Origin of the sequence: Rhodanobacter caeni (assembly GCF_039523575.1) — a bacterium.
GTDB classification, from domain to species: domain Bacteria; phylum Pseudomonadota; class Gammaproteobacteria; order Xanthomonadales; family Rhodanobacteraceae; genus Rhodanobacter; species Rhodanobacter caeni.
In genome coordinates this window covers 288358-344136 of the sequence record NZ_BAAAFO010000003.1, presented here as the reverse complement: position 1 = coordinate 344136, position 55779 = coordinate 288358, and the positions used below count along the sequence as shown (strand labels likewise).

Below are 55779 nucleotides of genomic sequence, written 5' to 3'. Positions count from 1 at the left end.
GGTGAAGTCGGCCCACACCGGGCTCAGGTAACGCACGGTCGATTCGGCCACGAAAACGTCGCAGTCATCGCCGCGCTGGCGCAAGGCCAGCTCCACCAGGGCCCAGCCCGTGAGCGTCATCACGCTGACCAGGCTGCCGCCGAACGCGCAGCCCTTGTCGTTGACGTTGGGCGGCAGCGGCGCGAACAGGGTGAGGCTGTCGGCGTCAAAACCGGCAAGCTGCAGGTCCATGGCTTCGGCCAGGGGGATCGTGGTGCGGATGAACTGGATCAGCTCGCGGGCCAGCAACGGTGTATCGGGCGATGTCACTTCGATGAAGTCCGGACGAAAGGAGCGAACCGCCTAGTGTAGGGCGCCGCTACACTGCCCACCATGATTATCGGTGGATCGAATCGCGGCGGATCGGATCGGGAAGCTCCTGTGGCAGGCCCGCCGACGGGTCGCTTGCGCGGTCGCACGGTGGTGATCACGCGCCCCGTGGGCAACGGCGTGTCGCTGGCGCGCAAGGTGCGCGCGCAGGGCGGGCAGCCGCTGCTGCTGCCCGGGCTCGCCTTGCGTGGCGTGGCGGACAGCGCCGCGGCGCGCAGGGAATGGCTGGCGGCGTGCGAAGGCGAGGTGCTGATCTTCACCAGTCCGGCGGCGGTGCGGTATGCCGTCGCGCTGGCACCGCTGCGGACGGCCGCGCGGGTGCTGGCAGTGGGCCAGGGCACCGCGCGGGCCTTGCGGCGACACGGTGTCGACCACGTAAGCGCGCCGCAGCGGCAGGACAGCGAAGGCTTGCTGGCGCAGGCCGAACTGCAGGCGCTGGAGGGCCGGGCCGTGGCGCTGGTCGGTGCGCCCGGCGGCCGCGGCATGTTGCGCACGACGCTGCTTGCGCGCGGCGCTGCCTTGCGCGAGGTGCATGTCTACCGACGCGTGCCGGCGCGGCTGGACCGACGCCACGTCGATGCCGTGCGGCAATTGCCGTCGTCGACGCGGGTGCTGCTGTCCAGCGCGGAGAGCTGGCGCAATCTTGCCTGTGCCCTGCCACCGGACGCGCTGCGCCGCCTGTGCGCCGCCACCGCGGTGGTGAGCAGCGAACGGCTGGCGCAGATCGCGATCGCGGCCGGATTTGCACGGATCGAACAGGCGGCTTCGGCGATGGCGGACGACCTGCTCGCCGCCGCCATGCGCGATTGACCGTCGCCACCTTCACGCCGGCCCACCCCGGTCGGCGGTTAGGGTTGCCGGCGCGGACAAGGGTGGCCGCCGCGTCGTTGCCCGTCGATCCATCGCCGGAAAAAGCGCGGCTTTTCGCGGCCATTCTTGCTCGCTTTCTCCTGTCCAGCCTCTTAGCATGCCGACATGACCATTCCAGACGAACCGACTGCGACCCGCGATTCCCGCCCCGACCCCGTGCCGCCGACGCGCCCAGCCCGGGCTTCCGCGCCCGTGCGTGCCGCGCGCCCTGGCGGCGGCATGCTGGCGCTGGCGATCCTGCTGGCGCTGGCCGCCATCGCCGCGGCGGCGTACGTGGGCTGGCGGCAGTGGCAACAGGAGCAAGGCAGTGACGCCAGTCGTCGCGGCGCCGCGGCGCTGACCCAACGCATCGATGCGCTGGAGACCACCGTGGCCGGCCTCAGCAGCGAGCGCGGCAGTGTCGACCGTCGCCTCGACGAGGCGGCCCAGGTCAACCAGTCGCTGCGCGAAAGCCTGCTGAACCAGGCCCAGCGCACACGGCATCTGGAAGATGCGGTGGCGCAACTGGCCGAAAAAAGCCTGTCCGGCCACGACGCGATGTTGCTGGACGAAACCGAGTCGCTGCTGCGGATGGCCAGCGAGCGCTACACGCTGTTTCACGACGCGCAGGGCGCGGCGGCCGCGTACGCGCTGGCCGACCAGGCCCTGGCGGGCGTGGACGACGGCGCCTTTACCGGCCTGCGCCAGAGCATCGATGCGGAGCGCGACGCGCTGGCCAAGAGCCAGCCGGTCGATCTGTCCAGCACGCTGCAGCAATTGAATGCCCTGCGCGGCACGTTCACCCAGTTGCCGCTGAAGCCGCTGGACACCGCCGCGTCGGCACCGGCGACGGATGCCTGGTCGCGCATCGGCCGCGCCCTGTCCAGCGTGGTCAGCGTGCAGCGCGACAACGGCGCGCCGCTGGCCGTCGCCGACGCCCGCTTCGCGCGCGAGTTGACCGCGCTCGACCTGGCCCAGGCGCAGGCCGCGCTGCTGGCCTATGACGGCAAGGCCTACACCGAGGCCTTGCAGCGGGTGGACGCCAGCCTGTCCACCTGGTTCGACCCCGATGCGAACGCCGTGCAGCAGGCGCGCGCCACGATCGGGAAGCTGATCGCCGCGCGTCCCGTTGGCGACGAGGTGGTGCTGGGCGCGGCCCTGGTCGAGTTGCACAATCTGCGCGCGGTACATGCGTTGAACGCGGGCGGCAATGGCCCGGCCCGTGCGGCCAGCAGCAGCACGCCGGCACGCGCAGGCAGCAGCGCGCCGGCAGGCGGAGCGCGGCGATGAGGCTCTGGCGCTGGATCCTGCTGCTGGTGGTCGTGGCGGCGCTGGCTGCTTTCGGCTGGCACTGGATTGCCGAAGATCCCGGCTACGTATTGCTGCGTCTGCGCGGCTGGCGGGTCGAGACCACGGTGGTGGCCGCCGTGGTCATCCTGCTGCTCGCATGGGCCTTGCTCAGCTTTGCATGGCGACTGCTGCGCTGGCCGTTCGGCGCCTTCTCGCGGCGCCATCGGCGGCTCAGTCAGCAGCGCCTGGGCGAAGGTCTCATTGCCCTGTTCGAAGGCCGCCACGGCGACGCCGAGCGCGACCTGAACCGGGCCGCGCGCCTGTCCAGCGTGCGCGGTCCGGCCCTGCTTGCCTCTGCCGAGGCCGCCTCGCGCCGCGGCGAACACGCTCGCGCGCTGGAAGCACTCGATCAGGCCTCGCAGGCGGTGCCGCGTGCGGCGCGCGTGCTGCGTGCCCGCGTATTGCGTCGCGAAGGCAAGTCGGCCGAGGCGCTGGCCCTGCTGGCGCCCGAAGCGGACAAGGGGAGCCTCGCGCCGGCCGGATGGCGCGAGCTGGCGCTGGCCGCGCTGGCCAGCGGCGACCTGCGCCGCGCCCGCGATGCACTGGCGCCGTTGCAGAAGAGCGCCGCCCTGGGCGCGCGCGGCTATGCCGCACTGGAAATCCAGGTGCTGTCCGCCACCATCAATGCCGCCCCCGATGGCGCCACGCTCAATACGCTGTGGTCGCAGCTGCCCAAGGCGCAGCGCCGCGTGCCGGCCATCATCGACGCCTACGCGCGCCGCGCCGCCGCGTTCGGCCTGATCCTGCCGGCGATGGACGAGGTGGAATCCGCGCTGCGCCGCGAATGGTCGCCGCTGCTGATCGAAACCTACGGCGCGCTGGCCGGCGAGGATATCGAAGCGCGTCTGCAGCGCGCCGAAGGCTGGCTGGACGCGCACCCGAACGACGCCAACCTGCTGCTCACCCTGGGCCGCATGTGCGTGCGCCTGAAACTGTGGGGCAAGGCCCATCAATACCTGAGCCGGTCGCTGGCGCTCGTCCCGACCGGTGCCGCATGGGAGGCCTCCGGCGATGCCTTTGCGGGCCAGGGCGACCTTGCCGATGCGCAGCGCTGCTACCGCAACGCGCTGGCGGCGGCCCGTGGCGAGCCCGTCGCGCCGTCGACGCAAGCCGTCAACCCTGCCTACCCCGACACCCATCCCACCGCGGTGGAAGAACGCGACGTGCATGGCGTGCCGCGTTTGCGCGAGTGACTTGTAGGAGCGGCTTCAGCCGCGATGCTTTTTTTCGTGGGATTCGGGATTCGGGATTCGGGATTCGAAAGAGCGGAAAGGCATCGCGGCTGAAGCCGCTCCTACAAAAAGCCCGCACCCAAGCCGTTCTACAACGCCGTGAGATTGGCGTAGGCGGCCACCAGCCACTTGCTGCCGGCGCCCTCAAAATTCACCTGCAGCCGCGTGTGCGCGCCGCTGCCTTCGGCGCTGATCACCACGCCTTCGCCGAAGCTGGGATGGCTCACGCGCTGGCCCAGCTTTACCGGCAGGGATTCTTCCAGCGACGCCGACGCTTCGGCACGCCCGGCGTAGAGCGGGCGCGTCACGTGCACGCGCGGGCGCACTTCGTCGATCAGTTCGGCCGGCATCTCGCCCAGGAAGCGCGAGGGCCGCGCCAGCATTTCGGTGCCGTGCATGCGCCGCGATTCGGCATGGCTGACGACGAGTTTTTCGCGGGCGCGGGTGATGCCCACATAGGCCAGGCGGCGTTCCTCCTCCAGCCGGCCTTCGTCGTCCACCGAGCGCTGGCTGGGAAACAGGCCTTCTTCCATGCCGACCAGGAACACCACCGGGAATTCCAGCCCCTTGGCCGAATGCAGTGTCATCAGCTGCACGCAGTCATCGCCGGCTTCACCCTGGTGTTCGCCCGCTTCCAGCGTGGCGTGCGCCAGGAACGCGGACAGCTCGCTGAGTCCCAGCTCGTTGTCCTCGTCGGTGCGTTCGAAGCGGCTGGCCACGTTGACCAGTTCGTCGAGGTTTTCGACACGGGCCTCGCCGTTGCCGCGGCTGTCCTTCTCGTAGAAGTCGCGCAGGCCGCTGTGGGTGATGGCGTGGTCGATCTGCTCGGCGAGGGTGAGCTCCTGGCCCTCTTCCCGCGGGGGAGAGGGGGAAAAAGCGCGGGCCATTTCATCGATCAGGGCAAGAAACGCCTTCACCGCATTCTTTGCCCGACCGGCCAAACCGCCGCTGCTCAACTCGACCAGCGCCGCTTCCCACATCGAGATGTTTTCGCCACGTGCGCGGCGCCGCAGGACATCCAGCGTGCGATCGCCGATACCGCGGGCCGGCGTGTTCACCGCGCGCTCGAAGGCGGCGTCGTCATGGCGGTTGGCGGTGAGGCGCAGGTAGGCCAGCGCGTCCTTCACCTCGGCGCGATCGAAGAAGCGCTGGCCGCCGTAGACGCGGTAGGCGATGTTGCGCTGGACCAGTTGCTCCTCGAAATTGCGCGACTGCGCGTTGGAGCGGTACAGGATCGCGCAGTCCTTCGCGTCGCCATGCTCGGCGATGAATTCGCGGATGCGCTCGATCACGAAACGCGCCTCGTCCTGCTCGTTGTAGGCCGCATACAGCGCGATGCGTTCGCCCTCGTCGCCGTCGGTCCACAACTGCTTGCCCAGGCGGCTGCCGTTGCGCTGGATCACGCTGTTGGCGGCTTTCAGAATGGTGGAAGTGGAGCGGTAGTTCTGCTCCAGCTTGATGGTGCGCGCGCCGGGGAAATCGCGCAGGAATTGCTGCACGTTCTCCACCTTGGCGCCGCGCCAGCCGTAGATCGCCTGGTCGTCGTCGCCGACCACGAACACCTGGCCGGTGGCGCCCGCCAGCACGCGAATCCATGCGTATTGCAGCGTGTTGGTGTCCTGGAATTCGTCCACCAGCAGGTAGCGCCAGCGCTGCTGGTAATGCTCCAGCACGGCGGGGTTCTTCAGCCACAATTCGTGCGCGCGCAGCAGCAGTTCGGCGAAATCGACCAGTCCGGCGCGGCGGCAGGCGTCCTCGTAGGCCTGGTAGATCTGCACGAAGGTGCGGGTGACGGCGTGGTCGCGGTGTTCGATGCCGTCCGGGCGCTTGCCCTCGTCTTTCCAGTGGTTGATCTGCCAGCTGGCCTGGCGCGCGGGGAATTTCGCATCGTCCAGGCCCAGGCCGGCGATCACCCGCTTGACCAGACGCAGCTGGTCGTCGGCATCGAGGATCTGGAACGTGTCCGGCAACCCGGCTTCGCGCCAGTGCCGACGCAGCAGACGATGGGCGATGCCGTGGAAGGTACCGACGGTCAGTCCCTGCGTGCCGCCGGGGATCAGCGCACCCAGCCGCGCGCGCATTTCGCCAGCGGCCTTGTTGGTGAAGGTGACGGCCAGGATCGCCCAGGGCGGTACCCGTTCGGCCTGGGTCAGCCAGCCGATGCGGTGGGTGAGCACGCGGGTCTTGCCGGAGCCGGCGCCGGCCAGCACCAGGTAGTGGCCAGGCGGAGCGCAGACGGCTTCTCGCTGCGCATCGTTGAGCGGGTCGATCAGGTACGAAACATCCATCGCGCCATTGTAAGGGTCGCGCCACACCGCCAACGAAAAACCGCCGCAAAGGCGGCGGTTTTTCGTGCGGTCGGCCAGATCAGCGCTTCTTGTTGGCGATGCCGCCCACCAGCAGCAGGCCGCCAACCACGAGGCCGGCAATGCCCACCCATTGCGGCACGGCCTTGTCGTGCGTCGCTTCGATCTTGGCGGGGCCAAGCTGGGCCACCGTATCGGTGTCCTTGTAGCTGGCATTGCCCACGGTTACCCAGATGCCGGCAATCAGCAGAATGATGCCGGCGATGATCAGTCCCATACGCATGGATACGTCCCCTCTGTGGATGTGCACGGGAGTATGCCGACCGGGAGTGTGCAGGAAAGGTGGAGATGCGCCACGAAAAAGGCCCCGAAGGCCAGGGGGGACCTTCGGGGCCGGGCGGATGCGAGGCCCAGGGGAGAGGCTCGCATTCCGGTCGGATGGTTCAGGGAGGTGAGCCAACCGCGGATGCCATTGCGTGCATCCGAGGGGTTGGAACGCGCCGCGGCGGCAAAGTTGCACAGTCGCGGAAAGAGTTCAGAGGCGATTCATGCTTACGGAACGTTAACCCGCAAGTCGTTGTGCGCCATGGAGTCGTCTGTAGCGCTCAGTGCGCCTCGTCCCAGTTGGCGCCCACGCCCACGTCCACCAGGAGCGGCACGTCCAGCTCCACCGCGCCCGACATCCGCTCGATCACGGCGCCACGCACGGTGTCCACGGCATCGTCGCGCACCTCGAACACCAGCTCGTCGTGCACCTGCATCAGCATGCGCACGTCGTCGCGCCCGTCGATCCAGGCGGCCATGGCGATCATGGCGCGCTTGATGATGTCGGCGGCGCTGCCCTGCATCGGCGCGTTCACCGCGGCGCGCTCGGCACCCTGACGCAGGCCGTGGTTGCGCGAGTTGAGGTTTTCCAGATACAGCCGGCGGCCGAAGATGGTTTCCACGTAGCCGTCGCGGTGGGCTTTCTCGCGGGTGGCATCCATGTAGGCGCGCACGCCGGGATAGCGGGTGAAATAGCGTGCGATGTAATCGCTGGCCTCGCCGCGGTCGATGCCCAGCGCGCGGGCCAGGCCGAACGCGCTCATGCCGTACATCAGGCCGAAGTTGATCGCCTTGGCCGCGCGCCGCTGGTTGGTGGTGACTTCCGCCGGCGCCACGCCGAACACCTCCGCCGCGGTGGCGCGGTGCACGTCGCCGCCTTCGCGGAACGCGCGCAGCAGGCCTTCGTCGGCGGACAGGTGGGCCATGATGCGCAACTCCACCTGCGAGTAATCCGCCGCCATCACCTTCCAGCCCGGCGGCGCGATGAAGGCCTGGCGGATGCGCCGGCCCTCCTCGGTGCGCACGGGGATGTTCTGCAGGTTGGGATCGGTGGATGACAACCGGCCCGTCGCCACCGCGCCCTGGTGATAGCAGGTGTGCACGCGGCCGGTGCGCGGATTGACGATGCCCGAGAGCTTGTCGGTATAGGTGGAGCGCAGCTTGGCCAGGCTGCGATGTTCCAGGATCAGCCGCGGCAGCTCGTGCATGTCCGCGATCGCCTCCAGCGCCTCCTCGTTGGTCGACGGCTGGCCCTTGGGCGTTTTCAGTTTTGCCTGCAGGCCCAGCTCGTCGAACAGGATCGCCTGCAGTTGCTTGGGTGAATCGAGGTTGAACTCGCGCCCGGCCAGGCTGTGGCACTGCTGCTGCAGTTCCAGCATGCGCTTGCCCAGCTGCTGGCTCTGCCGGCGCAGCTCGTCACCGTCGATCAGCACGCCGCGGCGCTCCATCGCCGCCAGCACCGGCACCAGCGGAATCTCGATGTCCTCGTACACGCTGCGCAGGCTGGGCTCGACCTGCAGCTTCGGCCACAGCGCGTGGTGCAGGCGCCAGGTGATGTCCGCATCCTCGGCGGCATAGCGGCAGGCGGTATCCAGGTCCACCTGCGAGAACGAAATCTGCTTGGCGCCCTTGCCGGCCACCTCTTCGTACTTGACGGTGTCGTAGCCCAGGTATTTCTTCGCCAGCGAATCCATGTCGTGGCGGGTCGCGGTGGCGTTCAGCACATACGACTCCAGCATCGAGTCGTATTTCAGGCCCTGCACCGCGACGCCGTAGTGCGACAGCACATTGATGTCGTACTTCGCGTGCTGGCCGAGCTTGGGCTTGGCCGCATCTTCGAAGATCGGCTTCAGCGCGCGCACCACCGCATCGCGGTCGAGCTGCGCGGGCGCGCCGGGATAGTCGTGCGCCAGCGGGATGTAGCAGGCCTTGCCCAGCTCGACCGAAAAACTGACGCCGACCATCTCGGCGCGCATCGCGTCGATGCTGGTGGTTTCGGTATCGAACGCGATCAATTCGGCGTCGTGCAGTCTCTGCAGCCAGATCGCGAACCGCTCGGGCGTGGTCACCAGCTCGTACTCGCCCGGCTGCGACAGGTAGGCCGCGGGCGGTTCGGGTGCGGTCTGGGTATCGGCTTTCACGGTGACGGCAACCACGTCCACGTGCACATCACTACCGCCGGCCTCCGCGTCCAGCTCCTTCAGCGCCGCCTTGAAACCGTAGCGGGTGAACAGCGCGCGCAAGGTGTCGGTGTCGCGCTGGCGCAGGGTGAGGTCGGTGGGCGCCAGCGGCAGCGACACGTCGGTCTTGATGGTGACCAGCTCGCGCGACAGCGGCAGCTGCGGCAGCGCCTCGCGCAGGTACTCGCCGATCTTGCCGCCGACCTTGTCGGCGTTGGCCATCACGCCATCCAGCGAGCCGTATTCGGCCAGCCATTTCGCGGCGGTCTTGGGGCCGCACTTGGTCACGCCGGGCACGTTGTCCACGCTGTCGCCGGTGAGCGCCAGGAAATCGATGATGCGCCCGGGCGGCACGCCGAACTTCGCGGTGACGCCGTCGACGTCCAGCGTGGTGTTGGTCATCGTGTTGACCAGGGTCACGTGCGATCCGACCAGTTGGGCAAGGTCCTTGTCGCCGGTGGAGATCTCCACCTCGATGCCTTGCGCCTGGGCCTGCAGCGCCAGGGTGCCGATCACGTCATCGGCCTCGACGCCGTTCTCGCACAGGATGGGGAAGCCCAGCGCGCCCACGATCGCCAGCATCGGCTGCACCTGGCTGCGCAAGTCGTCCGGCATCGACGGGCGGTTGGCCTTGTACTGGTCGTAGAGCGCGTTGCGAAAGGTGTCGCCGGGGGCGTCGCAGACGAAGGCCAGGTAATCCGGCGCTTCGCGCAGCGTGGCGCGCAGCATGTTGACCACGCCGAACAGCGCGCCGGTGGGCTCGCCGTGTTCGTTGGTCAGCGGCGGCAGTGCATGGAACGCGCGGTACAGGTAGGACGAGCCGTCGATCAGGACAAGTTTGGGCATGACAGGGCAACCGTGGCGGCGGCCGGCTTCGCGCTGGCCGTTGGCCGGTCATTCTCGCACGCGTGGCCGGCGCCGCTTCACGGCTGACTGGCATGGGCGCTGGTATCCTGCATGCCCCGACCGAGGATACCGTCATGAAATCCGCTGCCCTGCTGGTCACCGCCAGCCTGTTTGCCTGCAGCGCGCTTGCGCAAACGCCGCCAACCAAGGCGTTGCCACCGCCGGGCATCAACGATCCCGGCGTCCACGCCACCACCCCCACCGCCACGCCCGCGAAAAAGCAGCTCGATCTGAAGCCGCGCGCGTTGCCGTCCAAGAACGCGGTCGCGGCGCCAGACGCCAGCGATGCGCTGCCCGATGTCGCCGTGCGCAAGGAAGGCGACAACACCATCCAGGAATACCGCCGCAACGGCCAGCTCTACATGGTGGTGGTGACGCCGAAAACCGGCATCCCGCACACCTACACCGTCGATCCACAGGGCCGGCTGGTGGACGAGCACGGCCAGAAACCCACCCGCCCGGTGATGTACAAGGTGCTGGAGTGGGGCAAGAGCCCGCCGGCCACGGACGACTCGACGCCTGCCGACACCGGCCGCTGATCGTCCTGGCCGGGCAAGCCCAATAGCGACAAGTGGAAGCGGAGACGCGCCATGCCATTGCGTGAAAGCTGGTTGCTGTTTGCGTTGGGCTCGGCGTTGTTTGCGGCGCTGACCGCGTTGTTCGGCAAGCTCGGCGTGGTTGGTATCAATTCCAACCTCGCCACGTTCATCCGCACCGTGGTGATCCTGCTGGTCACCGCCGGCATTCTCAGCCTGCGTCACGAATGGGCCAAACCTGCCGGGCTGCCGCTTCACAGCTGGCTGTTCCTGGTGCTGTCCGGCATCGCCACCGGCCTGTCGTGGTTGTGCTACTACCGCGCGCTACAGCTCGGCCCGGTGAGCAAGGTGGCACCGATCGACAAGCTCAGCGTGGCCCTGGCGATCGTGTTGGGGCTGGTGTTCCTGGGCGAGCGGCCGAGCTGGCCCTTGCTGATCGGTGGCGTGCTGATCGTGGCCGGTGCGATGGTGATCGCGCTGTTCTGAGCGTCGGTCAGGTCGGCCCGTCCAGTTCCGGGTAGTGGCGAAAGATGCCGTTCTGGTTGAACGTCAGGCGACGCGGCGAAGCCAGGTAGGCCGCGATGCGTGGCCGCTCCGCCACGTGCCGGGTCAGCGCGTCGAGCAGCGGCAGCTCGCTTTTCAGCCGCTGCATCGCGCGGGGAAAGGCGTAGTCCAGCCCGCTCATCAACTGGAACAGCGACAAGTCGACGTACGAGTGCTGGCGCAGCGCATGACGGCCACCGTTGCGTTCCAGTACGCGCTCGAAATAGCCCAGGAATTTCGGCAGGCGGTTTTCGCGCAGGTCCTTGCTGCGGCGTCGCGCTTCGCTGCGCTGGTCTTCGTAGTAGAGGCTGCTGGCTACCGGATGGTGGCTGTCGTGGATCTCGGCCACGATGTCGGTGATGGTCAGCTGCAACTGGTGCGCATACAGCCGGCCCGATTCGCTTTCCGGCGCCAGCTCCAGCGGTGGTCCCAGGTATTGCAGGATCTCCGCCACCTGGGCGATCACCAGCCGGCCCGCTTTCAGGAAGGGTGGCGCGAATGGCAGTGCGCCGGCATGCCTGCCTTCAAGAAATGGCGTGATGGCGTCGTCGCCCTCGCGGCGCGCCACATCGTCGTAGTCGGCACCGGCATCCTCCAGCGCCAGCCGGATGAATTCGCCGCGGCCCTGGATGCCGGTCCAGTAGTACAGCGCGTATTGCATGGCAGCCTCCCGTTCGGACAGCCCATGCTGGACCGCGCCCCTTCCATGGAACGTGTAGGAGCGCACCCTGTGCGCGATGGCTTTTCGTAATTCGGGATTCGTGATTCGAAGATCAGAGCAAAAGCATCGCGCACAGGGTGCGCTCCTACAGGTGCGTCAGTGGCGGAAATGGCGCATGCCGGTGAATACCATCGCGATGTCGTGCTCGTCGGCGGCGGCGATCACCTCGCTGTCGCGCATCGAGCCACCGGGCTGGATCACCGCGCTGATGCCGGCGACGGCGGCCGCGTCGATGCCGTCGCGGAACGGGAAGAATGCGTCGGACGCCATCACCGATCCACGCACTTCCAGCTTCTCATCGGCGGCCTTGATGCCGGCGATCCTTGCGCTGTAGACGCGGCTCATCTGGCCGGCGCCGATGCCGATGGTCTGGCGATGCTTCGCGTAGACGATGGCGTTGGACTTGACGAACTTGGCCACTTTCCAGGCGAAGATCAGGTCGTCGATCTGCGCCGGCGTGGGTGCGCGCTTCGTCACTACCTTGAGATCATCCGCGCCGATCATGCCGGTGTCGGCGGTCTGGATCAGCAGGCCCGAGCCCACGCGCTTGACGTTCATGCCCGGATGCGGCGCGCGCAGGTCGCCGTCTGCCGGCGGCGGGATTTCCAGCACGCGCACATTGCCCTTCTTCGCGAACGCTTTCAGCGCATCGTCGGCATAGCCCGGCGCCAGCACCACCTCGACGAACTGGCGCTCCACGATCGCCTGCGCGGTGGCGCCGTCCAGTTCGCGGTTGAAGGCGATGATGCCGCCGAACGCGGAGGTGGGGTCGGTCTGGTAGGCCAGGTCGTAGGCCTTGCCGATGCCATCCAGGCTCACCGCCACGCCGCAGGGGTTGGCGTGCTTGACGATCACGCAGGCCGGCTTGACGAAGCTGCGCACGCATTCCCACGCCGCATCGGCGTCGGCGATGTTGTTGAACGAAAGCTCCTTGCCCTGCAGCTGGCGGAACGTGGCCAACGTGCCGGGTACCGGTGCGAGGTCGCGGTAGAACGCGGCCTGCTGGTGCGGGTTCTCGCCGTAGCGCAGATCCATGACCTTTTCGTGGCGGCCGTTGGCCTGCGCCGGGAAGGTGGCATGGCCGACGACGGCGGCATGGGCGTCGTCCAGCTCCAGTCCCGAGAGGTAATCGCTGATCGCGCCGCCGTAATTGGCCACGCGGTTGAACGCGGCGACGGCCAGCCTGAAGCGGGTGGCGCGGCGCAGGCCGCCTTCGGCTTCGATCTCGGCCAGCGCGTCGGCGTACTGGTCGGGCGAGGTGAGCACGCCCACGTCGTTCCAGTTCTTGGCCGCCGAACGCAGCATCGCCGGGCCGCCGATGTCGATGTTCTCGATGGCGTCCTCCAGCGTGCAGCCGGGCTTGGCCACGGTGGCTTCGAACGGGTAGAGATTCAGGACCAGCAGGTCGATCGGCGCGATGCCCAGCTCGGCCATCACCGCGTCATCGGTGCCGCGCCGGCCCAGCAGTCCGCCGTGCACTTTCGGGTGCAGCGTCTTGACCCGGCCGTCCATGATTTCGGGGAAGCCGGTGACGTCACTGACGTCGGTGACCGCGATGCCCGCCTCGCGCAGCGCCTTCGCACTGCCGCCGGTGGAGAGCAGTTCCACGCCACGCGCGCTCAATCGCCGACCCAGGTCGATCAGGCCATCCTTGTCGGAAACACTGAGCAGGGCGCGGCGGACGGGGACGAGATCGGGTGTGGGCATGGCGTTTTCCAGCGGGGAAAACGTCACAGTATAGCCGTCCGAACGCCGGCCTGGTTCCTCACGCCGGCCTGGTTCCTCGGCGCGGCAATGCGGCGCCAGCCGGCGCGGCTACAGCAGGCCGTAGATGGCCAGCTTCTTGCGCAAGGTGGCGCGGTTGATGCCCAGTGCGGCGGCGGCGCGGCTCTGGTTGCCTTCGTGGAACGTCATCACCTCGCGCAACAGCGGCTCCTCCACCTCGCGCAGCACCATCGCGTGCAGGCCTTCGCTGCATTCGGCATCGCCAATGTCGGCCAGATAACGGCGCACCGTGCGGCTGACGCACTCGCTCAACGCGCTTTGCGAAGCGCTCTGCGACGGGGGCTGTTTTGCGGCCTCGACAGCAGGCAGTCTGACGGCGTTCACGAGCGTTTCCTCTGGCATGCGAAGCGCGGCTGCATAGGCCGCTGGTTATATTTCTTTCGACTCCGCCGATGGCGGCACGCATGCATGGTGACGAGTCGCATGCGGGAAGGGACCGAGTCTACCCGCGCGCGCCGGGAATTTTAAGTGCTGATGCAGCAGATCGCGTTCAAGCATCGGCGTGCGGAGGGGCGCGCCGCCTATTCGAAGTCGAAGGCGAAGGCCACGGCGCGCGTGCCCGGGTCTTCCACCTCGAACAACAAGGCGGTGCGGCTGCCCGGTGCCAGCCCGCGCTGCAGCGCCTGGGCGTCATCGAGGTACTCGGCCGGTTGCAGCCGCCGCATCGCCACGCGCTTGCCCTGCGCGTCGGACAACGTCAGCACCACCACCGGGTAGGGCTGGCTGAAAGCGGCGTCGTTGCGCACGCCGAGGCTGATCACCAGCGCGCCCGGTACGCTGGGATGGGTTTGCACGTTGCTGGCCAGCAACCGCAATTCTCCCGGCGCCGACACCAGCGGCAGGCGGCAGTGCAGGGCGCCGCAGATCTGCTGCAGCCAGCGTCCGCTTTGCGGATCGCGGATCAGCACATCGCGCTTGGCCCAGGCGAGCTGGCTGGCCAGCAGCAAGCTCAGAAACGTGCAGGCGAAAACCCAGGGCCAGAACCGTTCGGTCGACGGGCGCCGATCGCGCGCAAAGCGCGGCGCGAAGGTCAGCGGCGGCTCGGCGGCCGCGTCGGCGGCGGCATCCACCACCACCGCCGCGGGTTCCGCCGGCGGGCGATACACCGCCAGGTCCAGCAATGGCGGGCGCACCAGCGCGGGATGCTGCGGCAGCTCGCGGAACGGTTCCGGCGGCAGCTGATCGGTGAGGCTGGCCAGCGCGTCGAACGTGTCGCCGCAGTGCCCGCACGCCACCTGTGCGCCGGCGAGCGCCAGTGTCTCCACATCCAGCGAGAACACGGTGAGGCATGCGGGACACTGCGTATACATGGGCGCCTTCGGTCGATAGACCGCAAGCTTAGGGCAACGCAGACCAAGTATCACCGCCGTCATGATGGCGGGAAGGCTCGCAGGTGGTGGCGCGTGGCGCCGGCAAGACTGGCCGTCTTGCCAAGTCGCGCGGCATCGCCTGCGGGCCTTCCAGCCATCACCTCATCATTTCCGATCCAACCTGTTGAGGCCCGCTCTCTCTGCCCGCATGCCTTCGGTCCGCCGCCTCGACAGACGGCCAGTCTGCCTTCGTTGACGGCCCTGTGGCCTGCGAGCAGAGAGGGTGGGTGACGGTGGTGATACCTGGTCAGCGTTGCCCTGACGCAGGGGCCGGCGGGTCCGGTTTGGCGTGCTCAGCGACGCTGGCCGCTGATGCGCACCCAGCCCTCGCGCACATCCACGCGCAGGTCGTGGAACCACTCGCCGTAGCGCTGCAGCAACTCGTCCTGCTGGCCATCGAGGATGCCGGAGATGGCGAACGGCGCGCCAGGTTTCGCGGCGGCGGCGAACGTGGGTGCCAGTTCGCCCAGCGGGCCGGCCAGGATGTTGGCCACGAACACGTCGGCCGGCGCCGCCTCGGTTTCCTGCGGCAGGAACAGCGCGACCCGGTCGGCCACGCCGTTGCGCTCGGCATTGTCGCGCGACGCGACCAGCGCCTGCGGATCGTTGTCCACGCCGACCGCACTGGCGGCACCCAGCTTCAGCGCGGCAATCGCCAGGATGCCCGAACCGCAGCCGTAGTCGGTGACGGTCTTGCCGGCCAGCTGCAGCCCGTCCAGCCACTCCAGGCATAGCGCCGTGGTGGGGTGGGTGCCGCTGCCGAAGGCGAGGCCGGGATCGAGCCGCACCACCACCAGATCGTCATCGGCCGGGGGGTCGATGTTCCAGGGATAGATCCACAGCCGGCGCCCGAACGGCATCGGCTTGAACTGGTCCATCCAGACGCGCTCCCAATCCTGGTCGGGCACGTCGGTGAAGCTCAGCTGATCCGGTTCGAGCCACGGCAGCAGTTCGCCAAGAGCGGCGGCAAGGCCGCGCCGATCGGCATGTTCGTCGAACAGGGCGTTCAGCGTGATCGTGGGCCACAGCGGCAACTCGCCCACGCCCGGCTCGAAGATCGCCTGCTCGTCGGGCGTCTCCGCATCGGCGTCACGCAAGGTGATCGACAGCGCGCCCAGGTCGTCCAGCGCCGCTTCCGCGCCGGGCTGCTGTTGGGTGCGCACGATGAGGGAGAGTTCGAGGAATGGCATGGGAGTTTTCGATGGCAGGTAGGAGCGCACCCTGTGCGCGATGCTCTTCGTTACGGACGAAAGGCATCGCGCACAGGGTGCGCTCCTACAGGGGATCAGGCGCCGGTGGCGGCTTTTTCTTTCTGCTCGGCCATGCGCTTTTCAAGGTAATGGATGTTCTGGCCGCCGTGCTGGAACCCCACGTCGCTCATGATCCGCTGCTGCAGCGGAATGTTGCACTTGACGCCCTCGATCACCGTCTCGGCCAACGCGAGGCGCATGCGGGCGATCGCGGTTTCGCGGTCGGGCCCGTGCACGATCAGCTTGCCGATCATCGAGTCGTAGTTGGGCGGAATGCGGTAGCCGTCGTACAGGTGCGTGTCCACGCGCACGCCGGGGCCGCCGGGGGCCTCGAAGCGCTTCACCGTGCCCGGGCTGGGCATGAAGGTGTCCGGGTCCTCGGCGTTGATGCGGCATTCGATGGCGTGGCCGCGGATCACGATGTCTTCCTGCCTGATCGACAGCTTCTCGCCGCCGGCGATCAGCAATTGCTCGCGCACCAGATCGACGCCGGTGATCCATTCCGTTACCGGATGCTCGACCTGGATGCGGGTGTTCATCTCGATGAAGTAGAAGCGGCCATCCTCGAACAGGAACTCGAACGTGCCGGCGCCGCGGTAGCCGATGCGGATGCAGGCATCGGTGCAGACCTTGCCGATCTGGGCGCGCAGTTCCGGCGAGATGCCTGGCGCGGGCGCTTCCTCCACCACCTTCTGGTGGCGGCGCTGCATCGAGCAGTCGCGCTCGCCCAGGTGGATGGCATTGCCCTGGCCGTCGGCCAGCACCTGGATTTCCACGTGGCGCGGGTTCTCCAGGTATTTCTCCATGTAGACCTGGTCGTTGCCGAAGGCGGCCTTGGCCTCCTGCTTGGTCATCACGATGGAATTGGCCAGGTGCGCCTCGGTGCGCACCACGCGCATGCCGCGCCCGCCGCCGCCGCCGGAGGCCTTGATGATCACCGGGTAGCCGATCTCGCGGGCAATGCGCAGGCTTTCCTCGACGTTGTCGTCCAGCGGGCCGCCGGAGCCCGGCACGCAAGGCACGCCGGCCGCTTTCATGGCGCGGATCGCCTCGACCTTGTCGCCCATCAGGCGGATCACGTCGGCCGTGGGCCCGATGAAGATGAAGCCGGACTGCTCCACCTGCTCGGCAAAATCCGCCCGTTCGGACAGGAAGCCGTAGCCCGGATGGATCGCCTGGGCGTCGGTGATCTCCGCCGCCGCGATGATCCGCGGAATGTTGAGGTAGCTGTCCACCGACGGCCCTGGGCCAATGCAGATGGCCTCGTCGGCCAGGCCGACGTGCTTCAGGTTACGGTCCACGGTGGAGTGCACCGCGACCGTCTTGATGCCGAGGCTGTGGCAGGCGCGCAACACGCGCAGCGCGATTTCGCCGCGATTGGCGATGACGACTTTTTCTAGCATGGGACAGGCTCCAGGGGAGCCGGGAACGGGGAACGGGGAACGGGGAACGGAAAGAGCAAAAGCGCGATGTCGCGGCTCCTGGCGTTCCCCGTTCCCCGTTCCCCGTTCCCCGTTCCCGGACTAATCACGCAATCACAAACATCGGTTCGTCGAACTCAACCGGCTGGCCATTCTCGATCAGGATTGCCTTGACCGTGCCGGAGACCTCGGCCTCGATCTGGTTGAACATCTTCATTGCCTCGATCACGCCCAGCGTGTCGCCGGCCTTGACCTGCTGACCCACCTTGACGAACGGGGGCGTGCCCGGTGAGGCCGATGCGTAGAACGTGCCGACCATCGGTGCCTTAACCACCGTACCGGCGGGCAGGCTGTCGGCGACAGGTGCGTCGGCGACCGGCGCGGCCGATGCCACGGGAGCCGCCGCGGCGACAGCTACCGGCGCCACCGGCGCGGCCACGGCGGCGACCGGCGCGGCGCCCTTGGGGACGCGCGAGAGGCGTACCACTTCCTCGCCTTCCTTGATCTCCAGCTCGGCGAGGTTGGATTCCTCCAGCAAGTCGATCAGCTTCTTGATTTTGCGCAAATCCATCGGATCAGCCCTTGAGTTTCAGTGAATGCCACCGCGGTGGCTGGAAAAGTGGACGGCCGGGTCAGGCGGTCGCGGCGGGTTGCAGACGGTGGATCGCCGCCTCCAGCGCCAACCGGTAGCTGTCGCCGCCGAAGCCGCAGATCACGCCGACCGCCAGGTCCGACAAGTACGAGTGATGACGGAACGGCTCACGCGCATGCACGTTCGACAGGTGCACCTCGATGAACGGCACCGCCACTGCGGCCAGGGCGTCGCGCAGGGCGATGCTGGTGTGGGTGAACGCCGCGGGGTTGAACAGGATCAGCGCCGTGCCATCGTCGCGCGCCTGCTGGATGCGACCGACCAGCTCATGCTCGGCGTTGGACTGGAACCAGGCCAGCTCGTGGCCGGCTGCCTGCGCCTGCGCCGCCAGCTGGTTGTTGATGTCCACCAGGGTCAGGTGGCCGTAGATATGCGGCTCGCGCGAGCCCAGCAGGTTGAGATTGGGCCCATGGAGAACCAGGATCTTTGCCACACGCCACCTGACTGCTTGCGTCCGGACGACCCGGAATGCCGCGCAGTGTGCGCGCCGACACCAAAGTTGTCCAGTTCGCCGCAGATCGGCGATGTTTGAAGAAGAAGTCTCGGTCCCGGCGACGTCGACGATACGCAATCGTACGTTTGGCCGCCTCAATCCACCCGCGGCGCCAGCCATTGCCGCAGCCTGGCATCGTCCAGCGGCCCGGCATGCTGGGCCATCACGCGGCCATCGGCACCGATCAGCACGCTGTAGGGCAGCACATCGCTGCTGTCGCCGAAGCGGTAGGCGGAGCTGGGGTGTGACAGCTGCCCCAGCACGATCGGGTAACTCACCGGATGGGCGGCCAGATAGGCGCGCACGGCGGCGCTCTGGTCCATCGCGACGCCGATCACGGTCACGCCGCTGGCGCCGTGACGCTGCTGGGCGCGATCCAGCGCCGGCATTTCCTCGCGGCAGGGCAGGCACCAACTAGCCCAGAAATTCAGCACGACCGGATGGCCGCGATAGCTGGCCAGATCGTGCATCTTGCCGCCGATATCCCGCAGCTCGAGCGCGGGCGCCGGTTGCCCGACTAGGGGCACGGAGGGCGGTGGCGCCTCGGCCTGGCGCTGCCAGTAGCCGCCCACGCCGGCGGCCAGCACGGCCAGCCCCAGGATGATCCAGTTGCTGCGGCTGAAGATCATCGCGCCGCCTCCGTCAGTGCCTGCTCCACCATCGAGGGGGTCAGCACGGTGGACAGCTGGCGGCCCGGCCCGCCATTGCCCGGAAACACCACGTAAAGCGGCACGCCAGGGGAGTTGTACTGTTGCAGGAAGGCGCTGATCACGGGGTTGACGTCGGTCCAGTCACCTTTCATGTAGACCGCGCCGGTGCGCTGCAGCAGCGCGCGGAAGGCGGCGGTATCGAGCACGTTGTGCTCGTTCGCCTTGCAGGTGACGCACCAGTCGGCGGTCATGTCGACGAAAACCGGTGTGCCGGCGGCACGCAGCGCGGCCAGCTTTTCGGGGCTGTACGCCACCACGCCTTCCTCGGTCGCTGCATTGGCCGCTGCTGGCGGCACGTGAGCCAGCAGGTAGAGCGGCGCCAGCGTGGCCAGCGCCAGCGGCAGCACCCAGGCGCGGCCGGCCAGGCTGCGTGAGCGGCTACGCTCGAACCACCACAAGGTCATCGCCAGCAACACCATCGCCACCAGCACCAGACCCACCGCGTCTGCGCCGCGCTGGTTGGCCAGCACCCACACCAGCCACGCGGCGGTGAGGTACATCGGAAACGCCAGCACCTGCTTCAGGGTTTCCATCCAGCGGCCCGGTCGCGGCAGCAGGCGGCCCAGCGCCGGCACGAAGCCGATGGCCAGGAAGGGCAGCGCCAGACCCACGCCCAGGGCCAGGAACACTCCCAGCGCGGCGAGCATCGGTGCGGCGAAGGCATACGCCAGTGCACCGCCCATGAACGGCGCTGTGCAGGGGCTGGCCACCACCACGGCCAGCACGCCGGTGAAGAAATCGCCAGCCGGCCCCGAGCGCGATGCCAAGGCGGCGCCGGTGTTGCCCAGCGAGGCGCCAAACTGCACCACGCCGGACAGCGACAACCCCACCGCCAGCATCACGCAGGCCAGCACGCCCACCAGCAGCGGCTGCTGCAATTGCGATCCCCAGCCCAGCGCATGACCGGCGGCGCGCAGCGCCAGGATGCCCATGCCCAGCGCGGCGAAACTGCACAGCACGCCCGCGGTGTAGAACAAGGCATGGCGCCGCGCCGCGCCGCGGCTCTCGCCGCTTTCCAGCACGCCGACCGCCTTGATCGACAGCACCGGCAACACGCAGGGCATCAGGTTCAGCACCAGCCCGCCCGCCAGCGCCAGCGCCAGCGCGGCGAACAGTCCGGTGCGAACCGGGGCGGTCGGCGCGGCGTCGGCGGGCGGTGTTGCGCCGGCTGTGGCGCCGCCCAGGTCGACCGTGACCGTGCGGGTCATGGGCGGATAGCAAAGCCCGCCGTCCTGGCATCCCTGGAACGTGGCCTGCACGGTCAGGCGCTTGCGGCCGGCCAGCTCGCCCTCCACCGCCACCGGCACATCGACCTGGTCGAAATAGACCACGACGTTGCCGAACTGCGGATCGGCGTGCGTGACGCCGTCCGGCCATTCGGGCGGGCGCAACTGCAGGCCGTCGGCTTCGATCAATTTCAGCTCGGTGCGGTCGCGATAAAGGTAGTAGCCCTTGGGCATCGACCAGCGCAGCAGCAGATGGCCCCGGCTCGGCGCGGCGGCTTCGAAGCGGAACGCCTGATCCTCCGGCAACGGCGCGGCGGCCATGCCCGTCGGCGCGCTGGCGCCGCGGCTGCCGAGGCCATCCAGGGCGGCGCCCAGGCTTTGGGCGGCTGGCAAGGGCGCGCCGGATGCGGTCGGCAGCGGCAGATCCAGGTGCTCGGTGTGCGGCGGGTAGCAGATCTTCGGATCGACCTCGTGGCAACCCTGGTACTGCACGTCCAGCGTCAGCCGGGTGGTGCCGGCGGCCACGGTGTAGGGCAGCGTGGCATCGACGCCGTGGTGATAGGTCTCCACGTCGCCGAGGTATTCGTCGTGGTGCTTTTCGCCATCGGGCAACTGCGCGGCGCCCAGCGTCACGCCGGGGCCGGCGCTGAACTTCATGCGGCCGCGATAAAGGTAGTAGTCCGGTGCGATGGTCCAGTGCAGCTTCAGCACGCCCGGGGTGGAGGCGTCGGCGCTGAGCCGGTAGGCCTCGGTCACCGGCAGCAGGTTGTCCTCCTGCGCCGGGGCGGGCAGGGCGGCGAACAGCAGCGCCAGCAGCATCATCAACTGGACCGGCAGGCGGTGGAGAGGGGGGAAACGCGGCGCTTGCATCACGACTCCGGCGAGGGGTGCGGGGATGGCATGGGCGGGCTATGGATGACGGTGCGTCCGCGGCGGTTCCGCACGGTGCCGATACTCGCGCTCCTGCACATGCTCTCTTGCCCCATTATGGAGCAGTAACGGCCACCCACCGCGTCGTGCGGCGTTATGTGCGGGGCCGTGCGCCCTCATGCCGTGATTTGTGCACGGACCCAGTCGAGATAGGCGTCATGGGCTTGCGTCACGGGTACGCCGACCAGTTCCGGCAGCTCGTACGGGTGCAGCGCCAACAACCGCGCCTTCATCGCCTCGAAGCGGGCGGCGGTGGTCTTGATCAGCAGGAGCTGCTCGCTGTCGGTGGTGACGGCGCCCTGCCAGCGATAGGTGGAGCGGACGCCGGGCAGACGGCTGACGCAAGCGGCCAGCCGCTCGCCGACCAGGGCATCGGCGAGCGCTTGCGCGCTGGCGTCGTCGGGACAACTGCAATAGCAGAGCAGGACCGTATCGGACATCGGGCCAGCGTAGCGTGTGGCCGGTAGGAGCGCACCTTGTGCGCGAACGGCGGGCATCGCCCGCCCGCAAAAAGGCGGGTGGCCGAAAAGCATCGCGCACAGGGTGCGCTCCTACCGCAGATTCGCGCCGGAAGCCCTTGAAAGCGGTCGCCCTCCACCCAATTAGCTGTCGGGTCGCCCGATCAAACCGCTTGCAGCGGCGTTCTGGACCGCTAAAATTGGCACTCATGTACCACGAGTGCTAACAACGGCACGATCGGGGTCTTCGAAGCTTTGTTCCACCTCAACCGTTTGGAGCCATCCATGAGCACACTGCGTCCGTTGCACGACCGCGTCATCGTCAAGCGTCTGGAAGAGGAGCGCGTCTCCGCCGGCGGCATCGTCATCCCCGACAGCGCCACCGAAAAGCCCACCCGCGGCAAGGTCGTGGCCGCCGGCACCGGCTTGATCCTGAGCGACGGCAAGGTGCGCCCGATGTCGCTGAAGGCCGGCGACACCGTGCTGTTCGGCAAGTACGCCGGCCAGGAAATCAAGATCGACGGCGAGGATCTGGTGTTCCTGAAGGAAGACGACATCGTGGCGGTGCTCGAAGGCTGATGGGCCGGGGCTTCGACAGGCTGAGCGCGAAGCAGAAAGCGCGCTTGCCAGTCGCCTTCGGCTCCTTCCGGTAGTACCTCGCAAGATTCTCTCCATTTTTATTTCAAAATTTTTCAAGGAAAAATTTTATGGCAGCCAAAGAAGTACGTTTCGGCGAAGACGCCCGCGCCCGCATGCTGAAAGGCGTCAACACCCTGGCCAATGCGGTCAAGGTGACGCTGGGCCCGAAGGGCCGCAACGTCGTGCTCGAGAAGAGTTTCGGCGCCCCCACGATCACCAAGGACGGCGTGTCCGTTGCCAAGGAAATCGAGCTGGGCGACAAGTACGAGAACCTGGGCGCGCAGATCGTCAAGGAAGCCGCGTCCAAGACCTCCGACGTGGCCGGTGACGGCACCACCACCGCCACCGTGCTGGCGCAGGCGTTCATCCAGGAAGGCCTGAAGGCCGTGGCCGCGGGCATCAACCCGATGGACCTCAAGCGCGGTATCGACAAGGCCGTCTCGGCCGCCGTGGGCGAGCTGAAGAAGCTCTCCAACCCCACCGCCGACGACAAGGCGATTGCCCAGGTCGGCACCATCTCGGCCAACTCCGACAGCGCCATTGGCGACATCATCGCCACCGCGATGAAGAAGGTCGGCAAGGAAGGCGTGATCACGGTCGAGGAAGGCTCGGGCCTGGACAACGAGCTGGACGTGGTCGAGGGCATGCAGTTCGACCGCGGCTACCTGTCGCCGTATTTCATCAACAACCAGACCTCGCAGCAGGTCGAGCTGGATGACCCGTACATCCTGATCCACGACAAGAAGGTTTCCAACGTGCGCGAGCTGCTGCCCGTGCTGGAAGCCGTCGCCAAGGCGGGCAAGCCGCTGCTGATCGTGGCCGAGGAAGTGGAAGGCGAGGCGCTGGCCACGCTGGTGGTCAACACCATCCGCGGCATCGTCAAGGTTGCCGCCGTCAAGGCGCCGGGCTTCGGCGACCGTCGCAAGGCCATCCTGGAAGACATCGCCATCCTCACCAACGGCCAGGTCGTTTCCGAGGAAGTGGGCCTGTCGCTGGAGAAGACCACGATCAACGATCTGGGCCGCGCCAAGCGCGTGGTGATCACAAAGGAAAACACCACCATCATCGACGGCGCCGGCGAAGCGGAGCGCATCCAGTCGCGGATCGGCCAGATCAAGGCGCAGATCGAGGAGACCTCCTCCGACTACGACCGCGAGAAGCTGCAGGAGCGCGTGGCCAAGCTGGCCGGCGGTGTTGCCGTGATCAAGGTCGGTGCCGGCACCGAGATCGAAATGAAGGAAAAGAAGGCCCGCGTCGAAGACGCGCTGCACGCCACGCGTGCCGCGGTCGAAGAAGGCGTGGTGCCCGGCGGTGGCGTGGCGCTGATCCGCGCGCTGAAGGCCGTGGAAGGCCTGAAGGGCGACAACGAAGACCAGAACCTGGGCATCGCCATCACCCGTCGTGCGCTGGAAGCGCCGCTGCGCGCGATCGTCGCCAACGCCGGCGAAGAGTCGTCGGTGGTGCTGAACAAGGTCAAGGAAGGCCAGGGCAACTTCGGCTACAACGCGGCCACCGGCGAGTTCGGCGACATGATCGAATTCGGCATCCTGGACCCGACCAAGGTGACCCGTTCGGCGCTGCAGCACGCCTCGTCGGTTGCCGGCCTGGCGATCACCACCGAGGCGATCGTGGCCGAATTGCCGAAGAAGGAAGAGCACAACCACGGCGCCGGCGGCATGGGCGGCGGCATGGGTGGCATGGGCGGCATGGACTTCTAAGTTCCGCTTTGTCACGCAGCCCGACGAAAAACCCCGCTCCGGCGGGGTTTTTCTTTGCCCCGCGGAAGCCGCGGGATACGTCGCAGCCATTTTTGTAGGAGCGACTTCAGTCGCGACGCTTTTCATCAAACCCGGCAAGAGCATCGCGGCTGAAGCCGCTCCTACAGGCGCGCTACGCCTTCTCGCTCAACTCACTGCGCAATTGCTTTGCGCAACCCACCATGCCCCGCAGCGCCGCTTCCACCTCCGGCCAGCCGCGGGTTTTCAGGCCGCAGTCGGGGTTGACCCAGAGCTGGTCCACGCTGAGCACGTCCAGCGCCTTGCGCAGCAGGTCCAGCATTTCCGCCGGATCGGGTACGCGTGGCGAATGGATGTCGTAGACGCCGGGGCCGATGCCGTTGGGGTAGCGGAAGCGGACGAAGGCGTCGAGCAGCTCCATCCGCGAGCGGCTGGTCTCGATCGAGATCACGTCCGCATCCATGGCCGCCACCGCCTCGATGATGTCGTTGAACTCGGAGTAGCACATGTGGGTGTGGATCTGCGTGGTATCGCGCACGCCGCCGGCGGTGATGCGGAAACACTCCACCGCCCAGGCCAGGTAATGCGCCCAGTCGGCATGGCGCAACGGCAGGCCTTCGCGCAGGGCCGGTTCGTCGATCTGGATGACCTTGATGCCGGCCCCTTCCAGGTCGTGTACCTCGTCGCGCAGCGCCAGCGCGATCTGCCGGCAGACCGTCTCGCGCGGCAGGTCGTCGCGCACGAACGACCACTGCAGCATCGTCACCGGGCCGGTCAGCATGCCTTTCATCGGTTTGTCGGTCAGCGACTGCGCATAGCTGGACCAGGCCACCGTCATCGGCGCCGGCCGCACGATATCGCCCCAGATCACCGGTGGCTTCACGCAGCGCGAACCATAGCTCTGCACCCAGCCCAGTCTGGTGAACAGGTAGCCGTCCAATTGCTCGCCGAAATACTCGACCATGTCGTTGCGTTCGGGCTCGCCGTGCACCAGCACGTCCAGCCCGATCGCTTCCTGGAAGCGCACCACGCGGGCGATCTCCGACTTCAGCCCGTCGTCGTAGGCAAGGTCGCTGAGCTTGCCGGCGCGATGGGCGGCGCGGGCCTTGCGCAGGTCGTCGGTCTGCGGGAACGAGCCGATCGTGGTGGTGGGAAGCGGCGGCAGGTTCAGCGCCTCGGCTTGCGCGGCACGGCGGGTGGCATAGGAGGAACGGCGCAGGGCGATCTGCGGGCTGAGGTTACGCAGCCGGGCACGCACGCCGGCATCCACCACGCCTTCCGATTGCGCCTGGCCATCCCATAGCGTCTGCTGCGCAGCCAATGCCGCCGCAGCTTCGGATTGTCCGGCCAGGGCGTCGGCATAGATGCGCAATTCCTCGATCTTCTGCCGCGCGAAGGCCATGGAGGCACGCCGTGCGGGATCGAGCGCGGTTTCCGCCTGCAGATCGATCGGCACGTGCTGCAGCGAACACGACGGCGCCAGCCACAACCGCGCATCGCCGAGCCGCGACTGCGCCTTGCGCAGCAGCGGCAGCACCTTGTCCGGCTGGCTGCGCCAGATATTGCGGCCGTCAATGACCCCGGCGCTGAGCACCTGGGTCGGCGAAAGCGCATCCAGCACGGCATCCAGCTGGCCGGGCGCGCGCACCAGGTCGACGTGCAGCCCGTCAACGGGAAGCGATGCGGCCAACGACAGATTGTCGCCGAGCGGCCCGAAGTAGCTGGCCAGCAGAATGCGCGGTCCGTTGGCGGCCGACAGCACGGCGTAGGCGCGGCGGCAGGCGGCGCGGGCGGCGTCATCCAGGTCCAGCACCAGGCACGGTTCGTCCAGTTGTACCCAGTCGGCATCCGCTTCCGCCAGCTTGCCGAGCAATTCGGCATACGCCGGCAGCAACGCGTCGAGCAGCGCCAGCCGGTCGCTTCCATCGACCGTCTTGGACAGCAGCAGGAACGAAACCGGGCCCAGCAGGACCGGACGCGCCCGGTACCCAAGCGCCCGCGCTTGCAGTAATTCGGCCAGCGGCTTGTCGCCGGCCAGGCGGAATGACTGGCCGGCCTGAAGTTCCGGCACCAGATAGTGGTAGTTCGTGTCGAACCACTTGGTCATTTCCAGCGCGTGGAGGTCATGGCCGTCGCGCTTGTGGCCGCGGGCCATGGCGAAATAGCCGTCCAGATGGCCAAGCTCGAATACCGGCCGGTAGCGCTCCGGGATCGCGTCGAACAGCACCGCCGTGTCCAGCACGTGGTCGTAGAGGCTGAAGTCGTTGCAGGGGACGACGTCGGCGCCGGCCGCGCAAGCCAGCTGCCAGTGGCGCTGGCGCAGCTCCCGGGCCGTGTCCTGCAGGGCGTCGGCGCTGATCTCGCCGCGCCAGTGGGCTTCCAGCGCGCGCTTGAGTTCGCGTTTCAAGCCGATACGCGGAAAGCCGGAGTAGGTGACCTGTGACATGTAGAAGATTCCTCTTGCGGACAGTGAGCAAAGAGGAACGAAGGAGAGGGGCATTTGCGGCCCCGCGACCTTCGCCCCCGCGGGCGATCGGTCCGTTTGCGACGTGTCGCGCGCGGACCAAGTCGTGCGGAAACGCGAACGTTTCCGGCTGGGGCAGGTAGTCGGGCTCGCGGACACGTGGTCCGCCTACCGTTGCGGGGCAGCTCCGGCTTCCGGACCGGATTCCCTGCTTTATATCTTTACATTCGGATAAAAAGATATATAAGCCAGCGGGGAGCAATCTAGGGGTCGCGGAGGCCGGCGTCAATGACCCAGATCAGTTGCACGAAGTCGGACGGCGCCGGCGCGATCATGCCTATTGGTTATAAGCACATGGAATCCGATCCTTTGTGCATCGGCCATCCGCGGGATAAGGTGGACGGACGTCTAGCCGTCTATAAGCAAAGGTACGTCCATGAGTCGCATTGCCATCCAGACCATCGAGAGCGCCCCGGAAGAAGCCGCGCCGCGCCTCGCCGCCGCCAAGAAAAACAGCGGCTTCGTGCCCAATCTGCTGGGTGTGCTGGCCAATGCGCCCACCGCGATCGAGACCTACCAGACCGTCAGCGCCATCAATGCGCGCACCAGCCTGTCCGATACCGAGCGCGAGGTGATCCAGATCACCGCCGCCGCGCGCAACGGCTGCGGCTTCTGCGTGGCCGGCCACACCGCCATCGCGCGCAAGAAACTGCAGATGCCCGAGCCGCTCCTGGAGGCGCTGCGCGCCAAGCAGGCGTTGGACGATCCGAAGCTCAACGCGCTGGCCCTGTTCACCCTGGCGGTGATCGAGGAGCGCGGCCAGGTGTCCGACGACGAGCTGCAGGCGTTCCTGGCCGCCGGCTACAGCCAGGCGCAGGCGCTGGAAGTGGTGCTGGGCGTGAGCCTGGCCACGCTGTGCAACTACGCCAACAACCTGGCGAAGACGCCGATCAACCCCGAATTGCAACCGTACGCCTGAGTCGAACCGCGGAGGGAACGGCATGAGCCCGTCCGACAACCACAACCCGTCGCTGCAGGCGATCGCCACGCTGGTCGACAGCTCGCTGTCGCGGCTGGCCGAAACCATCGACCGCGAAGGCTTCTATCCGGTCGATTTCATGCGCGAGCTGGGCCAGCTGGGCGGTTTCGGCGCGACCGGCGCGGATGCGTTCGCGCTCGATCTTCCGCGCCAGATCGCCATCACCACGCGGGTCGGCAGTGTCTGCGGTTCCACCGCGTTCCTGGTCTGGTGCCAGTCCACCTGCGCCTGGTACCTGCAACACGCGCCCGAGGCCGCGGTGCGGCAGCGTTACCTGGACAAGGTGGCCAGCGGCTCGCTGCTGGCCGGCACCGGCATGTCCAATGCGGTGAAGCATCTGGCCGGTATCGAGAAGATCCGTCTCGACGCGCGCCGCGATGGCAGCGGTTATGTGATCAATGGCGTGCTGCCTTGGGTATCCAACGCCGGGGCCGACAACCTGGTGATCGTGGCCGCCGCGGTCGAAGGCGGCGGCTACCTGATGTTTGCCGTGGAAGGCCGCGCGCCGGGCCTGGAACTGCATCCGTGCCCCGATTTCTCCGGCATGGAAGGCACCAGCACGCTCAACCTGCGCTTCAGGAACGTGGCGGTGGGTGCCGACAACGTGCTGGCGCATCCGGACCAGTTCGACGCCTTCATGGCGCGGATCAAGGCCGGCTTCGTGCTGGGCCAGGCCGGCATGGGTTTCGGCGTGGTCGAAGGCTGCCTGAAAACGCTGCGCGAGAGCAATGTCACCCATGCGCACGTCAATGCGCTGCTGGACGACCAGGAGGCCGACCTGCAGGCCGAACTGCTGGCGCTGCAGGCGGAAGCCGAGGCGCTGGCGCGCCAGGCGCAGGCCGGTGCGGTAGCCATCCTGCCGGTGCTGAAGCTGCGCGCGGCCGCGTCGGAGCTGGCATTGCGCGCGGCCAATTCGGCCGTGCTGCATGCCGGCGCGCGTGGCTACCTGATGCGCCATCCGGCCCAGCGCCAGCTGCGCGAGGCGGTGTTCGTGGCCATCGTGACGCCCGCGTTGAAGCACCTGCGCAAGGAAATCCGCGATCTCGAAGAGCGGCAGCAGCACGCCGAGGCCGCGTAATGGCCAAGTGGATGTGCGGGCCGTGCGGCTTCGTCTACGACGAGGCAGAGGGCATGCCCGAGGACGGTATCGCACCGGGAACCCCGTTCGAATCGATACCCGAGGACTGGAGCTGCCCGGATTGCGGCGTGAGCAAGGACGACTTTTTCCTGGTGCCCGACTGAGTGCAAGCATGAGCAAGCCCACCCCAATGCTGCATCCCGCCGTGCTGGAAGCCAGCCACATCGCGCTGAGCTACGGCCACGCCGGGCGCGCGACCAACGTGGTGCTGCGCGATTTCTCGCTGCAATTGAAGGCGGGCGAGGTGGTGGCCGTGCTCGGCCCCAGCGGCGTGGGCAAATCCTCGCTGTTGCGCGTGCTGGCCGGGTTGCAGGCGCCGGACAAGGGCGGTGTGCGCGTTCACGGCGAAGCGCTGCGTGGGCCGCATCCGCGGGTGGGCCTGGTGTTCCAGGACCCATGCCTGCTGCCATGGTTGACGCTGGAGGAAAACGTGGGCTTTGGCCTCGACTTCCGCCATCAGCCGGTGCTGGATGCAAAGACACGTCGCGAACGCGTGCGCGACGCGATTGCCGAAGTCGATCTGCAGCATGCGCTGGGCCACTATCCCAACGAACTGTCCGGCGGCATGGCGCAGCGCGTGGCGTTGGCGCGCAGCCTGGCGCGCCAGCCCGAGATCCTGTTGCTGGACGAGCCGTTCAGCGCGCTGGATGAAATCACCCGCGGCGACATGCAGACCCTGTTGCAGCAGATCACCGCGCGCCACCGGACGGCGGCGGTGCTGGTCACCCATGACATCGACGAGGCGCTGGTGCTGGCCGACCGCATCGTGCTGCTGGGCGGCCAGCCGGGCGGCCTGATCGGCGAGTGGCGCATCGAGCAGCCGCATCCGCGCGATGCCGTCGCGGCCGAATCCACCCGCATCCGCGTGGAGATCGTGCAGGCGCTGCGCGACGCGCGCCGTGCCGGTTCCTCGCAAGACGAGCCCCGGCGCGCCGTCGCCTGAGCGCCAATCCATTACCGATCGAGCCAACATGAGCACAGACCACGACTCCGACAGCCTTGCCTCCCGCCGCCGCTTCCTGAAGCTTTCGGCGATGTTTACCGCGGCCGGCGCGCTGCCGCTGCTGCAGGGTTTCGAGCGCGCCGTGGCGGCGGAGCCCGACGCACCGGTGCGCATCGGCTACCTGCCCATCACCGACGCCACGCCACTCCTGGTGGCGCATCAGCGCGGCCTGTTCCAGAAGCAGGGGCTGTCGGTCGAAAAGCCGCGCATGTTCCGCAGCTGGGCGCAGATCGTGGAGGCGTTCCTCAGCGGCCAGGTCAACGTGGTGCACATGCTGTCGCCGATGACGATCTGGGCGCGCTACGGCAGCAAGGCGCCGGCGAAAGTGGTGGCCTGGAACCATGTCTGCGGCTCCGCGCTGGCGATGACGGTGAAGAAGGATGTCCATCAACTGGACGACCTGGCCGGCACCACGGTGGCGATCCCGTTCTGGTACTCGGTGCACAACGTGGTGCTGCAGCATCTGCTGAAAGCCCGCAGCATCGAGTCGATCGGCAGCGGTACGCCAGGGCCAAAACAGGTCAAGCTGGTGGTGATGGCACCGTCGGACATGTTGCCGGCGCTGGCCGGCGGGCAGATCTCCGCCTACATCGTGGCCGAGCCGTTCGTGGCGCTGGCCGAGATCCTGAAGGTGGGCAAGGTGCTGCGGTTCACCGGCGACGTGTGGAAGGACCACGCCTGCTGCGTGGTGCAGATGCACGAGCGCGATCTGAACGAGCGCCCCGAGTGGTCGCAGAAAGTGGTCAACGGCATCGTGCAGGCACAGGCATGGGCGCGCGATCACCGCGACGATACCTCGCACCTGCTGGCCAAGGATGGCAGCGGCCACTATACGCCGCACAGCTACGAGGCCCTGGCCAAGGTGCTGGCGCCGCCACCGTCCGATGACGCGGCCTACGTCGCGTCGGGCGCCATCCGGCATCCGGAGTGGAAGCAGCACCGCATCGATTTCCAGCCCTACCCGTACCCCAGCTACACCGAAACCCTGGTGTCGATGCTCAAGACCACCTACGTCGAGGGCAAGAACGATTTCCTGGCCGGGCTGGACCCCGCCTTCGTGGCGCGCGACCTGGTCGACGACCGCTTCGTCAGGAAGGCGATCGCCGGATTGGGCGGCATGACGACGTTTGGTCGGCCCGAAGGCTTCACCCGCAAAGAACTGATCACCACCTGAACCCGTAACGCATGCCGCCGCTCGCCGCAGGGCGCGGCGGGCGCATGCAGGCTGCTAGTCCATGAACGCAACAAGCATTCCTCTCCACCGCTCCAGCACCCGTATCGGGCTGAGCCTGTTCGGCCTGTTCGTGCTGTTGCTGCTGTGGTCGCTAGGCATCCACCTGCTGGGCAAGAGCATGCCGCTGGCCGGCGCGCTGAGCCCTGGCGACACGTTCCGCAGCCTGTACGACCTGCTGGCGCAGAACGAACTGACCCGGCACACGCTGACCAGCCTGAAGCGCGTGATGGTGAGCCTGCTGGCGGCGCTGGCGCTGGGCGTGCCGATCGGCGTGGCGGTGGGCAGTTCGCGCGCGCTGGACAGCGGCACCAGTGGCGCGTTCCAGTTTCTGCGCATGATCTCGCCGCTGTCGTGGATGCCGATCGCGGTGATGATCTTCGGCATCGGCGATGCGCCGATCTATTTCCTGCTGACCATCACGGCGGTCTGGCCGATCATCCTCAACACCTCGGCCGGCGTGCGCCAGCTCAATCCGCGCTGGTTGCTGCTGGCGCGCAGCCTCAGCGCCACCCGCGGCGAGATCCTGTGGCGCATCGTGGTGCCCGGCATCCTGGGCCATGTACTCACCGGCGTGCGGGTCGCCATCGGCATGATCTGGATTCTGTTGATTCCGTGCGAAATGCTGGGGGTCAGTTCCGGCCTGGGCTATTTCATTCTCGACACGCGCGACCGGCTGGCCTACTCGGAGCTGATGGCCGCGATCGTGCTGATCGGCGCGCTGGGCTTTTTGCTGGACGCGCTGGCGCAGCGGCTGCACCGCCACTGGGTGCCTGCGGGTACCGACTGAAGCCTCAGGCCGCCAGCGCGCTGGGGTCGCCAAGCGCGGCGAAATAATCGCGCGTCAGCCGCCGTTGCTCGGCGGCCGTTTCGGCCCGGTTGGCCACCTGGCGGAAGGCGGCGTTCTCGGGTCGGTCCTTCGCGTACCAACCCAGATGCTTGCGCGCAATGCGCACACCCTGCTGCTCGCCGTAGAACGCATAGAGCTGGTCGAGATGGCCGAGCAGGATCGTGGCGACCTCGGCCGGTGTCGGTTCGGGCAGCAGCTCGCCGGTGGCCAGGTAATGGGCGATCTCGCGGAAGATCCACGGCCGCCCCTGCGCTCCGCGGCCCACCATCACCGCATCGGCGCCGGTGACATCCAGCACGTGTTTCGCCTGCTGTGGCGAGCAGACATCGCCATTGGCCAGTACGGGAATGCGCACGGCCGCCTTCACCGCGGCGATGGTGTCGTATTCCGCCTCGCCTTCGTATTTGTCGGCGCGGGTGCGCCCGTGCACGGCCAGCGCGGCGATGCCGGCGTCCTCGGCGATGCGGGCGATGTTGAGCGCGTTGCGGTTGTCGCGGTTCCAGCCGGTGCGGATCTTCAAGGTCACCGGCACCTCGACCGCGTCCACCACGGCTTTCACGATGCGCGCCACCAGCGGCTCGTCCTGCAGCAGCGCGGAGCCGGACCACACGTTGCACACTTTCTTGGCCGGACAGCCCATGTTGATGTCGATCAGCTGCGCGCCGTTGGCCACGTTGAAGCGCGCCGCTTCGGCCAGCATCGCCGGGTCGTAGCCGGCGATCTGCACGCTGACCGGTTCGGGCTCGCCTTCGTGATCCATCCGCTGCAGCGACTTGCGCGTATGCCACAGGCGCGGATCGGCGGTGGTCATCTCCGACACGGCAAGCCCCGCGCCCAGCCGCTTGCACAGCAGCCGGAACGGCTTGTCGGTGACGCCGGCCATGGGGGCCAGCACCACCGGCGGGTCGATCAGGTAGGGGCCAATGCGCATCGGCCTATTGTAGTGGCGGGAGTTGGGATTCGGGATTTCGCCAGAGCACCCGTGCCTTGGTTCTTGCGAATCCCTAATGCCGAATCCCGTGCTCCAACGCCTCGGGCTCGTGGCGGTGGCGGAACAGGATGGCAAAAAGTACGGCCACCATCAGCGCGTATGCCGCAAAGGTCAGCCAGATGCCGTGCCAGTCCTTGGCGCCGTCCGCGGCGGTGAACCACAGGTCGATGATCCAGCCGCTGATCGCGCTGCCCAGGATCGCGCCGATGCCGTTGGTCATCAGCATGAACAGGCCCTGCGCGCTGGCGCGGATCGACGGGTCGCTCTGCCCCTCGACAAACAGCGAGCCGGAGATGTTGAAGAAGTCGAACGCCATGCCGTACACGATGCACGACATCACGATCATCCACAGCCCATCGCCCGGGTTGCCGTAGGCGAACAGGCCAAAACGCAGCACCCAGGCCACCATGCTGATCAGCATCACCGTCTTGATGCCGAAGCGCTTCAGGAAAAAAGGAATCGCCAGGATGAACAGCGTTTCGGACACCTGCGAGATCGACATGATGATCGCCGGATAGCGCACCGCGATCATGCCCTGGTACGCCTCGACCTTGGCAAAGTCGTGCAGGAAAGTGTCGCCGTAGGCATTGGTCAGCTGCAGCGCCGCGCCCAGCAGCATCGCGAAGACAAAGAACACCGCCATCTTGCGGTTGCGCAGCAGGCTGAACGCAGTGAGGCCCAGCACATCCACCCACGACCGGCGCGCGGTGCGGCGCAGGCGCGGCGGGCAGGGCGGCAGGGTGAACGCGTAAAGCCCAAGCAGCAGCGCCGCCGCGGCCGCCACGCGGAACTGGCCGCCGGAGGTTTCCAGGTGCAGCAGGCTCACCGTCCACATCGCCACGATGAAACCGATCGTGCCCCACACGCGGATCGGCGGAAACACGCGCACCACATCGGCGCCGTTCTCCTTCAGCGCGTTGTAGGCCACCGCGATCGCCAGCGAAAGCGTCGGCATGTAGCACATCATGTTGAGCAACATCACCCAGAACAGCGTGTTCGGGTCGTCGATCGTCGGCACCATGAACAACACCACCGCGCCGCCGATGTGCAGCAGGCCGTACAGCTTCTCGGCGTTGAGCCACTTGTCCGCAACCACGCCCATCAGCGAGGGCATGAACAACGCGGCGATGCCCATGGTCGAAAAGATCGCGCCGAACTGCGCGCCCGACCAGTGGCGGTACTGGAACCAGTAGGCGCCGATCGTGATCAGCCACGCCCCCCACACGAAAAACTGCAGGAAGTTCATGGCCACGAGGCGCAGCTTGATGCTCATCGGATATCCGGCGCACGGCCATAAAATTCTGGAGGGTAGAGAAGCGGTCCGAAACCGGCAAGGCGCGCTGCAACGCCCACCAGCTGCCGGGAGTTGGCAATCTAGCGCGCTGAAGCTCGACAGCCTCAAGTTCCGCAAATCCTGCCGCAGGATTCCAGGTCATTGGCCGGTGCAATTGGAGGCGCGCCGCTGAATGGTGAAGCATGCAAATGCCGCATCGGCGCGACGCGGTCACGCGATGGCCATTCGGCAGGCGCAACGTCTACCGGCTCGAACCACGGGCATCACCAAAGGCGGTTGCGGCCGTCCCGGTTGTAAAACTGATGGCCAGGAGGACAGCTCTTACGTCAGGGAACGCTTCCCCACTCGGCAATGATGGCGTTGAGGATGCCTGCGTTGCTTGACACCTGGGCGCCGGGGCAGGTCATCAGGTAGGTCTGGCGCGCGGCGAGGCTTGCTGGTGCATCGAAGCCTTCTTCGTCGTAAACGGCGAGGCCGGCAGGTGCAGCGGTGTGCCAGAAAGCAATGGGCGCGGTGCAAGCCGGACCGCCGCTCGCGCCGGCGCCGGAGATGCCGGCCATGCAAAGGTAAACGCTACACGGATCAAAAGCCTGGGCATGGGTCGGGTTGGCGTTGGCGACCATACCAAAGGCAAGGATGGGGCAGAGGGTACGTAGTTTCATGGTGGCTCCATGTGAGGTTCGTCACTGCGTGAAGCGCGGGTGGTGGCGCTGGCGGCGATGCGGGGATCTGTGGATCGGTACATCCATGAACGGTTCGCACAACTGGCCGCTGATGACGCGATAGCCGTGCATGGCGAGCGAGTCGGAACCAGAACGCGCTTATCACACGACCATGGTTTGAGTCGGTGCCGGCGGTTGAATGATGGGAGCCAGCGACACGGCTGACGACGATCGGGGGGAAGCTGCAAGCTCAGAGCTTCTCGCCACTGGTGTTTGCAAAGCCGCTACCGTATCCACGGAACCGATCTTCGTCTGCTCCATAAACGACGTTGGATGCTGAGCGATGTAGACACGGCTACCGTCGTCGCCAAGAACAACCTGGTCGATGCGTGTCAGACCCTGGAGCCTGGCTTCGACGACCATTGCGGCGGCAAGATTGAGGCGCTGCTGCTCGGTCGGTTGACCGCGTGCATCAAGGGCGCGTACGCCGGCCAGCGCCTGTGCGAACAACGCATGGTCGGGGTGGCGCATATCAGTGAGGGAGGAAGGCGAGGCGCTCTGTTGCAGAGCGGAGTGCATGGCCTCCCGGGTCAGTGGCCCGACTTTGCCGTCTACGGTCAGATGGTGGTCGTGCTGAAAGCGTTCTACAGCGTGGCGGGTACGGATACCGAACTCGCCGTCTGCTTTGAGCGGGTGGCCGCGATCGCCGCTGTAGCCGAGCTTGGAGAGTTCGGCTTGAAGGGTGGCGACGGCGAAGCCTTGAGCACCTTCGGTAAGGCACGCTTGTTGATACTGATATACAGCGTGCTGTGGACGGATGCCTGGAGCATGGTTCCTGGTTGCTGTCAGCGCTCGTGCTTCCTTGATGGCGTGCTGCATTGTCGGGCTATTGAACACGCGCACCAATCCTGCGGCGTAATGCGGGTCGGTGGCATAGCCCGCTCGCTGCAAAGCGGCGGCTTCTTTTTCAAAATTACCTTTGGTGCCCTCATCAAACAGGCCCGCCTTGGCATAGCGCGGGTTATCGCGTAGGAACTCAACCCGATCCAGCAAGGCTTCTTCGTATGAGCCATACATGCGGAAGGACTGATCTCTCCAGACCTTCTGGCCGTTTTCGATCTCCCAAACGTTGAACGCCTGGCTTGGGCCACGCCAACCCGGGTCGGCTTTGATGTTGAAGATGTTGTGGGCTCCCGGAAGCTGGTGTCGTCCCCAGCCGGTTTCCTGCGCGGCTTGGGCCAGAATGGTCTGCCATGCCATGCCGGTATCCTCGGAGACTTCGATGGCCGCCGAATATAACTCGGCAATGAAACGTTCCTTCTCGTTCATGGTGTGGCCTTCGTCAAGGATGGAGGTCCTGCGGAACCCTCAGTGAAAAACCCCGCGGGCTGTCCCGATTGGAAAGCGGCGCGAATCTGCCAGTGACGATCAAATCTTTACCCTGTGCCGAAAAATGCCTGTCCCCCGCTTCGACCCATACCGAGTTGGCGCCACTGATGTTCGGTGGGTCGATGGCTTTGGTAGTAGTGACGGCACCCGTTGTGCGGTTCAGGGCCACAACCTCAAGCAGGGTCTGCGACAAGGATTGTTCGGGTTGCGTGTCGCCCTGCACTAGCACATAGAGCGTGGCTGGCGTACCGATACAGTGCGTCGCTCGTGCCTGATAAGTGTGGGGAGGCAAGGGCAACGAGGCGTGCCAAATCACGATGTTCGATGACTTTCCAAGGTAGACGACGGGCTTTTCATTCATGCCGTCATCGTCTGTGCGAGCTCCGACCAGGCAACTTTGCCCATCGCCAATGCCAGGTTTGGCGTAGAAGGTGACATTGGATGGCAGGGAAGCGCTTGAACTTTGCCCCCATATGTTGGTTGCGCAGAGAATGGATAGCACGAGCAGTGAGGCGCCGAGTGCTTTCATTATTAGTCCTATTGTATGCGAATCGTTTTCAATAACATGAAGAGTAAAAAAGGGTGGTCGTTGAAACGTTTTGCTTTGGCAAGTCAGGGTACCTGTCGATCAAGCTCACCGACGCGGATCGGGTTGGATTGGCGATATGCACTGACGGTAGTGAGCAGAGTGAGAAGTGCAGCAACGTACCACTTGCTTTAGTGACGCAATACGATTGTGAGGCTGGCTTTTGAAGGGCAGGATCATTGAATTCGCACGGGCAGGCTGCAGGCGGTGTAAGAGGCATGACAGCCAGATGCGCCGGCATCTCTGCATGTTCTCATTCCATATTGAACGGCTGCATCGACAGTAGCGTCGGTATTTACGTTATATCCTTTATCGCCAACAACTACGGCTGCACATTCGTTGTCATATGCAATCTCGATCTTGCATACATGCCCTCCCCTCAACTTGCAGTCGAGAAGTGCCTCTTGTTCTGCCGCGCTTTTGCTTGCTCGACCAGTGGACACACCGAGAATCCCGGCGGGCGCATATGTAGCAATTGCTCCCCAGCGAGACACCCATTCTGGCTGTGGTTGAGGTGGCTGAAATGGTTGTTGGTTGTATCTTGGAATAGGTGCGCAACCTTGTGGTCCGGATTGGCCGGATGGAGCTCCAATGGGATAGTACCCGGCGGGGCATCCTCCTTCCGCGTGTGTTGCCCCGACTGTCAGAAGCATTAAGCCAATGGATAGCCACCGTAGCGCTGAAAGCAGCATGACTAAATCCTCATGATCGGTTTTTGATGAAATCGGCTTGCGGCAAGTTCGAAGTGGTGGTTCCGCGAATGCTAAATCCTGGATTGCCAAGCGGTCTGCTAACTGTCTGAATTGGTGAGTTAGTTTGTGCCGTACTTGAACGAATTGGCGCATTTCCTACCCCACCGTACCCACCGCCATACGACCCCGGCGGCTGTCCTAGCGGTCCGGGATTGCTGCTGGGCCCCGTGCCAAAGGCGGAATAGGTAAGAAAGTTGCCTACGGTCCCCTGGAAGAACATGGCTGCCAGCGGAGGCGAAGAGACGATAAGTACGGTCATCAGCAAACCGATGCCGCCTTGCTGTATGGCTTGGCTGGTGAAGCCCTCAGAACCGGTGTCGAGAATGTTGTTGACGATGTCAGCGCTCCACAGCGCGACGGCGACATTGATGGTCAGTTTGAGCACGATGCTGGTGACCACATACAGGACCGCAATGGAGAACAGGGTGCCGATACCATATAGCAGCCAGCGCTGGAACAGCGATTTAGTTTGTTCAAAGATCAGACAGAGGATGAATAGTGGCCCGAGCCCGATGAAGATCGCCATGGTGAACTGGTACAGCAGGAGCATGGCCCCAGCCGCCATGGCCGGCCCGGCGGCGCCCAGGCCAGCGATCAGCATGGCGTGCGCCTTCTGATTTGACGAGGTGGTGTCGCCAGGGGGTACCTGCACCACGTCGATGGCGGCGAGGCTGAGCTGGGTGGCAGCCATATTCTTGTCGATTGCGGAAACAGGGGAATCCTCGCCAGAAACCACGTGGCTGATCTGCGAACCCAGCGCACCGTTGGCGGATAGATAATCCTGCAAGCTGCTGCCGAAGATAGTCATACTGGTGGCCACGGTGACGATGATGGCGGTGCGCGTCATGTTGAGCACCAATGCCATCATTGACTCCCGCGACTGCCCTGTAATCATGCGGTAGCCCTGAATCATGATCCACAGCGTCAATAGCACCAAGGCCATTCCGCTAGCCCACGCCATCATGTTGGCGAGGATGTTCGCTTGGAAGACTTCTATCTGCTTCTGCAGATAGTCGTATACAAGCACGTAATAAACGTAATCGCCCAGGTTACTCATGGCCTTTCCTGTGCCTCGCCAAGCGATTCATGCCTGCAGCAAAATACGCATAGCATCTTTGGCATCGGGTTAGTCGTTGATGGTAAATGCCGCCTTCAGTGCCACTGCATTGACTAGATGACCGAGTACGGTATTGCTTCCGTTCAGGGCGACTTTGGCAAGAACACCTTGCTGCTGTTGGAGCGTCGCAATCGCTGCTTCGTCGGCATCGATCTGCTTTTTCCACGTATCGGAGGCCGTTTGCAACTGAGCCATGTATTGCTGGGCTTGTGATGTGGCGCTATTGGACTCACCAATGGTACTGATACTGTTGACGATATCGTTGAGTTTCTGGACTGTGCTTGCTTGCGCGTTCAATTGGCTCAATGCTTCGGCAACTATGTTGTATTCATCGACCTGGAGCAGAACGATTTTCCGACATATCAATTGCTGGCGCACGGTAATGGGCTGCTTGGTGCTGCCCAAGAGGTTCGAAATTACACCGCTGACAACCGCTCCCGGAGGCGCGCCGGGACAAGCCTGATCGACAAGCTGGTTTGATTGGTCTTCGGTTAATTTTTCCAGGTTCTTGGGTACAAGCGATATGCCTGTGCCAAGGTCTTGGATCTTCGTCAGAATATTGTGCAGCTGTTCCAGTTGGGTCTGGTATTGCTCGATCTGCTTCGCGTACTGCATGCCCTGCTTGGTGTATTGCTCCACCGTTTGCGCCAACTGCGACTTGAAGCCTTCTTCCGTGGTGGAGATGGCTGCGCTGTCGGTGACCAGAACCTGGGCGTGAGCGCCGCCGCCGAAAACTGCAGCAATCAGCAGCGCCAAGGCCGTCAGGCGTACGCGCAGCAGCATGTCACGCGCGCGGAGAGTGGGGATGGGCGAGTTGGTCATGACGTACTTCCCATGGTCGTTTGCTTGATCACGAAGCCGGAACAGACGCGGCACGGGCCGGACGGGTGGCAGGTGGCGCGTTGGGTTTCGATTTGCCGCTACCCTTCCTGTTCTCGTAGAAGTCGCCGAGCCACTGCTCAGGGGTGAGGGCGTCAATGGTTACGCCTTCGATCGCTGCCCGCTGCGACAGCACCTCGTGCATGATCTCGATGTTGTCGGTGGAGGCGGAAATCACGGCCAGGGCGTCATCCATGCCGCGCAGGTTGAGTTGGCAGACGGCGCTGGCGTGCCCCTGCTTGACCAGGAAGCAACGCGAGCGCTCGTCCAAACTTACGACAACCTGGTATTCGGCGTCTGTCAGCTTCAGCCCACCCACGTAGTCATCGCGGCTAGCGTTGGGGTTGGGGAGCAGGATCATGGTGGCGGTCTGCTCGATCAGCGCGGCGGCGATGTCGCTGGCCAGGGCGTCTTCCGGGCTTTGCGTGGCAAAGATGCCCAGTCCGTTCTGTTTGCGGATGGTTTTCTGCTTGTTCTTGGCGAAGTCCTTGAGGCCACCCTTGCCATCGAGAATCTTCCAGAACTCATCCATGACGTAGATGAGCGGGCGGCCGTCGATGAGCGCTTCCAGCCTGTGCAGCAGGTAGTTGATGACTGGCACGCGCGCCTCGGGATTGTCGATCAGCTCGGTGTAGTCGAAGCCGATGATGTTGGCTTTCTCCAGGTCGATGGTGTCGACGGGATTGTCGAAGACCCAACCCAGCGAATTGCCGGCCGTCCACTTGCGCATGCGGATGAAAAGCCCGTCGTCGCCCATGTTGGGCAGGCTCTTCTGGAAGTTGGTCATGGTGCGCAGGTGTATCGGGGTGTCGAGGATGCTTTCGACCGCGCGGAAGATGTCCTCCTCCTCGCGCGAGCTGTACAGGCTCTTGCCGACCAGCACCTTCACCAGCTCCGCCAGGAACTGCACATTGGCCTCGGTGCGCTCGCACTGGAACGGGTTGAACCCGGTGGGTTTGCCGTTCTCCAGCGCCAGGTAGTTGCCACCGCAGGCGCGCACGAAGATCTCCGCGCCGCGGTCCTTGTCGAAGAAGAAGATCGTCGGCGACGGCTCGAGCTTCTGCACCTGGCTGAGCAGGAAGTTGATCAGCGCGGTCTTGCCGGTGCCGGATTTGCCGATGACCATGGTGTTGGCAATGGCCTTTTCCCCCAGCGAGTTCTCCGCCGGGTGGGTGGCGTGGAAGTTGAAGTAGTAGGCCTGACCGTTGGTCGTTTGCAGCGTGGTGACGCAGTCGCCCCAGGGGTTGTTTTCCTTCTTGCCTGTGGCGAAGTTGTGCAATGGCGAAAGGCCCAGGAAGTTGAGCGAGCTGACGTTGGCCAGCCGGGTGCGGTATTTCCAGTTGCCGGGAAACTGGGCGTAGAACGCCGCGGTGACGGCCAGATCCTCTTTCACCGACACGAAGCCGGCGTTGGAAAGCTCCGCGCGCGTGGTGGCGATCTGCTGCGATAGTGCCTCCTGGCTGGCGGCATAGACGGCCATGGAGAAATGGTATTCGCCGAGTACGAAATTGCCCGAGGCGAGCTGATCCATGGCGTGGTCAAGCTCGGCGATCTGACTGAAGGCCTTGTCGCCGGAAGAGACCATCATGCCCTTGGTGCGGTCCAGCGCCTTGAGCGCGTCCTGCCTGCCCATGGGGCTGAAGGAGTGGGTGATGACGTACTCGAAATCCAGGTACTTCAGGCCGTTGAGGATGCCCGGGTAGGTGCCGTCGGTGTACTCCTTGATGTTGAGCAAGGCGCCGAAATGGTTCTTGCCTTCCGGCGTGGTGATGACGAAATCGCCGGTTTTGGCGGAGAAGCGCTGTTTGCTGACGGCCAGGTAGTTGTACACGGGCGCGTCGAGTACGGGTACGGGTTCGTCGATGCGGTTGAGCAGGTAACCGTAGAGCTCCAGTGCCTCGGAAAACACCACGCCGTTGTTCGCCTCGTACATGCCCAGGCGATAGGGCGCGTAGTCCTTGAGCACCGCTTCCACGTTGCCGGCCAGTTCGAGCAGGGTGTTTATCGCATCGAGCTGCTGGGCCTCCAGCCGTGCGATGTCGCTGGATTTTTCCGCGAAGCGCTTGCCGCTGACGATCGGCCGATAAAGCATGGTCAGGTACAACTCGTTCTGCATCAGCTTTTGGGCTGACAACGCCTCGTAATAGGCATCGGACATCTGCTGGTTGAAGCGTTGGCCGAAGCGGCTGCGATCCTTGAGACGGCGACGTCGGCGCACGTCGTGCACCCAGAACGCCACGTTGACGAAGTCCGGCGCCCGCAATGTCTGCAGGAGGCGGTTGAAGCCGTTGTGGCGATGCTCGATCTCCCATTCTTCGCGCCCCACGAACGGCAGCCCGCCGAGACGCCACACCAGCAGGAAATCCCCGCCGGTGGTCTTCAGCACCGTGGGCGAGACGTGCGTCGACAGCGGCAGGAACTCCGCGATGGGCGTGTCGGGCGTAAAGCTTGATTTGGCCATGGTCGGGTTCTTCGGGTCCGGTGGTCGGGCAGAGCTACGACTTGTCCTTGCCCTGGCCGCGATGGTTGTTGGGGGTGAATACCCACAGGCCATCGTTGGCGCCCAGGTTTCTGACCCGCGTGCGGAATTGCAGGCGCAGGCCAAGCAGGCGGAAGATCATTTCGTCGCGGCGTGCCATTTGCCGCATGATGAAAATCACCACTGGCAGCAGCAGCAGGTAGAAGAAGTTGGTGTAGACCGCCAGCAGAAAGCACCCGCCCGCTCCCATGAAGAAGGGCACGTAGGGCACGCCCATGAACATCGGCGGGCGGGTGCAGCCGCGAAAGAGCGGGTTTCTATACATAGTTGAGCGCGTGCAGGACCAGGCTGGTGGTCGCGTCGCAGGCATCGGTACCCGCGCTTGGCTTGAGGAACATGTTGGCGATCTGTCCGGCGGCGCCAATCAATACGGCACCGATCATGACCGGCGCCACATCGCCGATGCGCTTGTGCGCGAAGGCAATCTGGTAGCCGGAGAAAATCACCGCAATCGTGACGACGACGATGGACAGCGCGTTGAGGATCTTCTGGATGTTCGTCGCGAAGCCGCACGTCGTGGTGATCGTGTCGCCGGCGTCCTGCGCGAAGGCGAGGCCGGGAAGCACCACGAAGGCCATGATGCAGATGACCATGAACAGCCGCGTGCGCTGGGAGTTGAGGATGCTGTCGTTGCCTGGAGAATGGATAGCCATCGGAGTTTTCCTTGTCGGTGGTTGCAGCAGATGCCAGACCGGTGGCGTCCGCTGGTTCAGGGTCGACCGCTCAAACGTGGCGGTACTTGCAGCGCGGCGCCCCGGTTGCGCCGGGACGCTTGAACGGCCGTGAGGCCGGGACGACGCGTAGCTGGGTGCGCGTCGGTGAAGAAAGCGGCATTCAAAAGACGAAAGCGGCATCGCCCTGCTCCTGCTGCGGGACGGCGTTGTCGGTGCCGGCAGGGACGAGTTCTGCCAGCCCGGTCGCCGTGACGGCGCCAGGGGGCGCGGCGATCTGCGGCGGATCGCCCGGTCCGTGCACCTCGGGAACGAATACGCTGTCGCGCGGCGGACGGACAACGGCGAGTGTTCGCGCATCGTCGGCCGAAGCGTTGGCTGTTGCTGGAGGTTTGGTGGCCGCGGGTTGCCGCACGGCGGAGGCGTTCTTGCCGTTCGCCGCAGCGATGGCAGCGACGGTGGCTTGCGCCGCCGTGTCGATCGCCATGCTGCGCAGCGCCACACGGTAGTCCTCGCTACGCGAGGCATGGACGGTGACGGGCTTGAGATCGAGGTGGCTGGCCAGCACCCGGCCCGCGGTGGGCGTGACGGCAGACGAGCGCCGCGCCACGGTTGCAGAGGGCGGTTGCGACACACGGGTTGGTTGCACCGGATTGCCGGCCTGGCGATTGATCGACGCGTAAACCTTTTGCACGTAACCGTCGCGGAAACCGGTGGTGAAGTTACCCGAGTAATAGCAACTGAAGGCTTTGGGCCAGTCGCCGTGCGCGCTGGTGTAGCAGTCGGCCAGGATGCGCGCGCCGGCGGCGAGGTTGGCGCAGGTGCCGAACGCCTTGCGGTACGAATCGAGCCCATAGCGATCCAGGTTGACCCGGTTCACCTGGGCCAGGCCCACCGAAAAGTTGTAGCCCCTGGCGTCGAGCATCTGCGCGGTGGCCAGCGCCTCGGCGAGATTCCTGGGCTGGCGCTCCAGCTGGCCGCCGACCACGCCGATGGCATAAGGGTTGGCGCCGGATTCCACATGCACGACGTGCTGCATGATCTCCGGCGAGACGGCGAGGTTGGGGCAGGCCAGCATTTCCATCCCGGGCAGCATTCAGTGCTCCTCGTGGACGCGCTGCGGGTTGAAGTCGATGCCGGTGATGCAGCGCCGTCCGTCATGCGCCCTGATGTGCACCACGATGTCGATGGTCATCATCAGCAGGCGCTTGATGGTGTTGAACTCCAGCCCGGCGCCTTCGGCCGAGGCCTTGACCATCAGCGCGAGCTGGTCCCAGGTTTGCTCGGTACTGCCGGCGTGGCAGCTGGTGATGGAACCGGGGTGGCCCGAGGCGCAGTTGCGGATGAAGTAGAACGATTCGTCACCGCGCAGCTCCGCGAGAATGATTCGGTCGGGCTTCATCCGCAGGCATGCTTCCATGCAACTTTTGGCGGTGACGTTGCTGGCGCTCTGCCCGCCCTTGGAGTAGAGCAGGTGCACCACGTTCGGTTGGTCGATGAAAAGCTCGCGCGCGTCCTCGATGGTGACCAGCCGTTCATCGGCAGGAATGTGGTTGACAAGGGACTTCATGAAGGTGGTCTTGCCGCTGCCCGTGGCGCCGGAGACCACGATGTTCTTCTTGCCCAGTACGGCCTGGCGGAAAAAATCCGCGTAGCGGCGGGCGGCGCGAAGCTCGAGCAGCCGCGTGTCGAGCTCGCCGAGGCCGTGTCCGATCTCCACGATCTGGTCGAAAAAGCCGTCGCTTTCGTACTGCTGCAGCGTCTTGAGCTGCCTGGACGGCAGCCGGATGGTGATGGAAACGAAGCCCGCTTCGCAGGCGGGCGGAATCACGAACTGGGCGCGCTGGCCGGTGGGAAAGGTCAGCGACACGACCGGGTCCACGTCGGTGATGCGCTGGCCGGTATTGCTTTCGTTGATCACCGCGGTGCAGAACTGCCGCGCCCGCTCGAAGGTGAGCGTGGGTACCTCCACCCGCTGCCAGCTGCCACGGCGTTCCAGATAGAGCTCGCCCGGGCGGTTGATGCAGATCTCGGTGACGTCGGGAGAAGCCATGTACTCGCGCACGCCCAGCACCTCGTACTGGTAGTCGAGAAAGTCATGCGAGAGGCGGGTGGTGACGTCTTCCATTACGTGCTTTCTGTCATTCCGTTGATTGACGATGGCGTCAGGAGCGGGCGACCACACCGCTGAAATCCACGTCTTTGGTTACGTAGACGTAGATGACCGTGCCCTGGTTGATGGTGACGGTCGGCGACCGGTTGGCTGCTTCGCGAACGGCTTGATTGGCCAGGTTCTGGATGGTGTGGGCGGTATTGCTTTCGAACGGCGTCTGTGTGACCAGCCCATTGCTGATGGTGGTGTTGCGAGGGCCATGTTCGGCGGCCTCGTACTTGAAGGCGTCGCTGAGCAGGCTGATCAGCAAGGCCGATCCGATGCGCTTGCCCCAGTGCGCGTCGTAATAGCCAGCCAAACCTGCGCCGCCGAGGTTGTCGATGCCCGGACTGGACATGTTAACGTCGATGCCGGTGGGCGTGATGATGCGGTCCCAGATCACCGCTTCACGGTCACGGGTGGGCCCGCCGCTGTAGCTGCCCAGCAGCTTCGAGCCTTTGGGCAGCAGCAGGGTATGGCCGTTGAACGAATAGACGGGTTCGGTGACCAGGCAAGTGCTGAAGCCGGGAATGTCCGAAACGATGCGCGTCTCCAGCACGCAGCGGATGTAGGTCCCGCGTTGCATCAGGGTGTCGGCGTGCGCCAGCGATTGGGCGCTGGTGGGCTTTGAGTCGGCGCCACCGGGCAGCTTCTTTCCGGTCAAGCCCTCCATGGCGAGTGGATTGGGTGATTCGCCATGCCCTGTGTCAGCGTTGCTGGCGGCGATGCGCCGCTGCAACAGGCTCGGGCCGGCGGGTGCCTGCGGGGCCTGCCTCGTCGAGGTGGCTGTCGATGTCGGCAACAGTGGAATGGGTTGGGCCGGCGCTTGCGGTGCGCGCGGTGCGGGCGGCAAGGGTGTGGCGGCGGAAGGCAGTGGCGGCAGCGCCATCGATGTCGGGGCTTCGGCCACCGTCACCTTTTCCTCGCGTGGCCTGGTGCGTTTTTCCTTCGCGCCGACGCCGCTGATCATCCAGTACGCCAGAAACAGCAACAGCAGCACCACCGCCCCCAGCAGAAGCAGCGCGCGGCGGTTCATCTGTCGCAGTTCACTGCTCTGCAATGAAGGCGCATTGGCGTCCAGGTCGGGTTCGACGCTGCGCTGGTAGTGGCTGGCGTAGGGGTTGCCGGAGGTCGACTCGCCATGGTCGCGCGCCGCGGATCGTGCTGACGCGCCGCTTTCCATGCGCTCGCCGTCGGGATACTCGGGAGTATTCACTTTCTGGTGTTCCTGCGCAGGCCCACCACGTCGTTGCCGTGGCGGATGACGAGATAGTTGTAGGTGCCGTGGACGACGATGGTGTTGCCTTCCACCGTGGTGTTTACCAGCGAGTCGTCGCCGTCTTCCTGCTCGCGCATGTAGACCGCCGGAAAGTCGCCGGTCGGAAAGGCTTTCAGGTCGCTCATCCGGAGATAGGTAAAGCGGCCGTCGTCGTAAACGTTGGCCGGTACCAGCCAGGGCGCGGCCTTGCTCTTCGTGGCGTAGTCGTAGTTGAAGTTGTAGCTGCGGTCGGGCAGCAGGGTGCTGTTCTGCGCCGTGGCCTGCAGCTGCTTTTTCTTCTGGTTGGCGAAGCTGGTGTCGGCCGGGTAGGTGAAGGCGATCTTGTACTGCACGCCATCGCGGCGGGCCTGCGCCAGGGTTTTCCAGTCCGTGGCCACCACCTTCAGTTCGAAGATGTACGAGTGCGTGGCGGTGCGCACCATCATGTTGGTGTCCACGTCCACGTTTTTCGGCTTCAGGTAGAACACGTTTTCGCGGCGCGTGAGGTCCCAGCCGCCGCTGAAACCCGTGCTGTAGTCGAGCACTTTTTCATTGGGGCTGAGCTCGATCTGGGTGGTGATGCCCAGGCCGGTGTTGACCGGGTAGATGCTGTCCGGCTTGAACTGGTAACGCGTCAATACCTGCGCCGTCGCTGCCGCAGGCGCCATGGCCATGACGACGCAAAGGTTGGCTGCAAGGCACCACAGACCGGTTCGATTCATGGACGTGCCGCTCCCGTGACCGATTCGATGGGCATCGTCGAGGCAGGCATGGCTGCGGCGGTGGTGGCCGACCCCGCGGGAGCGATGGCGACGGGTGCGTCAACCGGCAGTACGGCCGGCGGCGAAGGTACTTCCGCCGGCGGCGCGGTGGCGTAGTCGTCATCCACGCGGTAACTGGTGACCCAGAACCCCAAAGGGTTCTCGATGCGATTCTGGTCGTCCATCTCGAGGTTCTGCTTGTAGGTGAATTCGATGGTGGCGATCTTGTTGTCCAACGCCCGGGTGGCGCCGTTGGATTTGTTGAAAAGGCTGCGCTGGAATCGCACGGTCGCGCCCCGCGGCGTCTTGCCGCGACCACCACCGACCAACTGGATGCTGAGCAGCTTGATCCGGATCGATTGATACGGGCCGTACTGCTTGACCCAGCTGTCCGGATTGGTGCTGGAGAACATCGCCATGTATTCGGCCTTGACCCCACCGGAGGCCATCGTCTGCACGGTTTTCCAGTCGCGCAGCTTCACCAGTGCCTGGTCGTAGGACTCCCTGGCCAGCACGAAGTGGGCGACATTGCTGCGGTTGACGGCCTCTCGCGTGGTGATGCCGCGCATGGCGAAATCGCCGTCGAGGCGGGCCACGGTGGCGGTGCCGGTATAGGCATCCGCCATCACGAGATAGGGAACCTTCTGCTTCAACGGCAGCATGTAGAAATAGCCGCCGGCAAGGATCAGCGCCATCGCCGTGGCGGCAAACGCCACGTACCACGCGCGTCGTTCACCGCGCCGCGCGATGTCGGCGATGGTCAGCTCGAAATTGACGGACCTGGAAATCGCCTTGTCGACTTTGCGGCGGGATGGAGCCTTGCTGGTCGCCATCACTTGGCACCCGCGCGTTCGGTCGTGGACACCGCGGCAGCGACCTTGGGGCGGGGGCTGCCAAGGCTGGCGGGGCCGGCCGCGTCCACCAGGATTTTCTGGTCGGTCGCGGAAACACGTACGTGTTGCTGGGCGTAGATCTGCGTCAGTTGCTGCGCGGCACTGTCGATGCTGGTGGTCCGGATACTCGACACCGGGGTGTAGAGGGTGACGTCAAAGGGCAGCTGATACGACAGTTCGCGCCCCGAGTCGCTGGCCCAGCGCGCAAGCATGGTCTTGAGCGTTCCATCCATCGGTGCCGCGTAGTACGTGTAGTCCGCGACCAGGGGGATCTCGGTGGGCTGTGCCTGAAAATGATTGACGGGTTTCCAGTGACCGCCGAAATTCTTCGCCGGAGGTGTTCCGCACGCGGCCAGGACGCTTGCCGTCACGATCAGGCCGCTTCTGACGACGAGGCCACATGAGCGGGCATTGCGACAGATTCGGCCGACGCCGCCGGTCGCCACGTCCCGATTCGCCGTGATGGCGGTGGCCAGAGCGCTTCCATGCGTCGATTCCATTCGATCTCCCTGTCCGGAAAGAAAGGTCTTTCCGGGTCCGATTGTCGGTTGCTGCAGCCGGTCCCTGGCTGCGGCCCGTGATGCATGCTGAGCACGCGCGTTCGTGCAAACCCCATCGGCGTGAACGTCGTGCTGTGTCGGCGACAAGGCCGCTGGACGTGCTGCGGTTCCCGGACAGGAAATATAGAACAGACGTCTAGACGGCCAAGTAAGCATTCTGTGTAGGGGCGGTCATAGAAATGCGCCGAATGGCGTAGTCCGATGCCTACGTTCACTTTCGAGCGAAGTCGTGGCGGGAGGGGATCAGGCCGCGTCGAATGCGCCGCGCAGCCACTGCTGCGATATCGACCCGGCCGGCCCGTCATAGCTGACAACATCGAACCGGCAGGCCAGCTTGGCGTGCTGTGGATGCGCGGCCAGCCATTGCTGGGCGGCGAGGATCAGCTTGCCCTGTTTGGCTGGCGTGACCGACGTGGCGGCGTCGCCGTGCGAGGCGTTTTTGCGATAGCGCACTTCGACGAAGACGATGGTTTGCTTCTCGCGCATTACCAGGTCGAGTTCGCCGTGGCGGGTGGTGTAGTTCTGCGCCAGGCAGGCAAGGCCGGCGCGTTCGAGTTCGGCGCGGGCGCGCCGCTCGAAGACGTCACCGGCGGCGCGCATCAGTAACCGGCGGGCTGGCTGGCGGGCGCGGGCGTACTGGCGGCGGGCGCGGGCGCGCCGCTGCCGGGCGGGAGGGTGACGGGCACGTCGTCCATCTGCAGGCTGCCGCCCAGGGGCCGGGCCAGGCCGCCCTGGAACTTCGCCCAGATCAACACGCGGCGCACGCGGCCGAACTGGTCGGCGGTGAGCTGGCCGCTGGCGCCGGGCAGGTAGCTGCCGGGGTGCTGGCGCAACCAGTCGAGGTACGGCACCAGGTTCCAGGCATCCATGCCGAACGCGAACAGCCGCGCGGCGCCACCGCGGGCCGTGGGCAGCAGGTTGGCGACATCGTCGTGGCGCGGAAGGCCGGACTGGGCATCGAAGAGCCAGGGCGCGTCGCAGAATTCCACGCCGTCCAGATCGCCGTTGGCGCTGGTGTCGTCCACGCCGGCGTAGACGTGCGACGTGGCGAAAACCGGCAAGGTGATATTGGCGATCCTCAATTGCGGCACCAGCAGGCGCGCCTGGGCCGGACGCATGCTGATGAAGATGCCGGTGTCGTTGGGGACCAGGGGCGCGGGTGAGGCTGCGAGCGTGCTGCTGGCGGTGGCGGGTTCGGCGACGGGGGACGCTGGTGTGCCGGCGCCGGGAATCCGGAGGTTGCCGATGGCGTCGGTGTAGGTCACCGAGCCGCTAGGCAGGGTGGCGCGGCCGGTCACGTCGCCGCCGTGGGATTCCAGCTCGGCCTGGAACGCGCTGGCCGCGCGCTGGGCAAAATCGTCGCCGGAGGTCACCACGTAGGCGTGGCGTATGCCGCGCTCGACCATGTGGTCGGCGGCCTGCGCGCCTTCCGTCTCGGGCAGCAGGCCGAACTCGCTGACGTCGCCGGCGGGCAGCTGCCTGTCGTCGGGGTGGTTCAGGGCCAGCAGCGGCACCGGCAAGGGCGATTGCGCAAACACGGCCGCCACTTCCGTCCGCGTCAGCGGTCCCACCACCAGCTGTGCGCCATCGCTGACGGCCTGCCGATAGGCTTTCACCGCGCCGTCGGGGCTGCCCAGGCTGTCGTAGACCCGCACGTTGGGGCGCGGCGCATGATTGCGTGCCGCGTCGAGGTAGGCCGCGAAGAAGCCCTGGCGGATCGCGCTGCTGGCCGCCGCGTAATCGCCTTTGGCCGGCAGCAGCAGGGCGAGGTGCGCAGGGACCTTGTAGCCTTCGCGAACGTTGGCGTCGGCGCCCGGCAGCAGGGTACCCACCGGTTGCTGCAGGGTCGGTTGCGGGCGGGCCACGGCCACGCCGAGCTGGCTAAGGGCTTCGTTGATCCACGGCAGCATGCGGTCGCCCGGCCGCATCGCGGCGGCGCGCCGCTGCAGCGGTTCTACGCCGAGCTGGCTGAGCAGGGTGAGGATCTGCTGGCGGTTCTGGCTCTGGTCCAGGCCGCTCAGGTGCGTATCCATCTCCACGCGCGTGCGCGCACTGCCCCAGCGGTCGCCGGTGGCGGCCATGGCGCGCGCGCGCAGCTCCAGCAGCCGCATCAGGTAGGCATCGGGCGCCCCCATGCTGGGATGCAGCGTGATCTGCAGCGCGGTCGGCGCATCGTTGCGTTGCAGTGCCAGTTCGGCCTGCAGCAGATCCAGGCGGAACGGTTCGTCACCGCGCAAACGCCGCCGGTTGATGGCCGCGATGGTCGGTGCGGCCTGCTCGATGCGACCGTCCTGGCGCCAGGCTTCGGCGGCCAGCAGGCGGTATTGGTCGGCGCGTCCCGGCGATTGCGCCGCCAACGCGAGATAGGCCTGTGCGGCGTGCTCGAATTGCCCGCGTTGCGCCAGCGCATCGGCGCCTTGTGCCGCGGCGATCTCCTCCGGCGTGCGCTGCACATTGCCCGGTACGCAGGCGCTCAAGGCCAGTGCCGTGAGCAGGCAGAATCCGGCGGCGCGAATCGGGCGCATGAGGTGCATGGGGAGGTCCCTTGTTCGTCATGGTCGGCAATGCGCGATCATAGCCGATCGTATTGGCGCGACCCCACGGCGCAGGAGCTTCCCGATGACAGCAATTGAACCCGCATGCCTGTGGGTGGTGGCCACGCCGATCGGCAACCGCGACGATCTGTCCGCGCGTGCGGTCGACACCTTGCGCACGGTGGCGGTGATCGCCGCCGAGGACACCCGCCACAGCCGCCCGCTGCTGCTGCATCACAACGTGGACACGCCCCTGGTGGCGCTGCACGAGCACAACGAACGCGAGGTGGTCGACGCGATCGTGCGGCGGTTGCAGGGCGGCGAATCGGTCGCGGTGATTTCCGACGCGGGCACGCCGTTGATCAGCGACCCCGGTTTCCGGCTGGTGCGCGCGGCGCGGGCGGTCGGCATCCGCTGCGTTCCGGTGCCGGGCGCCTGCGCCGCCATCGCCGCGTTGTCGGTGGCGGGCCTGCCCAGCGACCGGTTCGTGTTCGAGGGCTTCCTGCCAGCGAAGGCCGCCGCGCGGCGCAGCCGTTTGCAGGAACTGGCGGGCGAGGCGCGCACGCTGATCTTCTACGAGTCGTCGCATCGCGTGGCCGAAAGCCTGGCCGACATGTGCGATGTGTTTGGTGCCGAGCGCGAGGCGGTATTGGCGCGGGAGCTGACCAAGATGTTCGAGACCGTGCTGGGCGAGCCGCTGGCGGACCTGGCCGCCCAGGTCGCCGCCGACCCCGACCAGCAGCGCGGCGAACACGTGATCCTGGTGGCCGGCCGTGGCGAAGAGGCCGATGCGAAGCTGGCCGAGGGCCGGCGCATCTTCGCGATCCTGCGCGAGGAATTGTCGCCGGCGAAGGCGGCGAAGCTGGCGGCGGCGATCAGCGGGGCGCCGCGGAAGTTGTTGTATGAAGGGTAGCCACCAGCGGTTGTAGGAGCGGCTTCAGCCGCGACGCTTTTGCGGTTTGCCTGTTGAGGATGCGCGGCTACCCTGCGCACCCTCTCCCGCCCTGCGGGCACCCTCTCCCCGAGGGGAGAGGGAAATGTTGTTGGCGCTTCGCGCTACACTTCTCCATGGAGTCGGCCGGACAGTCGCGTCGCGCGATAAGCGCATCGAGGAAAGTCCGGGCTCCGCAGGGCAGAGTGCCAGGTAACTCCTGGGCAGCGTGAGCTGACGGCCAGTGCAACAGAGAGCAGACCGCCGATGGCCCGCAAGGGCACAGGCAAGGGTGAAAGGGTGCGGCAAGAGCGCACCGCGTACGGGGCCAACGCCGTACGGCACGGTAAACCCCACTCGGAGCAAGACCAAATAGGGGAACGATAACGCGGCCCGCGTTGTTCCCGGGTAGGTTGCTGGAGCCAGGCGGCGACGCCTGGCCGAGAGGAATGACTGTCGCGTCGCAAGACGTACAGAACCCGGCTTACAGGCCGACTCCACCTCTTTTCGCCACCAGGCCACCGGCGCGCGGATTCGCGTGCCGGTGGCGTGTTGTGTGAACGCCGATTCAGTCCGGAGCGCGCTCCGGCCCCGCCGTGGCGCCAATCTCGTGGCGATCACGGTTGCGCCTCCTAATAAAACTTCCCAGCTTTCAACCACCTTGCAGTCTTATCTCGAAACTCCTGCACATACGGTCAGCTTTCCGCCTTTACTCGTTGATTCACAAGCGAAATTCCCTTGACAGTCTCATAGGGCGAGACTATCGTGGGTTCCTGTGTGAAATTGTGGGTTTTAGTGGAGTTCGGGCACCGTGTTCCAGGGCGAGACCGCCATCACCGTCGACGACAAGGGCCGCCTGGCCATTCCGACCGCGTATCGGGAACAGGTGGCGGGCGAGTGTGGCAACCGTCTGGTGATCACCTACAACCCGTTCGAGGAAGGCTGCCTGTGGCTGTTTCCGTACGCCGAGTGGGAACGCGTACGCGATGCGGTCAATGCGCTGCCCAACGTCCGCGCCCAGCACCGCATGTTGCAACGCAAGCTGGTGGGTGCGGCAGCGGTGGTGGAGCCGGATGGGGCCGGACGCATCCTGCTGCCAGCCAGCCAGCGCGCCACCACGGGCATCGAGAAGAAGGCGGTGTTGCTGGGCATGGGCGACAAATTCGAGTTGTGGAGCGAACAGGAGCACCTCAAGACAACCCGCCAGACGATCGGCGAGGACGACATCACAGACGAAATGGCCGAACTGCGCCTGTAAGCGGGCGCGGCAACACACGTGGGATGAGGGCGGGAGTGCGGCATGGCCGAGCAAGTTTTGCGGCACATCCCGGTGATGCTGGGCGAAGCGGTGGAGGGTCTGTCCGTGCGTTCTGACGGGCGTTATCTCGACGGAACCTTTGGACGCGGCGGTCACGCCCGCGCCGTGCTGTCGCGCCTGGGCCCCGACGGTCGCCTGCTGCTGATGGATCGCGACCCGCAGGCGATCGCCGCGGCGCAGGCCGAATTCGCCAGCGATCCGCGCGTCTGCATCCGCCACGCCAATTTTTCCAGCCTGGCGGAGTGGGACGAAACCGCCGCCGGGCTCGACGGCGTGCTGCTCGACCTTGGCGTCTCCTCGCCGCAGCTGGACGAGGCCGCGCGCGGTTTCAGCTTCATGGCCGACGCGCCGCTGGACATGCGCATGGACACCAGCCAGGGCGAGAGCGCGGCCGGTTTCCTGGCCAGCGCCAGCGAGCGCGAGATCGCCGACGTGTTGTGGAACTACGGCGAGGAGCGCCACAGCCGGCGCATCGCCCGCGCCATCGTGGCCGATCGCGACGCCACGCCGTTCACCCGCACCGGCCAGTTGGCCGCGTTGTGCGAACGCGTGGTGGGCCGGCGCGAGCCGGGCAAGCATCCGGCCACGCGCACGTTCCAGGCGCTGCGCATCCAGGTCAACGGCGAGCTCGATGCCTTGCACGACGGGCTCGATGCGGCGCTGTCGCGACTGAACCCCGGCGGCCGGTTGTCGGTGATCAGCTTTCATTCGCTGGAGGATCGCGCGGTCAAGCAGTTCATCCGCGACCAGTCCGGCCGCGTGCAGAACTCCCGCCGCGGCCCGCCGCTGCAGGCCGCGCCCGCACGCCTCAAGGCCGTGGGCAAGGCGCAATTCCCGTCGGACGAAGAGTTGGCGGCCAACCCGCGCTCGCGTTCGGCGGTGCTGCGCGTGGCCGAAAAGCTGGCGGAGGAACGCGCATGAAGGCGATCGGCGCCATCGCCACGCTGTTGCTGCTGGTCGCCGTGCTGGCCAGCGCGCTGGGCGTGGTGTGGACGCGTCACGAAAGCCGCGTGCTGTTCGTCAACCTCACCGCACTGCAAAACCAGCGCGACGAGCTGAACATCGAGTTCGGCAAACTGGAGCTGGAGCAGGCGACCAAGGCCGATCCCAGCCGCATCAATGCCGAGGCGCGACAGAAGCTCGGTATGGTCGATCCGCGTCCGCAAGACGTCAGGTTGCTGCGCTGATGGGCTGGCGCAAACACAACGCCGCACCGCAAGGCCGCCGCCACGCGGCCGGCCCCAGTGCGCGCAGGCGCATGCTGGTGGTGGTAGGGCTGCTCGGCCTCAGCGGGCTGGGCCTGGTGGCGCGCGCGTTCGACCTGCAGGTGGTGCGCAAGGCGTTCTACCAGCGCCAGGGCGATGCGCGCTTCCTGCGCGAGATGCCGATTCCGGTGTCGCGCGGCACCATTTTCGATCGCAACGGCGCGCCGCTGGCGGTGTCCACCCCGGTCACCTCGATCTGGGCCAATCCGCCGGAGGTGCTGGCCAACGAGGATCGCATCCCCGCGCTGGCGCGGGTGCTGGGGGTCGATGCCGACGAGCTGAAGAACAAGCTGGCGCAGCGCTCGGAGCGCGAATTCGTGTACCTGCGCCGGCAGATGGCGCCGGAAGCGGCGCAGGCCGTGCTCGATCTGGGCATTCCGGGCATCAACGGGCAGCGCGAGTTCAAGCGCTATTACCCGTCGGGCGAACTGACCGCGCACGTGCTGGGCTTCACCAACATCGACGATCACGGCCAGGAAGGGCTGGAGCTGGCCTATGACGACTGGCTGTCCGGCAAGCCCGGCGCCAAGCGCGTCATCCGCGACCGCATGGGTCACGTGGTGGAGGACGTGGAGCAGGTGCGCGCGCCCAAGCCGGGGCAGAACCTCACGCTGAGCATCGACCGGCGCATCCAGTTTCTCGCCTTCAACGAGCTGAAGAACGCGCTGGAGAAATTCGAGGCCGACTCCGGCTCGATGGTGGTGCTGGATGCACGCAACGGCGAAGTGCTGGCGATGGTCAACCTGCCGTCCTACAACCCCAACGCGGTCAACGACAGCAAGCCCGGCCAGCGTCGCAACCGCTCGATGACCGACCTGCTCGAACCCGGCTCGACGATCAAGCCGATCCTGATGGCGGCGGCGTTGTCCAGCGGCCAGTACACGCCGACCACGCCGATCATCGATACCACCGGCGGCCACTGGTATTTCCAGGGCCACGACATCCACGACACGCACAACTACGGCCTGCTGACGCCCACCGGCGTCATCACCAAGTCCAGCAACGTGGGCGCGGCGCGCATCGCCATGTCGCTCGACACCACGCTGATGTACGACACCTATCGCGGCTTCGGTTTCGGCAACAGCACCAACAGCGGCTTTCCGGGCGAAGCCTCCGGCCTGCTGCGCATCGGACGCGACTGGCGGCCGCTGGAAAAGGCCATCCTCGGTTACGGCTACGGTCTCAACGTGACCGTGCTGCAGCTGGCGAACGCCTACGCCACCATCGCCGATGGCGGCCTGATGCACACGCCCGCGTTCATCAAGGGCAGCGATGGCCCCACCAAGCAGATCATCTCGCCACAGGTGGCGCACCAGCTGGTGCGCATGATGGAAACGGTGACCGGGCCGGGCAGCACCGCGCCGCAGGCGCGCATCCCCAATTACAGCGTGGCGGGCAAGACCGGTACGGCGCACAAGGCCAACGCCGGCGGCTACTCCAAGAGCAATTACACCGCGGCGTTCGCCGGCATCGTGCCCGCGTCGAACCCGCGCCTGGTCGGTGTAGTGGTGGTCGA

General features: G+C 66.0%; 53 protein-coding genes, 1 other RNA gene and 1 riboswitch (2 of these 55 cut by a window edge). Of the genes, 19 read left to right on the top strand and 35 right to left on the bottom strand.

Annotation, left to right across the window (positions count from 1 at the left end; all coding sequences use genetic code 11):
• On the bottom strand, positions 1-309 hold the 5' portion of the coding sequence (locus tag ABD017_RS10125; protein ID WP_343882636.1) for a YiiD C-terminal domain-containing protein. The gene continues 192 nt to the left of window position 1, outside the view; 309 of the gene's 501 nt are visible here — the first part of the coding sequence; its start codon is at positions 307-309; its stop codon lies off the left edge, out of view.
• Between the two features lie 63 nt (positions 310-372).
• On the opposite strand from ABD017_RS10125, the gene ABD017_RS10120 reads away from it, so the two are divergent.
• The 3 genes from ABD017_RS10120 to ABD017_RS10110 all read left to right on the top strand — a co-directional run bounded on the left by ABD017_RS10120 (position 373) and on the right by ABD017_RS10110 (position 3761).
• A complete protein-coding gene (locus tag ABD017_RS10120) occupies positions 373-1179 on the top strand; it encodes a uroporphyrinogen-III synthase (RefSeq protein WP_425543712.1) in 807 nt (268 codons plus the stop codon).
• Positions 1180-1431: 252 nt separating this feature from the next.
• Complete coding sequence (locus ABD017_RS10115) at positions 1432-2508, top strand: uroporphyrinogen-III C-methyltransferase (protein WP_343882634.1); 1077 nt, start codon at positions 1432-1434, stop codon at positions 2506-2508.
• The gene (locus ABD017_RS10110) at positions 2505-3761 is read left to right on the top strand and encodes a heme biosynthesis HemY N-terminal domain-containing protein (RefSeq protein ID WP_343882633.1); all 1257 of its coding nucleotides are present in this window, start codon (positions 2505-2507) and stop codon (positions 3759-3761) included. The genes ABD017_RS10115 and ABD017_RS10110 overlap by 4 nt, the downstream gene beginning before the upstream one ends.
• A 128-nt stretch (positions 3762-3889) precedes the next feature.
• Here the strand turns inward: ABD017_RS10110 and uvrD are convergent, their stop codons facing one another.
• From uvrD to polA, 3 genes are all read right to left on the bottom strand, one after another.
• Positions 3890-6088: a DNA helicase II gene (gene uvrD / locus ABD017_RS10105; protein WP_343882632.1), complete on the bottom strand. Its 2199-nt coding sequence runs from the start codon at positions 6086-6088 to the stop codon at positions 3890-3892.
• A gap of 79 nt (positions 6089-6167) precedes the next feature.
• A complete protein-coding gene (locus tag ABD017_RS10100) occupies positions 6168-6389 on the bottom strand; it encodes a hypothetical protein (RefSeq protein WP_343882631.1) in 222 nt (73 codons plus the stop codon).
• 322 nt (positions 6390-6711) lie between these two features.
• A complete protein-coding gene (gene polA / locus ABD017_RS10095; RefSeq protein WP_343882630.1) occupies positions 6712-9456 on the bottom strand; it encodes a DNA polymerase I in 2745 nt (914 codons plus the stop codon).
• Between the two features lie 134 nt (positions 9457-9590).
• On the opposite strand from polA, the gene ABD017_RS10090 reads away from it, so the two are divergent.
• A complete protein-coding gene (locus tag ABD017_RS10090) occupies positions 9591-10055 on the top strand; it encodes a DUF2782 domain-containing protein (RefSeq protein ID WP_343882628.1) in 465 nt (154 codons plus the stop codon).
• A 51-nt stretch (positions 10056-10106) separates the two neighbouring features.
• Positions 10107-10538 carry an EamA family transporter gene (locus ABD017_RS10085; protein WP_343882627.1) on the top strand — a complete coding sequence of 144 codons (432 nt, stop codon included), beginning with the start codon at positions 10107-10109 and terminating at the stop codon, positions 10536-10538.
• A gap of 7 nt (positions 10539-10545) precedes the next feature.
• Here the strand turns inward: ABD017_RS10085 and ABD017_RS10080 are convergent, their stop codons facing one another.
• The 11 genes from ABD017_RS10080 to cutA form a co-directional block, all read right to left on the bottom strand.
• Entirely contained in the window at positions 10546-11256 is a 711-nt protein-coding gene (locus tag ABD017_RS10080; protein WP_343882626.1) for a glutathione S-transferase, read from the bottom strand.
• Between the two features lie 156 nt (positions 11257-11412).
• Positions 11413-13023: a bifunctional phosphoribosylaminoimidazolecarboxamide formyltransferase/IMP cyclohydrolase gene (purH, locus tag ABD017_RS10075; RefSeq protein ID WP_343882625.1), complete on the bottom strand. Its 1611-nt coding sequence runs from the start codon at positions 13021-13023 to the stop codon at positions 11413-11415.
• 108 nt (positions 13024-13131) lie between these two features.
• Positions 13132-13425, bottom strand: coding sequence for a helix-turn-helix domain-containing protein (locus tag ABD017_RS10070; protein WP_343882624.1), 294 nt, complete (start codon positions 13423-13425; stop codon positions 13132-13134).
• A gap of 197 nt (positions 13426-13622) precedes the next feature.
• Positions 13623-14411 (bottom strand): zinc-ribbon and DUF3426 domain-containing protein, encoded by a 789-nt coding sequence (locus ABD017_RS10065; RefSeq protein WP_343882623.1) that lies wholly within the window; start codon positions 14409-14411, stop codon positions 13623-13625.
• 353 nt (positions 14412-14764) lie between these two features.
• Complete coding sequence (gene prmA / locus ABD017_RS10060) at positions 14765-15661, bottom strand: 50S ribosomal protein L11 methyltransferase (RefSeq protein ID WP_343882622.1); 897 nt, start codon at positions 15659-15661, stop codon at positions 14765-14767.
• Between the two features lie 95 nt (positions 15662-15756).
• Positions 15757-17124: an acetyl-CoA carboxylase biotin carboxylase subunit gene (gene accC, locus ABD017_RS10055; protein ID WP_343882621.1), complete on the bottom strand. Its 1368-nt coding sequence runs from the start codon at positions 17122-17124 to the stop codon at positions 15757-15759.
• A gap of 124 nt (positions 17125-17248) precedes the next feature.
• Positions 17249-17713 carry an acetyl-CoA carboxylase biotin carboxyl carrier protein gene (gene accB / locus ABD017_RS10050; RefSeq protein ID WP_343882619.1) on the bottom strand — a complete coding sequence of 155 codons (465 nt, stop codon included), beginning with the start codon at positions 17711-17713 and terminating at the stop codon, positions 17249-17251.
• Between the two features lie 61 nt (positions 17714-17774).
• Positions 17775-18227, bottom strand: a complete 453-nt coding sequence (gene aroQ, locus ABD017_RS10045) for a type II 3-dehydroquinate dehydratase (protein ID WP_343882618.1) — start codon at positions 18225-18227, stop codon at positions 17775-17777.
• A gap of 155 nt (positions 18228-18382) precedes the next feature.
• Positions 18383-18916 carry a TlpA family protein disulfide reductase gene (locus tag ABD017_RS10040; protein WP_343882617.1) on the bottom strand — a complete coding sequence of 178 codons (534 nt, stop codon included), beginning with the start codon at positions 18914-18916 and terminating at the stop codon, positions 18383-18385.
• The gene (locus ABD017_RS10035; RefSeq protein ID WP_343882616.1) at positions 18913-21093 is read right to left on the bottom strand and encodes a protein-disulfide reductase DsbD family protein; all 2181 of its coding nucleotides are present in this window, start codon (positions 21091-21093) and stop codon (positions 18913-18915) included. The genes ABD017_RS10040 and ABD017_RS10035 overlap by 4 nt, the downstream gene beginning before the upstream one ends.
• Before the next feature lie 176 nt (positions 21094-21269).
• Positions 21270-21593 (bottom strand): divalent-cation tolerance protein CutA, encoded by a 324-nt coding sequence (gene cutA / locus ABD017_RS10030; protein ID WP_343882615.1) that lies wholly within the window; start codon positions 21591-21593, stop codon positions 21270-21272.
• 303 nt (positions 21594-21896) lie between these two features.
• On the opposite strand from cutA, the gene ABD017_RS10025 reads away from it, so the two are divergent.
• Together ABD017_RS10025 and groL are read left to right on the top strand one after the other, a co-directional pair.
• Positions 21897-22190 (top strand): co-chaperone GroES, encoded by a 294-nt coding sequence (locus tag ABD017_RS10025; protein WP_343882614.1) that lies wholly within the window; start codon positions 21897-21899, stop codon positions 22188-22190.
• A gap of 128 nt (positions 22191-22318) precedes the next feature.
• Entirely contained in the window at positions 22319-23968 is a 1650-nt protein-coding gene (gene groL, locus ABD017_RS10020) for a chaperonin GroEL (protein WP_343882613.1), read from the top strand.
• A 172-nt stretch (positions 23969-24140) separates the two neighbouring features.
• On the opposite strand, the gene metE is transcribed toward groL, so the two are convergent.
• Complete coding sequence (gene metE, locus ABD017_RS10015) at positions 24141-26432, bottom strand: 5-methyltetrahydropteroyltriglutamate--homocysteine S-methyltransferase (protein ID WP_343882612.1); 2292 nt, start codon at positions 26430-26432, stop codon at positions 24141-24143.
• 135 nt (positions 26433-26567) lie between these two features.
• Positions 26568-26716, bottom strand: a riboswitch (cobalamin riboswitch).
• A gap of 170 nt (positions 26717-26886) precedes the next feature.
• Between metE and ABD017_RS10010 the strand changes: the two genes are divergently transcribed.
• The 6 genes from ABD017_RS10010 to ABD017_RS09985 all read left to right on the top strand — a co-directional run bounded on the left by ABD017_RS10010 (position 26887) and on the right by ABD017_RS09985 (position 31651).
• Positions 26887-27429 (top strand): carboxymuconolactone decarboxylase family protein, encoded by a 543-nt coding sequence (locus ABD017_RS10010; protein WP_343882611.1) that lies wholly within the window; start codon positions 26887-26889, stop codon positions 27427-27429.
• 22 nt (positions 27430-27451) lie between these two features.
• Positions 27452-28567 carry an acyl-CoA dehydrogenase family protein gene (locus tag ABD017_RS10005; RefSeq protein ID WP_343882610.1) on the top strand — a complete coding sequence of 372 codons (1116 nt, stop codon included), beginning with the start codon at positions 27452-27454 and terminating at the stop codon, positions 28565-28567.
• Positions 28567-28731 carry a rubredoxin gene (locus tag ABD017_RS10000; protein WP_343882609.1) on the top strand — a complete coding sequence of 55 codons (165 nt, stop codon included), beginning with the start codon at positions 28567-28569 and terminating at the stop codon, positions 28729-28731. Before ABD017_RS10005 ends, ABD017_RS10000 begins: the two co-directional genes overlap by 1 nt.
• Positions 28732-28739: 8 nt before the next feature.
• Positions 28740-29570 (top strand): ABC transporter ATP-binding protein, encoded by an 831-nt coding sequence (locus ABD017_RS09995; protein ID WP_343882608.1) that lies wholly within the window; start codon positions 28740-28742, stop codon positions 29568-29570.
• Positions 29571-29598: 28 nt separating this feature from the next.
• On the top strand, positions 29599-30804 hold the full coding sequence (locus ABD017_RS09990; protein WP_343882607.1) for an ABC transporter substrate-binding protein: 1206 nt from the start codon (positions 29599-29601) through the stop codon (positions 30802-30804).
• 61 nt (positions 30805-30865) lie between these two features.
• Positions 30866-31651 (top strand): ABC transporter permease, encoded by a 786-nt coding sequence (locus ABD017_RS09985; protein ID WP_343882606.1) that lies wholly within the window; start codon positions 30866-30868, stop codon positions 31649-31651.
• A 4-nt stretch (positions 31652-31655) separates the two neighbouring features.
• Here ABD017_RS09985 and dusB read toward each other — a convergent pair whose 3' ends face one another.
• The 19 genes from dusB to ABD017_RS09895 form a co-directional block, all read right to left on the bottom strand.
• Positions 31656-32642, bottom strand: coding sequence for a tRNA dihydrouridine synthase DusB (gene dusB, locus ABD017_RS09980; protein WP_343882605.1), 987 nt, complete (start codon positions 32640-32642; stop codon positions 31656-31658).
• Between the two features lie 73 nt (positions 32643-32715).
• Positions 32716-33975, bottom strand: a complete 1260-nt coding sequence (locus ABD017_RS09975; protein ID WP_343882604.1) for a nucleoside permease — start codon at positions 33973-33975, stop codon at positions 32716-32718.
• Positions 33976-34322: 347 nt separating this feature from the next.
• Entirely contained in the window at positions 34323-34658 is a 336-nt protein-coding gene (locus ABD017_RS09970) for a hypothetical protein (protein ID WP_343882603.1), read from the bottom strand.
• 162 nt (positions 34659-34820) lie between these two features.
• Positions 34821-35987, bottom strand: coding sequence for a glucosaminidase domain-containing protein (locus ABD017_RS09965; RefSeq protein WP_343882602.1), 1167 nt, complete (start codon positions 35985-35987; stop codon positions 34821-34823).
• A gap of 13 nt (positions 35988-36000) precedes the next feature.
• Positions 36001-36576 carry a hypothetical protein gene (locus tag ABD017_RS09960; protein ID WP_343882601.1) on the bottom strand — a complete coding sequence of 192 codons (576 nt, stop codon included), beginning with the start codon at positions 36574-36576 and terminating at the stop codon, positions 36001-36003.
• 233 nt (positions 36577-36809) lie between these two features.
• Positions 36810-37286 carry a DUF4189 domain-containing protein gene (locus ABD017_RS16780; RefSeq protein WP_425543733.1) on the bottom strand — a complete coding sequence of 159 codons (477 nt, stop codon included), beginning with the start codon at positions 37284-37286 and terminating at the stop codon, positions 36810-36812.
• 49 nt (positions 37287-37335) lie between these two features.
• Positions 37336-38442 carry a TrbL/VirB6 family protein gene (locus ABD017_RS09955; RefSeq protein WP_343882600.1) on the bottom strand — a complete coding sequence of 369 codons (1107 nt, stop codon included), beginning with the start codon at positions 38440-38442 and terminating at the stop codon, positions 37336-37338.
• A 69-nt stretch (positions 38443-38511) separates the two neighbouring features.
• The gene (locus tag ABD017_RS09950) at positions 38512-39324 is read right to left on the bottom strand and encodes a hypothetical protein (RefSeq protein ID WP_343882599.1); all 813 of its coding nucleotides are present in this window, start codon (positions 39322-39324) and stop codon (positions 38512-38514) included.
• A gap of 28 nt (positions 39325-39352) precedes the next feature.
• Entirely contained in the window at positions 39353-41842 is a 2490-nt protein-coding gene (locus ABD017_RS09945) for a VirB4 family type IV secretion/conjugal transfer ATPase (RefSeq protein WP_343882598.1), read from the bottom strand.
• A 34-nt stretch (positions 41843-41876) separates the two neighbouring features.
• A complete protein-coding gene (locus tag ABD017_RS09940) occupies positions 41877-42185 on the bottom strand; it encodes a VirB3 family type IV secretion system protein (RefSeq protein ID WP_343882597.1) in 309 nt (102 codons plus the stop codon).
• Entirely contained in the window at positions 42178-42573 is a 396-nt protein-coding gene (locus ABD017_RS09935; RefSeq protein WP_343883086.1) for a TrbC/VirB2 family protein, read from the bottom strand. Before ABD017_RS09935 ends, ABD017_RS09940 begins: the two co-directional genes overlap by 8 nt.
• A gap of 181 nt (positions 42574-42754) precedes the next feature.
• The gene (locus tag ABD017_RS09930; RefSeq protein WP_425543710.1) at positions 42755-43687 is read right to left on the bottom strand and encodes a lytic transglycosylase domain-containing protein; all 933 of its coding nucleotides are present in this window, start codon (positions 43685-43687) and stop codon (positions 42755-42757) included.
• Positions 43688-44719, bottom strand: a complete 1032-nt coding sequence (gene virB11 / locus ABD017_RS09925; protein WP_343882596.1) for a P-type DNA transfer ATPase VirB11 — start codon at positions 44717-44719, stop codon at positions 43688-43690. It lies immediately after the preceding gene.
• 37 nt (positions 44720-44756) lie between these two features.
• On the bottom strand, positions 44757-45926 hold the full coding sequence (locus ABD017_RS09920; protein WP_425543731.1) for a TraB/TrbI/VirB10 family type IV secretion system protein: 1170 nt from the start codon (positions 45924-45926) through the stop codon (positions 44757-44759).
• Positions 45927-45955: 29 nt separating this feature from the next.
• The gene (locus ABD017_RS09915) at positions 45956-46675 is read right to left on the bottom strand and encodes a TrbG/VirB9 family P-type conjugative transfer protein (protein ID WP_343883084.1); all 720 of its coding nucleotides are present in this window, start codon (positions 46673-46675) and stop codon (positions 45956-45958) included.
• Between the two features lie 44 nt (positions 46676-46719).
• Positions 46720-47595, bottom strand: coding sequence for a VirB8 family type IV secretion system protein (locus tag ABD017_RS09910; protein ID WP_343882594.1), 876 nt, complete (start codon positions 47593-47595; stop codon positions 46720-46722).
• Positions 47595-48032: a hypothetical protein gene (locus ABD017_RS09905; RefSeq protein ID WP_343883083.1), complete on the bottom strand. Its 438-nt coding sequence runs from the start codon at positions 48030-48032 to the stop codon at positions 47595-47597. Before ABD017_RS09905 ends, ABD017_RS09910 begins: the two co-directional genes overlap by 1 nt.
• Positions 48033-48458: 426 nt before the next feature.
• The gene (locus ABD017_RS09900) at positions 48459-48815 is read right to left on the bottom strand and encodes a YraN family protein (RefSeq protein ID WP_343882593.1); all 357 of its coding nucleotides are present in this window, start codon (positions 48813-48815) and stop codon (positions 48459-48461) included.
• Entirely contained in the window at positions 48815-50749 is a 1935-nt protein-coding gene (locus ABD017_RS09895) for a penicillin-binding protein activator (RefSeq protein WP_343882592.1), read from the bottom strand. Before ABD017_RS09895 ends, ABD017_RS09900 begins: the two co-directional genes overlap by 1 nt.
• A gap of 85 nt (positions 50750-50834) precedes the next feature.
• Here ABD017_RS09895 and rsmI point away from each other — a divergent pair, with 85 nt between their 5' ends.
• The 6 genes from rsmI to ABD017_RS09865 all read left to right on the top strand — a co-directional run.
• Positions 50835-51662 (top strand): 16S rRNA (cytidine(1402)-2'-O)-methyltransferase, encoded by an 828-nt coding sequence (gene rsmI, locus ABD017_RS09890; RefSeq protein ID WP_343882591.1) that lies wholly within the window; start codon positions 50835-50837, stop codon positions 51660-51662.
• Positions 51663-51819: 157 nt separating this feature from the next.
• Positions 51820-52183: RNase P RNA component class A (gene rnpB / locus ABD017_RS09885), an RNA gene on the top strand.
• Positions 52184-52491: 308 nt separating this feature from the next.
• Complete coding sequence (gene mraZ, locus ABD017_RS09880) at positions 52492-52938, top strand: division/cell wall cluster transcriptional repressor MraZ (protein ID WP_343882590.1); 447 nt, start codon at positions 52492-52494, stop codon at positions 52936-52938.
• A gap of 42 nt (positions 52939-52980) precedes the next feature.
• Positions 52981-53919: a 16S rRNA (cytosine(1402)-N(4))-methyltransferase RsmH gene (gene rsmH, locus ABD017_RS09875; protein WP_343882589.1), complete on the top strand. Its 939-nt coding sequence runs from the start codon at positions 52981-52983 to the stop codon at positions 53917-53919.
• Positions 53916-54185, top strand: a complete 270-nt coding sequence (gene ftsL / locus ABD017_RS09870) for a cell division protein FtsL (protein ID WP_343882588.1) — start codon at positions 53916-53918, stop codon at positions 54183-54185. The genes rsmH and ftsL overlap by 4 nt, the downstream gene beginning before the upstream one ends.
• On the top strand, positions 54185-55779 hold the 5' portion of the coding sequence (locus ABD017_RS09865) for a peptidoglycan D,D-transpeptidase FtsI family protein (protein ID WP_343882587.1). The gene runs 217 nt beyond the window's last position; only the first 1595 of its 1812 coding nucleotides appear in the window; it begins with the start codon at positions 54185-54187; the stop codon falls past the right edge of the window. Before ftsL ends, ABD017_RS09865 begins: the two co-directional genes overlap by 1 nt.

What these genes read in the sequence shown, in the direction of transcription:
- virB11 (WP_343882596.1), bottom strand. Translation starts at nt 44,719, where the DNA reads ATGGAAGACGTCACCACCCGCCTCTCGCATGACTTTCTCGACTACCAG.
- ABD017_RS09990 (WP_343882607.1), top strand. Translation starts at nt 29,599, where the DNA reads ATGAGCACAGACCACGACTCCGACAGCCTTGCCTCCCGCCGCCGCTTC.
- ABD017_RS10040 (WP_343882617.1), bottom strand. Translation starts at nt 18,916, where the DNA reads ATGATCTTCAGCCGCAGCAACTGGATCATCCTGGGGCTGGCCGTGCTG.
- ABD017_RS09895 (WP_343882592.1), bottom strand. Translation starts at nt 50,749, where the DNA reads ATGCACCTCATGCGCCCGATTCGCGCCGCCGGATTCTGCCTGCTCACG.
- dusB (WP_343882605.1), bottom strand. Translation starts at nt 32,642, where the DNA reads ATGCGCATTGGCCCCTACCTGATCGACCCGCCGGTGGTGCTGGCCCCC.
- ABD017_RS10100 (WP_343882631.1), bottom strand. Translation starts at nt 6,389, where the DNA reads ATGCGTATGGGACTGATCATCGCCGGCATCATTCTGCTGATTGCCGGC.
- uvrD (WP_343882632.1), bottom strand. Translation starts at nt 6,088, where the DNA reads ATGGATGTTTCGTACCTGATCGACCCGCTCAACGATGCGCAGCGAGAA.
- prmA (WP_343882622.1), bottom strand. Translation starts at nt 15,661, where the DNA reads ATGCCATTCCTCGAACTCTCCCTCATCGTGCGCACCCAACAGCAGCCC.
- ABD017_RS09970 (WP_343882603.1), bottom strand. Translation starts at nt 34,658, where the DNA reads ATGAAACTACGTACCCTCTGCCCCATCCTTGCCTTTGGTATGGTCGCC.
- accB (WP_343882619.1), bottom strand. Translation starts at nt 17,713, where the DNA reads ATGGATTTGCGCAAAATCAAGAAGCTGATCGACTTGCTGGAGGAATCC.
- ABD017_RS10025 (WP_343882614.1), top strand. Translation starts at nt 21,897, where the DNA reads ATGAGCACACTGCGTCCGTTGCACGACCGCGTCATCGTCAAGCGTCTG.
- ABD017_RS09955 (WP_343882600.1), bottom strand. Translation starts at nt 38,442, where the DNA reads ATGAGTAACCTGGGCGATTACGTTTATTACGTGCTTGTATACGACTAT.
- ABD017_RS09945 (WP_343882598.1), bottom strand. Translation starts at nt 41,842, where the DNA reads ATGGCCAAATCAAGCTTTACGCCCGACACGCCCATCGCGGAGTTCCTG.
- ABD017_RS10085 (WP_343882627.1), top strand. Translation starts at nt 10,107, where the DNA reads ATGCCATTGCGTGAAAGCTGGTTGCTGTTTGCGTTGGGCTCGGCGTTG.
- ABD017_RS10110 (WP_343882633.1), top strand. Translation starts at nt 2,505, where the DNA reads ATGAGGCTCTGGCGCTGGATCCTGCTGCTGGTGGTCGTGGCGGCGCTG.
- ABD017_RS16780 (WP_425543733.1), bottom strand. Translation starts at nt 37,286, where the DNA reads ATGCTTCTGACAGTCGGGGCAACACACGCGGAAGGAGGATGCCCCGCC.
- groL (WP_343882613.1), top strand. Translation starts at nt 22,319, where the DNA reads ATGGCAGCCAAAGAAGTACGTTTCGGCGAAGACGCCCGCGCCCGCATG.
- polA (WP_343882630.1), bottom strand. Translation starts at nt 9,456, where the DNA reads ATGCCCAAACTTGTCCTGATCGACGGCTCGTCCTACCTGTACCGCGCG.
- ABD017_RS09920 (WP_425543731.1), bottom strand. Translation starts at nt 45,926, where the DNA reads ATGGAAAGCGGCGCGTCAGCACGATCCGCGGCGCGCGACCATGGCGAG.
- ABD017_RS10090 (WP_343882628.1), top strand. Translation starts at nt 9,591, where the DNA reads ATGAAATCCGCTGCCCTGCTGGTCACCGCCAGCCTGTTTGCCTGCAGC.
- purH (WP_343882625.1), bottom strand. Translation starts at nt 13,023, where the DNA reads ATGCCCACACCCGATCTCGTCCCCGTCCGCCGCGCCCTGCTCAGTGTT.
- ABD017_RS10035 (WP_343882616.1), bottom strand. Translation starts at nt 21,093, where the DNA reads ATGCAAGCGCCGCGTTTCCCCCCTCTCCACCGCCTGCCGGTCCAGTTG.
- ABD017_RS09975 (WP_343882604.1), bottom strand. Translation starts at nt 33,975, where the DNA reads ATGAGCATCAAGCTGCGCCTCGTGGCCATGAACTTCCTGCAGTTTTTC.
- cutA (WP_343882615.1), bottom strand. Translation starts at nt 21,593, where the DNA reads ATGTCCGATACGGTCCTGCTCTGCTATTGCAGTTGTCCCGACGACGCC.
- ABD017_RS10010 (WP_343882611.1), top strand. Translation starts at nt 26,887, where the DNA reads ATGAGTCGCATTGCCATCCAGACCATCGAGAGCGCCCCGGAAGAAGCC.
- rsmI (WP_343882591.1), top strand. Translation starts at nt 50,835, where the DNA reads ATGACAGCAATTGAACCCGCATGCCTGTGGGTGGTGGCCACGCCGATC.
- ABD017_RS10005 (WP_343882610.1), top strand. Translation starts at nt 27,452, where the DNA reads ATGAGCCCGTCCGACAACCACAACCCGTCGCTGCAGGCGATCGCCACG.
- ABD017_RS09965 (WP_343882602.1), bottom strand. Translation starts at nt 35,987, where the DNA reads ATGAACGAGAAGGAACGTTTCATTGCCGAGTTATATTCGGCGGCCATC.
- ABD017_RS09960 (WP_343882601.1), bottom strand. Translation starts at nt 36,576, where the DNA reads ATGAAAGCACTCGGCGCCTCACTGCTCGTGCTATCCATTCTCTGCGCA.
- ABD017_RS10120 (WP_425543712.1), top strand. Translation starts at nt 373, where the DNA reads ATGATTATCGGTGGATCGAATCGCGGCGGATCGGATCGGGAAGCTCCT.
- ABD017_RS10000 (WP_343882609.1), top strand. Translation starts at nt 28,567, where the DNA reads ATGGCCAAGTGGATGTGCGGGCCGTGCGGCTTCGTCTACGACGAGGCA.
- ABD017_RS09935 (WP_343883086.1), bottom strand. Translation starts at nt 42,573, where the DNA reads ATGGCTATCCATTCTCCAGGCAACGACAGCATCCTCAACTCCCAGCGC.
- ftsL (WP_343882588.1), top strand. Translation starts at nt 53,916, where the DNA reads ATGAAGGCGATCGGCGCCATCGCCACGCTGTTGCTGCTGGTCGCCGTG.
- metE (WP_343882612.1), bottom strand. Translation starts at nt 26,432, where the DNA reads ATGTCACAGGTCACCTACTCCGGCTTTCCGCGTATCGGCTTGAAACGC.
- ABD017_RS09910 (WP_343882594.1), bottom strand. Translation starts at nt 47,595, where the DNA reads ATGGCGACCAGCAAGGCTCCATCCCGCCGCAAAGTCGACAAGGCGATT.
- ABD017_RS09950 (WP_343882599.1), bottom strand. Translation starts at nt 39,324, where the DNA reads ATGACCAACTCGCCCATCCCCACTCTCCGCGCGCGTGACATGCTGCTG.
- ABD017_RS09930 (WP_425543710.1), bottom strand. Translation starts at nt 43,687, where the DNA reads ATGCTGCCCGGGATGGAAATGCTGGCCTGCCCCAACCTCGCCGTCTCG.
- ABD017_RS09900 (WP_343882593.1), bottom strand. Translation starts at nt 48,815, where the DNA reads ATGCGCGCCGCCGGTGACGTCTTCGAGCGGCGCGCCCGCGCCGAACTC.
- ABD017_RS09995 (WP_343882608.1), top strand. Translation starts at nt 28,740, where the DNA reads ATGAGCAAGCCCACCCCAATGCTGCATCCCGCCGTGCTGGAAGCCAGC.
- ABD017_RS10080 (WP_343882626.1), bottom strand. Translation starts at nt 11,256, where the DNA reads ATGCAATACGCGCTGTACTACTGGACCGGCATCCAGGGCCGCGGCGAA.
- accC (WP_343882621.1), bottom strand. Translation starts at nt 17,124, where the DNA reads ATGCTAGAAAAAGTCGTCATCGCCAATCGCGGCGAAATCGCGCTGCGC.
- ABD017_RS10065 (WP_343882623.1), bottom strand. Translation starts at nt 14,411, where the DNA reads ATGTATACGCAGTGTCCCGCATGCCTCACCGTGTTCTCGCTGGATGTG.
- ABD017_RS09940 (WP_343882597.1), bottom strand. Translation starts at nt 42,185, where the DNA reads ATGTATAGAAACCCGCTCTTTCGCGGCTGCACCCGCCCGCCGATGTTC.
- ABD017_RS09985 (WP_343882606.1), top strand. Translation starts at nt 30,866, where the DNA reads ATGAACGCAACAAGCATTCCTCTCCACCGCTCCAGCACCCGTATCGGG.
- rsmH (WP_343882589.1), top strand. Translation starts at nt 52,981, where the DNA reads ATGGCCGAGCAAGTTTTGCGGCACATCCCGGTGATGCTGGGCGAAGCG.
- ABD017_RS09915 (WP_343883084.1), bottom strand. Translation starts at nt 46,675, where the DNA reads ATGGCCATGGCGCCTGCGGCAGCGACGGCGCAGGTATTGACGCGTTAC.